Origin of the sequence: Streptomyces brasiliensis (assembly GCF_014647875.1) — a bacterium.
In the GTDB taxonomy this organism is placed as follows: domain Bacteria; phylum Actinomycetota; class Actinomycetes; order Streptomycetales; family Streptomycetaceae; genus Streptomyces; species Streptomyces brasiliensis.
Map to the genome: position 1 here is coordinate 1 of NZ_BMQA01000014.1, position 57,150 is coordinate 57,150.

The 57,150-nt window shown below is 69.1% G+C and carries 53 protein-coding genes and 5 pseudogenes; 29 read left to right on the forward strand and 29 right to left on the reverse strand.

Annotation, left to right across the window (positions count from 1 at the left end; genetic code table 11):
- Nucleotides 1-142 precede the first annotated feature (142 nt).
- Nucleotides 143-568 carry an SDR family NAD(P)-dependent oxidoreductase gene (locus IEZ19_RS21920; RefSeq protein ID WP_189312947.1) on the reverse strand — a complete coding sequence of 142 codons (426 nt, stop codon included), beginning with the start codon at nt 566-568 and terminating at the stop codon, nt 143-145.
- Nucleotides 569-671: 103 nt separating this feature from the next.
- On the opposite strand from IEZ19_RS21920, the gene IEZ19_RS21925 reads away from it, so the two are divergent.
- From IEZ19_RS21925 to IEZ19_RS21945, 5 genes and pseudogenes are all read left to right on the forward strand, one after another.
- Nucleotides 672-1,286 (forward strand): CGNR zinc finger domain-containing protein, encoded by a 615-nt coding sequence (locus IEZ19_RS21925; RefSeq protein WP_189312948.1) that lies wholly within the window; start codon nt 672-674, stop codon nt 1,284-1,286.
- A 68-nt stretch (nt 1,287-1,354) separates the two neighbouring features.
- Entirely contained in the window at nt 1,355-2,716 is a 1,362-nt protein-coding gene (locus IEZ19_RS21930; RefSeq protein WP_189312949.1) for a PP2C family protein-serine/threonine phosphatase, read from the forward strand.
- A gap of 125 nt (nt 2,717-2,841) precedes the next feature.
- Nucleotides 2,842-3,679: pseudogene (locus IEZ19_RS50825) on the forward strand (DEAD/DEAH box helicase); the annotation flags it as partial.
- Between the two features lie 260 nt (nt 3,680-3,939).
- Entirely contained in the window at nt 3,940-5,151 is a 1,212-nt protein-coding gene (locus IEZ19_RS21940; protein WP_229840635.1) for a L,D-transpeptidase, read from the forward strand.
- A 707-nt stretch (nt 5,152-5,858) separates the two neighbouring features.
- Nucleotides 5,859-7,736 carry a CocE/NonD family hydrolase gene (locus IEZ19_RS21945; RefSeq protein ID WP_189312952.1) on the forward strand — a complete coding sequence of 626 codons (1,878 nt, stop codon included), beginning with the start codon at nt 5,859-5,861 and terminating at the stop codon, nt 7,734-7,736.
- Nucleotides 7,737-7,853: 117 nt separating this feature from the next.
- On the opposite strand, the gene IEZ19_RS21950 is transcribed toward IEZ19_RS21945, so the two are convergent.
- The 5 genes and pseudogenes from IEZ19_RS21950 to IEZ19_RS50835 all read right to left on the reverse strand — a co-directional run.
- Entirely contained in the window at nt 7,854-8,081 is a 228-nt protein-coding gene (locus IEZ19_RS21950; protein ID WP_189313130.1) for a hypothetical protein, read from the reverse strand.
- A 181-nt stretch (nt 8,082-8,262) separates the two neighbouring features.
- A pseudogene (locus IEZ19_RS50830) lies at nt 8,263-8,385 on the reverse strand (hypothetical protein); the annotation flags it as partial.
- 73 nt (nt 8,386-8,458) lie between these two features.
- Nucleotides 8,459-9,199: an HAD family hydrolase gene (locus IEZ19_RS21960; protein WP_189312953.1), complete on the reverse strand. Its 741-nt coding sequence runs from the start codon at nt 9,197-9,199 to the stop codon at nt 8,459-8,461.
- Between the two features lie 129 nt (nt 9,200-9,328).
- A complete protein-coding gene (locus IEZ19_RS21965; RefSeq protein ID WP_189312954.1) occupies nt 9,329-9,646 on the reverse strand; it encodes a hypothetical protein in 318 nt (105 codons plus the stop codon).
- Nucleotides 9,601-9,815: pseudogene (locus tag IEZ19_RS50835) on the reverse strand (IS5/IS1182 family transposase); the annotation flags it as partial. The pseudogene IEZ19_RS50835 and the gene IEZ19_RS21965, both read right to left, overlap by 46 nt.
- Nucleotides 9,816-10,159: 344 nt before the next feature.
- Here IEZ19_RS50835 and IEZ19_RS21970 point away from each other — a divergent pair.
- Nucleotides 10,160-10,777 (forward strand): BlaI/MecI/CopY family transcriptional regulator, encoded by a 618-nt coding sequence (locus IEZ19_RS21970; RefSeq protein WP_189312955.1) that lies wholly within the window; start codon nt 10,160-10,162, stop codon nt 10,775-10,777.
- Between the two features lie 374 nt (nt 10,778-11,151).
- Here IEZ19_RS21970 and IEZ19_RS21975 read toward each other — a convergent pair whose 3' ends face one another.
- The 3 genes from IEZ19_RS21975 to IEZ19_RS21985 all read right to left on the reverse strand — a co-directional run bounded on the left by IEZ19_RS21975 (nt 11,152) and on the right by IEZ19_RS21985 (nt 12,594).
- Nucleotides 11,152-11,586: a GMC oxidoreductase gene (locus tag IEZ19_RS21975; RefSeq protein ID WP_189312956.1), complete on the reverse strand. Its 435-nt coding sequence runs from the start codon at nt 11,584-11,586 to the stop codon at nt 11,152-11,154.
- Nucleotides 11,586-11,876 carry a GMC family oxidoreductase N-terminal domain-containing protein gene (locus tag IEZ19_RS21980; RefSeq protein WP_189312957.1) on the reverse strand — a complete coding sequence of 97 codons (291 nt, stop codon included), beginning with the start codon at nt 11,874-11,876 and terminating at the stop codon, nt 11,586-11,588. Before IEZ19_RS21980 ends, IEZ19_RS21975 begins: the two co-directional genes overlap by 1 nt.
- 187 nt (nt 11,877-12,063) lie before the next feature.
- Complete coding sequence (locus tag IEZ19_RS21985) at nt 12,064-12,594, reverse strand: GNAT family N-acetyltransferase (protein WP_189312958.1); 531 nt, start codon at nt 12,592-12,594, stop codon at nt 12,064-12,066.
- 1,313 nt (nt 12,595-13,907) lie between these two features.
- On the opposite strand from IEZ19_RS21985, the gene IEZ19_RS21990 reads away from it, so the two are divergent.
- Together IEZ19_RS21990 and IEZ19_RS21995 are read left to right on the forward strand one after the other, a co-directional pair.
- Complete coding sequence (locus IEZ19_RS21990) at nt 13,908-14,405, forward strand: hypothetical protein (RefSeq protein ID WP_189312959.1); 498 nt, start codon at nt 13,908-13,910, stop codon at nt 14,403-14,405.
- A gap of 585 nt (nt 14,406-14,990) precedes the next feature.
- Complete coding sequence (locus IEZ19_RS21995) at nt 14,991-15,452, forward strand: hypothetical protein (protein WP_189312960.1); 462 nt, start codon at nt 14,991-14,993, stop codon at nt 15,450-15,452.
- A gap of 264 nt (nt 15,453-15,716) precedes the next feature.
- On the opposite strand, the gene IEZ19_RS22000 is transcribed toward IEZ19_RS21995, so the two are convergent.
- The 3 genes from IEZ19_RS22000 to IEZ19_RS22010 are packed head-to-tail and all read right to left on the reverse strand — an operon-like array spanning nt 15,717 to nt 19,303.
- Complete coding sequence (locus tag IEZ19_RS22000) at nt 15,717-16,352, reverse strand: tetratricopeptide repeat protein (protein WP_189312961.1); 636 nt, start codon at nt 16,350-16,352, stop codon at nt 15,717-15,719.
- Between the two features lie 15 nt (nt 16,353-16,367).
- A complete protein-coding gene (locus IEZ19_RS52605; RefSeq protein WP_189312962.1) occupies nt 16,368-17,177 on the reverse strand; it encodes a tetratricopeptide repeat protein in 810 nt (269 codons plus the stop codon).
- Between the two features lie 2 nt (nt 17,178-17,179).
- Entirely contained in the window at nt 17,180-19,303 is a 2,124-nt protein-coding gene (locus IEZ19_RS22010; protein ID WP_189312963.1) for a CHAT domain-containing protein, read from the reverse strand.
- Between IEZ19_RS22010 and IEZ19_RS22015 the strand changes: the two genes are divergently transcribed.
- Together IEZ19_RS22015 and IEZ19_RS22020 are read left to right on the forward strand one after the other, a co-directional pair.
- Nucleotides 19,291-21,084, forward strand: a complete 1,794-nt coding sequence (locus IEZ19_RS22015; RefSeq protein WP_189312964.1) for an NHL domain-containing protein — start codon at nt 19,291-19,293, stop codon at nt 21,082-21,084. The genes IEZ19_RS22010 and IEZ19_RS22015 overlap by 13 nt on opposite strands.
- Before the next feature lie 38 nt (nt 21,085-21,122).
- Nucleotides 21,123-22,712 carry a phospholipase C gene (locus IEZ19_RS22020; protein WP_189312965.1) on the forward strand — a complete coding sequence of 530 codons (1,590 nt, stop codon included), beginning with the start codon at nt 21,123-21,125 and terminating at the stop codon, nt 22,710-22,712.
- A gap of 178 nt (nt 22,713-22,890) precedes the next feature.
- Here IEZ19_RS22020 and IEZ19_RS22025 read toward each other — a convergent pair whose 3' ends face one another.
- The 7 genes and pseudogenes from IEZ19_RS22025 to IEZ19_RS22055 form a co-directional block, all read right to left on the reverse strand.
- Nucleotides 22,891-24,384 carry a phosphocholine-specific phospholipase C gene (locus IEZ19_RS22025; protein WP_189312966.1) on the reverse strand — a complete coding sequence of 498 codons (1,494 nt, stop codon included), beginning with the start codon at nt 24,382-24,384 and terminating at the stop codon, nt 22,891-22,893.
- Nucleotides 24,385-24,837: 453 nt separating this feature from the next.
- Entirely contained in the window at nt 24,838-25,353 is a 516-nt protein-coding gene (locus tag IEZ19_RS22030; RefSeq protein ID WP_189312967.1) for a hypothetical protein, read from the reverse strand.
- A 60-nt stretch (nt 25,354-25,413) separates the two neighbouring features.
- A complete protein-coding gene (locus IEZ19_RS52610) occupies nt 25,414-26,046 on the reverse strand; it encodes a hypothetical protein (protein WP_189312968.1) in 633 nt (210 codons plus the stop codon).
- A gap of 236 nt (nt 26,047-26,282) precedes the next feature.
- Nucleotides 26,283-27,053, reverse strand: a complete 771-nt coding sequence (locus IEZ19_RS22040) for a YqjF family protein (protein WP_189312969.1) — start codon at nt 27,051-27,053, stop codon at nt 26,283-26,285.
- Between the two features lie 30 nt (nt 27,054-27,083).
- Nucleotides 27,084-27,259 (reverse strand): annotated as a pseudogene (locus IEZ19_RS22045) (IS110 family transposase); the annotation flags it as partial.
- Between the two features lie 66 nt (nt 27,260-27,325).
- Entirely contained in the window at nt 27,326-27,709 is a 384-nt protein-coding gene (locus IEZ19_RS22050; RefSeq protein ID WP_229840566.1) for a hypothetical protein, read from the reverse strand.
- 262 nt (nt 27,710-27,971) lie between these two features.
- Nucleotides 27,972-28,469 carry an Lrp/AsnC family transcriptional regulator gene (locus IEZ19_RS22055; protein WP_189312970.1) on the reverse strand — a complete coding sequence of 166 codons (498 nt, stop codon included), beginning with the start codon at nt 28,467-28,469 and terminating at the stop codon, nt 27,972-27,974.
- Nucleotides 28,470-28,542: 73 nt separating this feature from the next.
- Between IEZ19_RS22055 and IEZ19_RS22060 the strand changes: the two genes are divergently transcribed.
- The 11 genes from IEZ19_RS22060 to IEZ19_RS22110 all read left to right on the forward strand — a co-directional run bounded on the left by IEZ19_RS22060 (nt 28,543) and on the right by IEZ19_RS22110 (nt 40,387).
- Nucleotides 28,543-29,526, forward strand: a complete 984-nt coding sequence (locus tag IEZ19_RS22060) for a DMT family transporter (protein WP_189312971.1) — start codon at nt 28,543-28,545, stop codon at nt 29,524-29,526.
- Between the two features lie 427 nt (nt 29,527-29,953).
- A complete protein-coding gene (locus IEZ19_RS22065) occupies nt 29,954-30,367 on the forward strand; it encodes a globin family protein (protein WP_189312972.1) in 414 nt (137 codons plus the stop codon).
- Between the two features lie 90 nt (nt 30,368-30,457).
- The gene (locus tag IEZ19_RS22070) at nt 30,458-31,564 is read left to right on the forward strand and encodes a globin domain-containing protein (protein ID WP_189312973.1); all 1,107 of its coding nucleotides are present in this window, start codon (nt 30,458-30,460) and stop codon (nt 31,562-31,564) included.
- A gap of 10 nt (nt 31,565-31,574) precedes the next feature.
- On the forward strand, nt 31,575-32,156 hold the full coding sequence (locus IEZ19_RS22075; protein WP_189312974.1) for a DivIVA domain-containing protein: 582 nt from the start codon (nt 31,575-31,577) through the stop codon (nt 32,154-32,156).
- Between the two features lie 557 nt (nt 32,157-32,713).
- A complete protein-coding gene (locus IEZ19_RS22080) occupies nt 32,714-33,466 on the forward strand; it encodes a response regulator transcription factor (RefSeq protein ID WP_189312975.1) in 753 nt (250 codons plus the stop codon).
- Nucleotides 33,456-35,252, forward strand: coding sequence for a sensor histidine kinase (locus IEZ19_RS22085; protein ID WP_229840568.1), 1,797 nt, complete (start codon nt 33,456-33,458; stop codon nt 35,250-35,252). Before IEZ19_RS22080 ends, IEZ19_RS22085 begins: the two co-directional genes overlap by 11 nt.
- Before the next feature lie 267 nt (nt 35,253-35,519).
- Nucleotides 35,520-36,326 (forward strand): maleylpyruvate isomerase family mycothiol-dependent enzyme, encoded by an 807-nt coding sequence (locus tag IEZ19_RS22090; RefSeq protein ID WP_189312977.1) that lies wholly within the window; start codon nt 35,520-35,522, stop codon nt 36,324-36,326.
- Between the two features lie 447 nt (nt 36,327-36,773).
- Complete coding sequence (locus IEZ19_RS22095) at nt 36,774-37,373, forward strand: hypothetical protein (RefSeq protein WP_189312978.1); 600 nt, start codon at nt 36,774-36,776, stop codon at nt 37,371-37,373.
- Entirely contained in the window at nt 37,357-38,445 is a 1,089-nt protein-coding gene (locus IEZ19_RS22100) for an efflux RND transporter periplasmic adaptor subunit (RefSeq protein WP_189312979.1), read from the forward strand. Before IEZ19_RS22095 ends, IEZ19_RS22100 begins: the two co-directional genes overlap by 17 nt.
- Nucleotides 38,442-39,170 (forward strand): ABC transporter ATP-binding protein, encoded by a 729-nt coding sequence (locus IEZ19_RS22105; protein WP_189312980.1) that lies wholly within the window; start codon nt 38,442-38,444, stop codon nt 39,168-39,170. The genes IEZ19_RS22100 and IEZ19_RS22105 overlap by 4 nt, the downstream gene beginning before the upstream one ends.
- Nucleotides 39,167-40,387, forward strand: coding sequence for an ABC transporter permease (locus IEZ19_RS22110; protein WP_189312981.1), 1,221 nt, complete (start codon nt 39,167-39,169; stop codon nt 40,385-40,387). The genes IEZ19_RS22105 and IEZ19_RS22110 overlap by 4 nt, the downstream gene beginning before the upstream one ends.
- A 143-nt stretch (nt 40,388-40,530) precedes the next feature.
- On the opposite strand, the gene IEZ19_RS22115 is transcribed toward IEZ19_RS22110, so the two are convergent.
- Entirely contained in the window at nt 40,531-40,875 is a 345-nt protein-coding gene (locus tag IEZ19_RS22115) for an EthD domain-containing protein (protein ID WP_189312982.1), read from the reverse strand.
- A gap of 88 nt (nt 40,876-40,963) precedes the next feature.
- On the opposite strand from IEZ19_RS22115, the gene IEZ19_RS22120 reads away from it, so the two are divergent.
- On the forward strand, nt 40,964-41,536 hold the full coding sequence (locus tag IEZ19_RS22120) for a TetR/AcrR family transcriptional regulator (protein ID WP_189312983.1): 573 nt from the start codon (nt 40,964-40,966) through the stop codon (nt 41,534-41,536).
- A 407-nt stretch (nt 41,537-41,943) separates the two neighbouring features.
- Nucleotides 41,944-42,345: a hypothetical protein gene (locus IEZ19_RS22125; RefSeq protein ID WP_189312984.1), complete on the forward strand. Its 402-nt coding sequence runs from the start codon at nt 41,944-41,946 to the stop codon at nt 42,343-42,345.
- A gap of 79 nt (nt 42,346-42,424) precedes the next feature.
- On the opposite strand, the gene IEZ19_RS22130 is transcribed toward IEZ19_RS22125, so the two are convergent.
- The 4 genes from IEZ19_RS22130 to IEZ19_RS22145 form a co-directional block, all read right to left on the reverse strand.
- Nucleotides 42,425-43,084, reverse strand: a complete 660-nt coding sequence (locus IEZ19_RS22130) for a DUF1707 SHOCT-like domain-containing protein (RefSeq protein WP_189312985.1) — start codon at nt 43,082-43,084, stop codon at nt 42,425-42,427.
- 119 nt (nt 43,085-43,203) lie between these two features.
- A complete protein-coding gene (locus tag IEZ19_RS22135) occupies nt 43,204-43,470 on the reverse strand; it encodes a hypothetical protein (RefSeq protein ID WP_189312986.1) in 267 nt (88 codons plus the stop codon).
- Nucleotides 43,471-43,869: 399 nt separating this feature from the next.
- The gene (locus IEZ19_RS22140) at nt 43,870-44,796 is read right to left on the reverse strand and encodes a pyridoxamine 5'-phosphate oxidase family protein (RefSeq protein WP_189312987.1); all 927 of its coding nucleotides are present in this window, start codon (nt 44,794-44,796) and stop codon (nt 43,870-43,872) included.
- Nucleotides 44,793-44,993 (reverse strand): hypothetical protein, encoded by a 201-nt coding sequence (locus tag IEZ19_RS22145; protein ID WP_189312988.1) that lies wholly within the window; start codon nt 44,991-44,993, stop codon nt 44,793-44,795. The genes IEZ19_RS22140 and IEZ19_RS22145 overlap by 4 nt, the downstream gene beginning before the upstream one ends.
- A 761-nt stretch (nt 44,994-45,754) precedes the next feature.
- Here IEZ19_RS22145 and IEZ19_RS53525 point away from each other — a divergent pair.
- Together IEZ19_RS53525 and IEZ19_RS22155 are read left to right on the forward strand one after the other, a co-directional pair.
- Complete coding sequence (locus IEZ19_RS53525) at nt 45,755-45,976, forward strand: hypothetical protein (RefSeq protein ID WP_373297036.1); 222 nt, start codon at nt 45,755-45,757, stop codon at nt 45,974-45,976.
- Nucleotides 45,973-46,707: a maleylpyruvate isomerase family mycothiol-dependent enzyme gene (locus tag IEZ19_RS22155; RefSeq protein WP_189312989.1), complete on the forward strand. Its 735-nt coding sequence runs from the start codon at nt 45,973-45,975 to the stop codon at nt 46,705-46,707. Before IEZ19_RS53525 ends, IEZ19_RS22155 begins: the two co-directional genes overlap by 4 nt.
- 41 nt (nt 46,708-46,748) lie before the next feature.
- On the opposite strand, the gene IEZ19_RS22160 is transcribed toward IEZ19_RS22155, so the two are convergent.
- Entirely contained in the window at nt 46,749-47,516 is a 768-nt protein-coding gene (locus IEZ19_RS22160; protein WP_189312990.1) for an alpha/beta fold hydrolase, read from the reverse strand.
- 217 nt (nt 47,517-47,733) lie between these two features.
- On the opposite strand from IEZ19_RS22160, the gene IEZ19_RS22165 reads away from it, so the two are divergent.
- From IEZ19_RS22165 to IEZ19_RS22175, 3 genes are all read left to right on the forward strand, one after another.
- Nucleotides 47,734-48,273, forward strand: coding sequence for a hypothetical protein (locus tag IEZ19_RS22165; RefSeq protein WP_189312991.1), 540 nt, complete (start codon nt 47,734-47,736; stop codon nt 48,271-48,273).
- Entirely contained in the window at nt 48,270-49,811 is a 1,542-nt protein-coding gene (locus tag IEZ19_RS22170) for a multicopper oxidase family protein (protein ID WP_189312992.1), read from the forward strand. Before IEZ19_RS22165 ends, IEZ19_RS22170 begins: the two co-directional genes overlap by 4 nt.
- 622 nt (nt 49,812-50,433) lie before the next feature.
- Nucleotides 50,434-50,595, forward strand: a complete 162-nt coding sequence (locus IEZ19_RS22175) for a hypothetical protein (protein WP_189312993.1) — start codon at nt 50,434-50,436, stop codon at nt 50,593-50,595.
- Nucleotides 50,596-50,675: 80 nt separating this feature from the next.
- Here the strand turns inward: IEZ19_RS22175 and IEZ19_RS22180 are convergent, their stop codons facing one another.
- Both IEZ19_RS22180 and IEZ19_RS22185 read right to left on the reverse strand, forming a co-directional pair.
- Nucleotides 50,676-51,194, reverse strand: a complete 519-nt coding sequence (locus IEZ19_RS22180) for a hypothetical protein (protein WP_189312994.1) — start codon at nt 51,192-51,194, stop codon at nt 50,676-50,678.
- A 27-nt stretch (nt 51,195-51,221) separates the two neighbouring features.
- Nucleotides 51,222-53,999 carry a M4 family metallopeptidase gene (locus tag IEZ19_RS22185; protein ID WP_229840570.1) on the reverse strand — a complete coding sequence of 926 codons (2,778 nt, stop codon included), beginning with the start codon at nt 53,997-53,999 and terminating at the stop codon, nt 51,222-51,224.
- Nucleotides 54,000-54,996: 997 nt separating this feature from the next.
- Between IEZ19_RS22185 and IEZ19_RS22190 the strand changes: the two genes are divergently transcribed.
- Nucleotides 54,997-55,653: a hypothetical protein gene (locus IEZ19_RS22190; protein WP_229840571.1), complete on the forward strand. Its 657-nt coding sequence runs from the start codon at nt 54,997-54,999 to the stop codon at nt 55,651-55,653.
- 47 nt (nt 55,654-55,700) lie between these two features.
- Here IEZ19_RS22190 and IEZ19_RS22195 read toward each other — a convergent pair.
- Both IEZ19_RS22195 and IEZ19_RS22200 read right to left on the reverse strand, forming a co-directional pair.
- Nucleotides 55,701-56,075, reverse strand: a pseudogene (locus IEZ19_RS22195) (GNAT family N-acetyltransferase); the annotation flags it as partial.
- A 142-nt stretch (nt 56,076-56,217) separates the two neighbouring features.
- A complete protein-coding gene (locus IEZ19_RS22200; RefSeq protein WP_308428986.1) occupies nt 56,218-56,847 on the reverse strand; it encodes a class I SAM-dependent methyltransferase in 630 nt (209 codons plus the stop codon).
- Between the last annotated feature and the right edge of the window lie 303 nt (nt 56,848-57,150).

Consider the following 57,150-nt stretch of genomic DNA (forward strand, 5'->3'; position numbering starts at 1 on the left):
AACCGCCCCGTCTGACGTGAGCCCTGCCCGGCTCCGCCGGAGCCGTCTTCCGCCGCTCCATGACGGCACTCACCGACCGGCACCGGTTCGCTCCGCGAACCAAGTCGCTGCGCCGCTCCGCGCCGCTACGACATGATTCGATTCACCCCCGGCGTAAACGCCGGAGCACTGCGAATGAAGCCGGTAGCACAGGCAGGGTGGCGCGCAACACGTTCAGAACGCCGAACACGTTCGTGTCGAACACGGAACGGGCCTGCGCGTCGGTGGATTCCTCGACCGCGCCGAACAGTCCGTAGCCCGCGTTGTTGGCGACCACGTCGATGCGACCGAAGCGAGTGACGGCGCGGTCCACCGCGGCGGCCACGGCTGCCTCGTCACGTACATCGGTGTCGATGGCGAGCAGGTGATCGGGGTGGGCCTCCTGCAACTCGGCCAAGCCTGCGATGTTTCGGGCGAGCGCCGCGACGTTCTCACCGGCTTCGAGTGCCTGGACGGTCAGCTCTCGGCCGATGCCGGACGTCGCACCGGTGATCAGCCAGGTTCGGGAAGAGGTATGCGTTGATGTCATAGTTATGACCGTAACGACTTTGCACGCAACTAGTCAATCTCTCAGCACATCAGAGTTGCGCCTTAATTGGAATTACAGCTTTCACTGATGTAAGTTGGGGGCCATGAACAGGAGTGCGATACATGCCTCAGCGCGAGGGCCCCGCGCCGAGTCTCCGGAGACGGAGCTGGTCCTGGCCTTTGTGAACACGCGCGCTGACGGAGATGGACGCCAAGAGCTCTTCGGCGATGCCGGCGCGTTCAGTGCCTGGCTCTCCGCGCACGACCGAGCCGGCGGGCAGAACATCGTCACCGCCGCCGATGCCGCGACGGCGCGCGAGCTGCGGGACGCCCTGGTGACCATGCTGCTCGCCCACTCCGGCGATCAGGACAGTCTCGGCGCACCGCTGGAGGCCGCCGAGCAGCACCTCCGTCGGGCCGGCAGTCTTTACCCGCTGGTCAGCGTCGTGACCGCCGACGGCGCCACTCTGACCTCTGAGCAGACCGGCGTCGCGGGTGTGTTCGCAAGGGTGCTCGCCGCCGTCACGACCTTCGCTCAGCAAGGTGACTGGCAGCGCCTGAAAGCCTGCCGCAACCCTCCATGCCACTTCGGTTTCTTCGACCGCACACGCAACGGAGCGGCGCGGTACTGCAGCCCGAGCTGCGGGTCCGCGGTATCCATGCGAAACTACCGCGAGCGAAAGCGCCAACAGGACGCCGCGGCAACCGACGGCAACTGAGGGTCCGGAACCGCCGGTGGAGCGGTCTCAGGGAGGCCAGAGGACCCGAGAGAATCCAGGTGCGCCTTGTGACCAGCATCGACCCCGAACCCGTGCCGGTGATGATCTCCCAGAGCCCGCTGAAGGCGTGGCTACGCCGGCACGCCTCCCCGCTGGTCGCTTCGGCGACGCTGGTCACGATCACGCTGGCGGGCCTTCTCATCCCCGAGGACATCCATTTCGGCTCCCTGTTCGTCGCGGTGCCGGCGCTGACCGCGGTCGCTCCCCACGCCCGCGTCACGCTCTGCATGACCGGCCTCGCCTGCGTCGGCTCCGTCGCCGTGGACATCCGCGACGGTCTCGCCCGGTCGTCGATCCTGCCGATCCACGTCCTGGACGTACTGGTGATCTGCGGTCTCGTGCTCGTCCTGCGGCGCATACGCGACATGGACCACCAGACGCTCGCAGCCATCAGAGCCGTGTCGGAGACGGCCCAGCGGGCCCTGCTGCGTCCGCTGCCGTGCCGGGTCGGCTGCTTGAGGATCGCGGCCGCATACCGGTCGGCCGACGCCCACGCGCGCATCGGGGGTGACATCTACGCGGCGGAGCGCGTCGACGGCACGGTCCGCTTCCTGATCGGCGACGTACGGGGCAAGGGCCTCGCGGCCGTCGACGACGCCGCAGCGGTGCTGGGGTCGTTCCGGGAGTCCGCGCACCGCGACGCGACCCTCGACAAGCTGGCCCGGTCACTGGAGACCAGCGTGCAACGGCACCTGGCCCAGTACGCAGACTGCGAAGGTGATGCGTCCGAGCGGTTCATCACCGCCCTCGTCGTCGAGGTCCCCGACGACACCACCGAAGTCCGCGTGATCAGCTGCGGTCACCCGAATCCGATGATGTCGCGCCGCACCGGCACCTGTCTGCTGGACCTGGCCCAGCCGGCGCCGCCACTCGGCCTGGGCGGACCGGACCCGGGGTACCGCGTCGACACCTTCCGCTACGACCCCGGCGACACACTGCTGCTGTACACCGACGGGCTCATCGAGGCCCGCGACGCATCCGGGACGTTCTACCCGGCGCTGGACCGCTTCGCCACCCTGGACACGGACGAACCACACAGCGTCATCACCGGCCTCCTGACCGACCTCACCGCCCACGCCGGCGGAGAGGTACGCGACGACGTCGCCCTCGTCGCCGTCCAGCGACGCTGCACGAGTGCCCCTTCCCCCTCCCACCCCCCACCAGTGGCCTCAGCACATCCGCCGACCCGAGAAATGACGTCACGCCGATGCGGCGACCGGGCGCAGCAGACGGAGTCGCTCCAGGGTGACGCGGTATCGAACGCGGCGGAGGCCAACGCCCGGTTGCGGCTGTTTGCGCTGCTCAAGGCTCAGGGCGTGCCCGCGGACGAGGCGGACGACCTGGTGGCCGCGCTGGCGGCTGAGCAGTAGCCGGGGCTCAGTGCGCGGTGGTGGAGCTGGGCGGCATGGCGCGGCCTTTCGGGGGCCGGCGTTCGAGGACGGCCGGGACGCGGGCGTGACGGCCGTGAGCAAGGCCCCGGGTGCGCATTGTGGACGGCTTCGACCTCGCCATCGGGGACGAAGCCCACGCCGCCGACGGTGATCTTGGAAGGCCGTGGACGGCGACCCACGTCAACGCCCGCATACCGGCGGCTTCCGGCTGTGCCTGACCGCGACCCCACGCATCCTCGCCTCACCCCGCCCGCAGAGAGGCGCGGACGGCCAGCATGCCGAGGCCGCGACCGTGGCCGACGACCCGGGCGGACGTACAGCGCGTGGCCGGCCGAACACGCACTCTCGGAGGCGATCGAGCGGGAGAACCTCACCCCCTCAGACATCGACGTCCGGGACATCCGCGGCCCCTCCCCCGCGGCCGGACTCTCCGAGGACGCACTGCGGGGCCGACGCCTTGCCCTCGTGGAGCACGCGGCGGCGTACAACTGCGCACCGTCATGACCTTCCACCAGAAGGTCGGGCAGGCCATCCCGATGCCGCCACCTTCGCGGAGCAGCTGCCGGCGACGGCCTCGGAGCTGTACGTCACCCACGCGGCCGACGACGGCCTGGCCAAGCCGGACCGGCTGCCGAGGTCCTCGGCCGGCGCGGGGGTCTACGACCTGGAGGCCGGCCGCCACGTACCCGGGACCGGGTGTGGTCGGCATGGCTGTGCTGCGACCACCTAGCGGCCGAACGGCGCGAAGTGCTCCGACAGTGCCAACAGCATCGACGCCGGGGCCGGGACGTACGCAGGGCCTTCCTCACCTCCGTGCGGGTTCTCGGGGAAGGCGTCGACGTCGCCGGTGAGCGTGGAGTGGAGGCCATCTGCTTCGCCGACACCCGCGGCTCCCGGGCCGAGATCGTGCAGAACATCGGCCGGGCGCTCCGCCTGAACCGGGCGTCCCCGTAATGACCGGCTCCGGACCGGGTCCGGGCGGCGAGAGCACATCGACTACGCGCCGTCCGTCGATCGAACAGGGCCTCAGCAAGCGCTCGACGGCGCGTGGTCTTCACCACAATTTGCTCATTTCAGGGCGGACAAATGTCTATAAGTAGTTTTATAGCTATTTGCCACTCCCTAGGCATCCAGCTCCAGGGATTCAACGACCAGTGACACGGGAGAAGCGTTTGATCACGGCACGTAAAGGACGCACCCGACTGGTGGCTGCGGTCGGTGTACTCGGCGGTGTGCTCTCACTCACGGCGCTCGGCGGTACCAGCAACGCTGCCACCAGCGGCAACGACGCCGGGAATCACCCGAAACCGCCGGCGCGGGCGAATCAGGCGGCCCCCCAGGAGGCTTCCGACGCCCGAATAAAGATCACGCCCAGGCAAGGTGCCTACGACGTCGGGATCAACGACCCCGTCAAGGTCACCGTCAGCAACGGCAATCTCACCAAGGTGACCATGACCGCCGTCGCGACCGGTACCGAGGTTGCGGGCACCCTGTCCGCGGACGGCACGTCCTGGAAGCCGAACGGCCCCCTGGAGCGGGCCACCAAGTACCAGGTCACCTCGGAGGCCACGGACGCCAAGGGCCGCCCCGTCACCGGGAACGCGACGATCACCACGGTCTCCCCGGCCAACAACTTCATCGGGCACCTCTCCCCCGAGAACGGCTCGACCGTCGGCGTGGGCATGCCGGTGACGGTCAACTTCGACAAGGCGATCAGCAACAAGGCCGCCATGGAGTCGAAGATCCAGGTCAGCTCCAGCAGCGGCCAGCAGGTCGTCGGCCACTGGTTCAACGACCACCGCCTGGACTTCCGCCCCAAGAACTACTGGAAGCCCGGCTCCACCGTCACCGCCACGCTCAACCTCCACGGCATCCAGAAGACGGTCACGTTCAAGATCGGCCGCAGCCAGGTCAGCACGGTCGACGCCAAGACGAAGCAGATGACCGTCGTACGGGACGGCAAGACGATCAAGACCATCCCGATCTCGTCCGGCAGCACCGAGCACCCGACGTACAACGGTCAGATGGTCATCTCCCAGAAGTTCAGGCAGGTCCACATGAACGGTGCGACCGTCGGCCTCACGGAGAAGGACGGCAAGCCCTCCTACGACATCCAGGCCGTACCGCACGCCATGCGCCTGACCGACTCGGGCACCTTCATCCACGGCAACTACTGGGGTGCCGACTCGATCTTCGGCAAGGTCAACACCAGCCACGGCTGCGTGGGCCTGAAGGACGTCAAGGGCGGCGGCGACAGCAAGCAGCCCGCCGCGTGGTTCTTCGACCACTCGATGATCGGTGACGTCGTGATCGTCAAGAACTCCGCGGACAAGACCACAGTGGCTCCGGACAACGGCCTCAGCGACTGGAACATGCCGTGGAGCGAGTGGGTCGCGGGCAGCGCGACCCACTGACGCCACGCCACTCCCCACGCGTCCGAACCTGAATCCCTTCCGCCAGGCGGCGGGCGACACCGTGTCGCCCGCCGCCTGCGGCGTCAGGGCGCTCGAACAGCCCTCACCGCGTGTGGAACCGCGGTTGCGTCACGTCGCCCGACAGACGACCGATGCCGGCGGACCGACGGGCTGTTCGACACCGGTTCTGTGCGCCCATTGCCCGCCCAGTCTCGCTTGGTACGGGGTTGTAAGAAGCTGATCGCGAACAGCGCGGTGTTCAAGATCCCCCGGGGGCCACAGGTCATGCGGCGTCGTCCTTCATGACCTCCCTTCACAGCGAAGCCTGCGGTCCGGCCGACAGGCGGCCAGGGCGTTCCCGGCTGCTCCCCCTCAGGGTCGTGGCGGCGGCGAGGACCCGGCCGACATGGCGAACCAGCCCCATCCGCTGGGATACAGCAGACATTTCCATCGTCGTATCCCACAACCGCCCCTATCAGAAACGGACTTGTTCCCGTCACATCAGTAACACGACGGATACACAGCACCGTTGACGCGTTTCAGTGCTGACCTTAGGCTCGCTCGCCATCGGTTCCAGCCAGAGTTCGCACACATGGTCCCGTTCCTGACATGTGTGCGACCGCCCGTCGTCGCTGCGACGGCGGGCGGGGCGCTGCCGCTCGACCGGAACCGCCGTTCCGCTCCGTACCGACGACTCGGGAGAGCATGTGAACAGACGTCGCGCGCCCGGCTGGGCAGCCTCGGCACTCGTCACCACTCTGGCGCTGACCGGCGCACTCGCCGGCCCTGCCGTCGCGTCACCGGCCGCCACTTCCGCTCAGAGCCCGACCACGGCGGTCGCCACCGCGACCGACGGCATCACGCACGAGCAGAACGACCGTGTCCCGGAGGGCTCGGTCTGGACCCAGCACTACTTCCCGTCCTCGGACGACTCCGGTACCGAACTTCACGGCGACCTGCTGATGCCCGAAGGCGTACCCGCCGGGCAGAAGGTGCCGGTCATCCTCTCCATCGGCCCGTACTTCGGGCACATGGGCCAGACGAACCCCGAGGGCTGGACCCACACCGGTCCCTCGAACCGCTTCCAGGACTTCATCGAGGGCAGCGACCTCTTCGCCCACGGCTACGCGTTCCTCATGGTCGACCTGCGCGGCTTCGGCGGCTCGACCGGCTGCCTCGACTGGGGCGGTCCCGGCGAGCAGGCCGACGTGAAGGCCGCGATCAACTGGGCCGCGAGCCAGCCGTGGTCGACCGGCGCGGTGGGCATGTACGGCAAGTCCTACGACGCCGTCACCGGCCTCATCGGCAACGACCTGAAGCAGTCCGCGCTGAAGGCCGTTGTCGCCGGGGAGCCCCTCTGGGACATGTACCAGTACATCTACTCCAACGGCGTCCCCCGCCCTAATGTGACCGGAACCGCGAATGCCTACAACGGCATCGCCACGATGGCCCCGCTGTCCGACGACGACGCGCGCTATCAGGCCAACGCCCGGTACGAGGACAACCACCCGGGGTGCCTGACCGAGAACTCGGCCGGCTACCGGATATCCGACCAGAACGACCCGTTCTGGACCTCCCGTGACCTGGCCAAGATGGCTCAGGGCACCAACACGCCGCTCTTCGTCACCCAGGGCTTCATCGAGAACAACACCAAGCCCGAGGAGATGCAGGAGTACCTCACCAACCACACCGGCCCGGAGCGCGGTTGGGTCGGCCAGTGGGACCACGTGCGTGGTGGCGACCGGGTGAGCGACGGTCGCCTTGCCATGGGCCGCGAGGGCTGGTACGACGAGACGCTGTCCTTCTACGACCAGTACCTCAAGGGAGTTCAGCCCTCGGTCGACTACCCGACGTACTCCGTCGAGGACTCCACCGGTCGCTGGCGGGCCCAGGACACCTGGCCGGTGGTGGAGCGCAACGTCACCCTCCCGCTGGGGAACGGCAGTTACCTCGACGACGGCGGTGCCTCCGCCCGCGCCAACCTGGCCGCAGCCGGCACGCCGGCACCCGAGGCGGTGCAGCCGTCGGGCAACTGGGACATGGAGAACGCCCCGGCCACCGAGCAGCCGGCGCCCAAGGGGCTGGCCAAGGGCATCGCGAAGAGGCAGCAGGCCGGTGAGATCGGTTCCAGCTTCTTCGTCTGGTCACAGCCGCTCGCCCAAGACGTACGGCTGACCGCCACACCGAACGTCTCCCTGACCGCGAAGGGCGAGGGCAACGTCATGCTCAAGCTCTACGACGTCGGCCCGGACGGCAAGGCCGTGATGTTCGACGAACAAGTCTCCCTGCTCAAGGCGGGCCGGATGAGCGTCGACCTCAAGGCGACCGACTGGACGCTGGCGGCCGGGCATGTCCTGGCCGTGGAGATCGGTTCGATCCAGACCGGGTCGTGGCGTGACACCCCGTCCGGTCAGACCATCAACGTCTCGGGCGCCGTGCTGAGGCTGTCCCTGGACGGCCCGTCCGACGACGTGGCCACCCAGGGAGACCGCTCACCGTACCTGAACACCTACCTGCGCCAGTACACGGTGGACCTGCCGGCCGGTCCGGCTTCCTTCGCCGTGACGCCCGGCGGCCACATCTGATCCCACGCCCGCAGGCCGGCGCCGGCCGGCACGGCTCCCGGCCCCGCTCCGGAGCACCGTCCGGCACCGGCCCAGGCACCAGGCATGTCTCCCCCGAACAGTGCCTCGTTGTCCTGATCATGCATGGCAGGGGGAGTTGACTGCCGAGACCAATGGGCGGTGCCGGAGCCTCCGCCGGACATGAACCGCGGAGACCGCGGGCCCGGCGACGGCGCTGCCCCGGTCCAAGCCCTGGATCTGGATGCCCACCACGTCGGCCACGCCGCCCGCGCCGACCTGCTCCGTCGCCTGGACCGCGACGGCCGAGGCGGAGGCCGCGACGTACGACAAGGCGGCGGAAGACATTCGTCGAAGTGCTCCTGGAGCTCCGCCCACTCCTCGGACGTGGGGTTCCTGTACTCCTCCTCCGGCCGGAGCCGCGGCGCTGGTCGAGGAAGCGCTGGCAGTGCCACACGATGTCGTCATCGAAGGCCGCGACGTATCCGCGGGTGGTCCGGATGTTCAGGTGTCCGAGCAACGCGGCACCGATGTGGCTGGGCAGCCCGGAGTTGACCAGGTCGGTGGCGAATATCCTGCGGAAGTCGTCGGCGGAAAACGTCGTCCCGACGAAGAGGTCGCGCAGATGGGCGGTGTTGAAGAGCCGCGCCACGGTAGTCGGGACCCGGGCATGGTTCTTGGAACCAGCTGATGCGTGCCCCCGGGGAAGGCGTGGACCCGGTCGCTCACTTACGACGGCCGTGAAAGCCGGTCAGGTGGTCGGGGAGGTCGGTGAGCCGTTCGATGCGGAGCACCGTCTCGTCTGCCGTCGGCGAGGGTCCACCGGTGACGAAGTCGATGCCGCGGTCCAGCCAGATGCCGGTGAGCCCGGCGAGGGCGGCTGCGGTTACATCGCTTTCCAGCATGTCGCCCACGTTGACCGCCTGCGCGGGGTCCGTCCGCATCTGTCGGCAGGCGGTGGTGTAGGCGACGGGTTTGGCCACACCGAGCTCGGTCGGGGTCAGGACAGCTTCGAAGTATTCGAGGAGGCCGAAGCGGGCGAGCTTGGCGCGCTGCTGCTCGGGGTCCCCGTTGGTGAGAACAGCCAGACGCGGTCCTCGGGGAAGCCGTTTCAGGGTCTCCAGGCATGGCTGGACATCGGGATAGCACCGCCAGGACTCCTCGAACACGGTGAGGTAGCGCTCGGCGATCCAGGCGTCCAGAAGGCCGGGACTTTCAGGGACCGGCTCGCCGAGCATCGGCAGGAAGGAACGGAGCCTGCGTCGGTGGTGCTCGGTGAAGGAGCACTGACCGGCCAGGTATTCCCGCATGTGGCGCGCCTCCAGCGTCCACCACAACGTCACCAGCTCCTCCGGCGGAGCCGTCGCGTTCGGCGCGGCCTGGACGATCTGGCCGATCGTCTCCAAGACCGCGCTTCGGTGATCGACCAGGGTGCCGTCCAGATCGAAGAAAATCACATCTGCCATAGGATGATCATCTCGTGATGCCTGTCCTTGACACCAGTTGAGGGCGTGTACTCCGGCTAAGCTCAGAAAAACACCGGTTACAGACCGCTTGAGGGGGCCATGGCCGTCACCTACTTGATGCTCGCGCGGCTACCTGAAGGGGGCTTGGACGCCTTCGACGCTTATGAAGGCGCTGTCCTGCCCCTCCTTGCCGAGTATGGAGGGCATCTTGAGCGCCGACTGCGCACTCTGGACGATCAGGTCGAGGCCCACCTCATAACCTTCCCCACCAGCGAGGATCTCGCTGCCTACCGGGCGGATCCCCGGCGGTCTGCCGCTGCACCACTGCTGGAGTCGTCTGGGGCAGCGGTCGAACTGCTCGCGGTGCGTGACGTTTAGATGTGGCGCGGATGATGGTGCGGTCATGGCCGGCGGTTCGGGCGTTCGTCCCAGCGGTGAGTCGTCCATGCCCACAGGATCAGACTGCTCACGCTGATGACCGCGTCGACGAGGTCGAAGATGCGTCGACGACGGTGGCGCGCCGCTCGTAGCAACGGGCGAACCGGTGGAAGGCGTTCTGCCAGGCGTAGGTACATGCCACATGGCAACGCTGACTGGCCTGGCGAGACGCCGTCTCCCAGAACTGGTCGCACAGTTGTGTGGACTTTCCCTCCCAGGCCACGGAACTGCTCGACCAACTCATGCAGACACATATCCTCACCAGCTGGCGATGAGGTGAGGCGGCCTCGGACATCTTCTGGCAGTATCCTGCTGCAAAGCCGCCTTGCCACACCGGCTCAGAATTCAAGAGCACGATTACCCCTTTGAACAGCAGCATCGCCGCGTCGCACGATCCATCAGTTGTGGCATGCCGTGAAAGACCGGGCCGTGAATGCCGGTTCACCAGGTGCCTCGCAGTCCACAAAACCAACGAGTACGATCCGGCATCATCACCACAAGCACCGATGAAAGGTTGCAGCTATGTCCGAAGCCCAGTCGCACACAGTCAGAATCAAAGCCCAGTACGCCGAACAGGTAGCTGCTGACCTTGAGCGCAACGCCAAGGAACAGGAACGCATCCACACCGAAGTCACCGCCCTCCAAGAGCAGTTGACGGCGCTGCAGCAGGACCAGGGTGTGCTGCTCGGTGTGCAGAAGGCGCTGGCGGGCGACAATCCGGCTCTCGCCGTGGCCGAGACGGCAGCCGTCCCCGGGCCCCGCGAAGCTCCAACTCCCTCCCGCCGTAAGAAGGGGGCGGCGTCCTCGACGCCCAAGCCCAAGGCCACGACGCAGGAGACCGCAGCCAAGACACCCAGTACTCGTGCAGAGGCGGCCCAGCCCACGCTCGTCGAACTCGTCGGTCGGCATCTGGCGCAGGAGTCCGAACCTCGATCGGCAGCAGAGATCACCTCGGCGCTCACGGAGGCCCACCCCGAGCGCAACGTCAAGACCACGGTCGTACGCACCACCGTGGAGAACCTGGTCGCCAAGGGACTGGTCGAGCGCTCCAAGCAAGGCAAGTCGGTCTTCTACGCGGCAGCAGCCGGTGAAAAGACACCCGAACCGCAAGAGCGGCAGACAGTAAGCTCCGAGAAGTAAGCAACAGCCTGCGCGGTCCCGGCAGTCCCCACCGGGCCGATCAACGGGCATGTCGTCCGCGGCACGCAGCTCGAACTCCGCGTGCGGCGGCGGGAATTGATGCCGCAGTCGCCGCAGAATCTCCGCTACCGAGGTCTCAGGAACGGGTATTCTGCGGCCTGTCAGGTACGCGCGGCAGGAAGCGGGGCAGCAAGGCCGGGACGCCCGTGCCCGCCATCTGGGCCAGCAGGCAGCCGCGCGCCGCTTTATGCGGAGGTCTCAGCAGACCCGGTTCGGCGCAGGCATCGAAGCCCTCTGCTCGGGACGCCCTCGACTACGGTGACCAGCCCGGCAGCGGGCGGCGGGCCGAGCCCGTCTCGACCAGTGCTCACTGCTCAGCCGATGAGATCCGCTGCGCGTTCGGCAAGGGCGTAGACCGTGGCATCGATGTTGCCGGACACGATCGAGGGCATCACCGATGCGTCGGCGATCCGCAACCCGCTGAAACCGTGCACCCGCAGATCACCGTCCACGACGGACATGTCGTCGCTTCCCATCCGGCAGGTGCCCACCGGATGGAAGTAGGACTCCATCGCAGCCTCGGCATGGGCCCGCAGAGTCGCGTCGTCGTGCACCCCGGCCCCTGGGACGGCTTCCTCACCGCGCCACGGAGCCAGCGCCCGCCTCTGCCCGGTCTCCCGAGCGATGTTCAGAGCCACCACCATGGCGTCCAGGTCCCTGGAATCACTCAGGTAGCGCGGGTCGACGACGGGCGCGGCATCCGGGCAGGCGCTCGCCAGCCGGACGGTGCCACGGCTGTATGGCTGCATCAGCGGCGGCGTGATCGTGTAGCCCGTCTCGGGTCCGCGCAGCGAGGTGGAATCATCGGGACGTCGACGATGGCGATCTGCAGGTCTGTGCGGTCCACGGCCGGATCGCTGCGCAGCAGCCCCAGCGCCTCGCCGTGGTTGCTGGCTGCCGGTGGCACCGGGCGGGCGCCTCGGTAGACGATGGCGGCGCGCGGATGATCATGCAGGTTCTCACCCACACCGGGCAGTTTCGCCACCGGGGCGATGCCGTGTCCGCGAAGGGCGTCGGCCGGGCCGATCCCCGACAGCATCAGAACGTGCGGCGTAACGAAGTGGACCCGCCGGGTCGAACTCGGGCTATAGCGCTCCGTTGAGCCTTCTCAACCTCATGCTGACGCGTTGAGCTCCAAACAACGGTCGGCGGCGATTCGCGCCCAAAGTCTCGGATCCCCGCCTGCACGTTCGTCGGCAGCCGGCCCTCAGACCCCCAACCTCTCGTCAGGCAGTCCACTCATGAGCGAGAAGGCCGAGGACAACCTTGTCGACGAATGCTCCATATACCCAGGCCGCACAGCGCAACGTGCCCTCGATCGTGAACCCCGCCTTCTTCGCCGCCGCGATCATCGCAGCGTTGTCCGCGAGGGTTTCCACCTGCAGCCGCTGCAGTCCACGTACTGCGAACCCGTACTCGCACAGCACCCGGACGACGTCCGAGCTGAACCCACGACCGCGGAAGTCAGGGAGCACGGAGATCCCCAGGTGCGCCGACCTGTTGTGCGTGTCGATGCCCCACAGTGAGGCGGCACCGACCAGTGCTTGCGAATCGAGTTCCACCACCGAGAAGGCAGCTACCTTGCCCGACGGCTCAGCCACTGCATAGGGAGAGTGGGGCGACCCTGGTGGTATCGGCTGCCAGGCCCGGGGATCCTGGCGGGACCGGGTTGCCACGTCGTTGTAGAGCACAGCATGGAGTACCGGAATATCCGCCTCATGCCGGGCGCGCAGCCCGATCTTGTTGCCACGTATCATCCGGCATTACTACTGCAGCGCAACGAGTCGATCAACTGGCTTGTCCAACCGTCACCAAGCTATGCGGTCGCCCCACCGAGCAGGGCCACTCGGCCGGCTGGGGCCGCGACAGCAGCCGTAGGGCCGCACTCGAACCGGACAGATCGATCGCGGACCGGTGGACAAGCACGACGAAGCTCCTGGTGGACGACAGGTGATCTTGGTCGTGAACCCGCCCACCAGGAGCTTCACCACGTCGTGCCACCGGAGATCACCGGCCCTCCTCGGACGTCGCGTCACGCTGTCTTCCTCGACCATCCGACGCCACACCGGTACGACAGTGCGCCCATCGGGATGTCCAGTCTTTCCACCACGATCACGCCGTAGGTGCGGGCGAGTTCGGTAGTGGTCTGGTGCTACCAGTCGGTGGCGCGGCGCGTGACTGTTGCGCGTAGCCGTTTGATCTGGTTGTAGGTGTTCCGGAGTCGGCGGGAAGTCTTTTCCCCGCGCTTGCAAAAGCTCTTGCGGTGCGCGGCGCGCCGCTCCAGGCGGACCGGCTGTAAGGCGCACCTCACGGAAACCTGCGAACCAGTCACCAGACGCTCGTCGAACGGTAGTTGCTGCCGGTGCACGTCGTGGATGCCGGTTGCACCACCGCCGCCCTGTTCGTGACCACGGCAGAGCCGGGCACGAAACTGAGGCGCAGTGCACCAAGCCCCCGTCAGGCCGCCGGGGCCGGGGCCGGGGCATCACCTTCCTCCCGCGCGAGCGCCACGAGGCCCTCGAAGCCGTCCGCCGGGCCCAGGACACCGACGAGTGGAAGGCTCGCTATGCGATCCGGGCCGCCGCCGTCCACGCGATCCCGGAACGGACAAGGCAGCCCTGCTTCCCCCTGGCCGCGGCCACGCCCCAGCCCCGGCCACGGCAGCCCTCCAGGCAAGGTCCAGCCCGCCGAGGAAGCAACTGCGCCCGCCGCGTCCTCCCCCTCGCGCGACGGCACGACCTGTGTTCTCGCAGGTCAGCGTGCAGGTCTCGCCACGTGGAGCGATTAGTCCCTATACCGTGCCGCACCTCGTCGTATCCGCAACGACACGCTGCTGAGCGGGGTGAGCAGGCGTCAGGAGATCACCTTAAAGGGCTAATAGTATTTCAAAGTGCTTATATGAATCGAAATTTGACATCCAATCAGGCACCCAGAGGCGGCCAGGCGGGCACCACAAATACCCCGATCGGCACCCTGGCATCAAATCTCCGATATGCCCGATATGACAGGCCTGGGTACGTTCACTGCATGTCGACTGTCGAGCCGGCATCTCTGAGACAGGAGAAGCAATATGCAGACCCCCCGCTCCACGATTGTCACCGCGGCTGTCGCGGCTGCCTCGGCCGTGGCTGCGACCGGCATCACCTACGCCGCGGCGGCCTCCGCACCAGTGCCTCAGGTGGCCCCGGCCGCGGCCGCAGCCGCTGCCGAGGCGGCTCTCTTCGGCGGCGACTCCGGACAGAGCAAGGGCAACGGCAACAAGAACGAGAACGAGAACTTCGAGGAAGGCCGGATCCACATCAACGAGCGGTCGTACTCGTCCCGCCCGGGCGACTGCATCACCGTGGTCAGCGGTCTGGGTGCCAAGACCCTCAACATCCGCAACGACAGCCGCAAGACGGTCGAGGTCTTCCGCGGGGCGGTGTGCGACAACGGCGCCCCCGTCGCCGTCGTCGGCCCCCGCAGCCAGAGCGACGGCGTGAACACCGGCCACACCGAGGGCATCCACGTCGAGGACGGCGTGGTCGGCAGCTTCCGGGTGATCTCGCACCACAAGGACTGGGACTAGTCCCGTGCCGGTTGCCTGGGGCTGGTCCCGAGCCGGTAGCAGGATGAGGAGCCCCGGCCCGCCGCAATCGGGCCGGGGTTCGATTGTCCGACAACCCGCACGCCCTGCACACCCTGCCAGTGCCGGACGGGAGGCACTACGGGTCTGCCCGGAAGACCATCCCTCCTCTTTCACCGGCCGAGCGGCCGAGTGACTCCCGCCAAAACGCCTCCCGTTGGCACCTGTCCCTGCTTGTCCCTGCGCAATGTCCACCGGCTCCCATCCCGACGTTCGGGTACCTCCAATCGGGTGAGGCCCAAGCCGCACGCCGCGTGCGGTTGCCCTTTCCCCTGCGCGTGATCGGACGCACGGGCTGGGCTCGATGTGACGGCGGCCGCATGTTCGCGCTGCTGCCGTGCTCGGGGAATGGGCGCCGGCGGTCGCCGCCGTCGGCCTGTGCGTAACCGATCGCCCATATCGGGCGGCCACGCCGACTCGGACCCTGCGTCACGCCCCGCCACCCAGTGCGGCACGCAAGACGGTCAGGGCCATCCGTATCCATGACTGTACGGAGTGATTGATGTGTGTATTTATCTGGTGGAGGACGTGAGCGACGACAACCACATCCTGGACATCCTCGACCTCACGCTGACCCCCGCACTGCCGCGTCTCGGGCACCAGCTCCGCTGTCAGATGGACGCCCGCCTCAAAGAGCCCGTCGATCTGACCCGGATCATCTGCAATGTGGTCATGAAGTTCGGTCCGCTGAAGATGCTGGACAGGAACTACACGCTTCCCGATCTGCTGGCGATTATGGGCGCAGGGCTGTCGGGCGACCCCAAACCGCCTGCCGGGCCGTGGAAGCAGACGTGGTACCTCCAAATCCCCGAAACAGTGCCGGTGGCGGAACACCGGATCCGCCTGCGCGCGCGGACGGGGCACGGGAAAGGCTTCTTCGCCCTGGACATCCCCGTCGACTTCAGGCGCAGAAATCATCCGTTCGCGACGAACGACACTGTCAGCTCACGCATGATTCACAGCACACGCCACGCCGTGCGGCGATGGTGACGGGCCGACGGCGGCGGGCGCGTACGAGATCCGTGGCACCCTGGAGCTGATCACCGTGAGCCGGATTTCCACGCGCAGCGCGGGAATCCGCTGCTTTCATCGTGAGTGGAGACTTCCACACCTGGGCAGCACTCATCCGGCGCCACCGAGCAGTGGACTACATTCAGTGGCCGCGCCCGGCGGATGAGTGTCATCGGCTCTCCGGTGACGCGGCCGGTCCGTTCACGGTGCGCGCAAGGCCCGCTGCGTCCTACGCGGTGCCCGTCATCGCCTCCAGTCAGGTTGCCCGAGCGTGAGCGAAGCACGGTGCGCGGCAAGGGCCCGGACAAGGGGATGGGAGAAGCCGAGCCCTTCGATGATGTCCGCGAGGCGGTCCTCCAGCAGCTCCTCGTGCTCTTCCACCTGTTGAGCTTCGAGGAGAAGGGTGATGACGCCGGCGGCCGTGATCAGGGTCTCGTAATGGGTGCGGCCCAGACCGCGGTCTGCCTCCGCCAGCGCTGCCCGGGCCGCGGCCAGCGCCACGTCGGTGTGGCCGCGTAGCCGATGGATGTGAATGAGCCGGTACCGGGCGGAGACGACCACCGGATGACCGTCTCCGAGGGCGCGCCGGCCCTTGTCGATGGCCTCCGTGAACGCGGCCTCGGCCTCGTCGAGACGCCCTGTGTCACGCAGCGCCGTGGCCCGTTCGACCAGTGCCGCGACGGCCGGGAGTGAGATCTGCTCGGGATCGGCGGAGAGATGCGCCACCCGCTGCTCGATCTCCGCCAGGTCCTCGGCGCGGTCCCGCTGTGCGGCCTCCTCGGAGATGTGCTGTTCCTCCAGTGACTGGCTGGCCTGGTACAGCGCTGCCCGGATCGCCAGCGTGTCGGAGTCGCCCGCGCCCAGCACGGCCTCGAACACGGGGAAGATCTCCTGTCAGAGCGCGAGCGCCTCGGCGGTCCGCCCGGCCCGTTCCCAGATCACGGCGAGGTTGTTGCGGGCCATGAGCGTGGCTCGGTCGCGGGGGCCGAGCGTCTTGGTGCGGTGCTCGACGAGCCGTTCCACGATCTGCTGAGCGCGTTCGTACTCGCCCGCCCGCAGATAGATGCCACCCAGGTTGTTGTAACCGTCCCAGACCGAGGGGTGGCCCGCGCCCAGGGCCGCGCTGCGCGCCTCGACGACTTTCTCCAGCAGCCGGGCGCCGCGCAGGGATTCGCCCGCCTGGTCATGGGCGGCGGCCAGGTTCGAACGGGCGGTCAAGGTGGCGGGCGCGTCCCGGCCGATGTGTGCTTCGCAGGTCCGTACGAAACGCTGGGCAAGGGGAACGGCCCTGGCGCCCATGTTGTTCTCCAGCAGCAGGACCACCGTACGGTTGACGATCATGGCCCCGGCCGGGAAGTCGTCCTCGGGCCGGGTTTGTTCTGTCCAGTACGTCAGGTGCGGCAGCATGGACAGGCAGCGTGCCGTCTCGCTCGGACTGCCCCGTTCTCCCAGGAAGTCGCCGAGGGCGAGGATCGCCTCGTCGCGGCCGCGTGTGCCGTACGTGGCGCGGGCCTGGTGGCGGGCTTCCCCGGGAAGGGTGTGGCCGCCGTCCTGGTGCCGTACGAGCATGCCCTGTCCCGCGAGTTCCTCCAGAGCCTCGGCGGACGCCGTCGGCAGGCCCGGCGGAAGCGGGTCTGGGCCCAGCCAGGCAGCGGTGGTCAGCAGGGCGGTGGCTTCGTCCGAGAGGCCGTTCGGCTCGTTCATCGTCAGGCTCCCGTGTGGATGTACGAAGCCCAGATCGTCGGAGTTGCGGGGTACCGCTCGCGCAGTTCTCGCACCGCCGTGTGCAGGGCCCGGGCGGAGTCGTCGGTGCGCGGTGCATGGCTGCCGGAGCCGGTGAGGTGGCCGTAGAAGGAGCGCGAGACTTCGCCGGCGACGCCGTCGCTGACCGGCCAGAGGGCGCCGATGACGTGGCGGAACCCGGCAAGCTGGAAGGCACCGGTCAGGTGCAGGCTTTCGTCGGTGAGGTCGGGGCTGACCTCGGACGTGCTGCATGCCGAGAGCATCGCCAGCTGCCGTCCGGTCAGATGCAGGGCCGCGAGGTCCGCAACGGTCAGCGGGGCCGCCTCGTGGTCGGCGAGCAGCAGTCTGCTCGTGCCCGGCGCGTGCACCTCGGTCATCGCGTGACAGGCGAGGTGGACGCTGGCGTGGCCCGGGAGTGCGGCCAGCACGTTCGCCCGGGTCGCCGTGGACCCGGCGAGCAGCGTGGCATCGGGCAGCAGCGTGCGCAGGGCGGCCACCTCCGCCTCCACGCCGTGCAGCGCGGCTGCGGAGGGCGGCTCGGACTGGGAGACGATCAGCGTCCGCCCGTCACCGGCGCTCGGCGGCATCCGCCGCACGAAGTCCAGCGCGCGCAGGCTCGCCGTGTACGAGGAGATCACCCGGTCCAGTACGCCCGCGCCCGCGCCGGCCGCGTGCCAGGGCAGATAGCCCAGGAAGCCCAGCGGACACCACCACAAGCGCGGCCAGGTGTCCTCGGGCGTCGAGGTCAGGCCGAGTGCCCGCAGGACGGGTTCGGCGGCGCACTCCCACAGCCAGGCCAGGGTCTCGCGCACCTCGGCCTGCGCGCTGAGGCGCACCCGTAGGGTGTAGGCATCGCTGGTGGCGTAGTGGCGGGCGGTGAGGAAGGTCAGGACGCGTTCGCTCGCGGTGTGGAAGTCGAGTTCGGGAAGGTCGAGGACGCGTACGGGCTCGTGATCCCCGGTGAGCAGGAGGGCATGGGCGCCCGAGGAGACCGACGCCACCATGACGACGGGGCCTTCGGCAGCGATCGCCGCCAGGTCGAGGGGTGCGGGCTCGGGGACCGTGGCGCGCAGCTCTGTCCAGCGGGCGGTCAGCTCGACGCGCTCGGCGGCGATCTTCCGGTCGAGTTCCTGCTGCCGGTCGATGCCCTGGGGGATGGCCCGGTCCCGGGCGTCCAGTGCACGCAAGTGTGCGGAAACGACCCGCAGTTGGTCAGCCAGAGCGGGTTCGAGCCGGCTCGCGTCGCTGCGGATGTCCATGGCGTCTTCGGACAACAGACCGCGACTGTGTTCGAGGAGCTCCACGGTGCGGGCGGGGTCGCCGGCGGCCAGGCCGGTGGAGATGATCTCCTCGGTCAGCAGCGAGTAGCTGCGCAGCGCGTGCTCCCGGTCGGACCACAGTGGGCCCGACACCACGTTCAACCGCAGTACGTCGACGGCCTTCGCCAACCGGTCCATCGCGGCTGCGCCACCGGCTCTGGCCAGGGCAGTCTGGGTGAGGGCGGCCCGCATCCGGACGGCAGGCCGGGCGTCGGCCGATCCCACGACGCGGTCGAGACCGGCGAGGGCCACATCGAGCAGTTCGCGGTCATGGGTGAGGTCGGCCAGCCGGCCCTGTGCCAGGGCGCGTTCCACCTGGACGGCGATCAGGGTGACGGGGGCCGCGGATCCATCGAGCGCCAGTGCCCGGTCGGCCAGAGCGATCGCGGCGCGCAGCCCGTCGGCGTCGTCCTCGGTGGCGGCCAGCAGTCTGCGGGCACGGCACAGTTCGTTGAGAACGAAGGATGCCGCGCTGTCGTCGGTCGCGGCCAGGGACAGTGCCCGTTCTCCGTGCCGCACGGCTTCCCGGATCGTGGTGACCGGCTCGCCGGGCACCAGGGAGTACAGGTCGGTGAGGATCGCGGTGAGTCCGCACAGCATGGTCACCTGATGCTGCTCGGGCAGGCCGGGCAGCTCCCAGGCCCTGCGGTGGGCTTCGAGTGCTTCGCGCAGCAGTGCCTGGTCGTTCAGCCGACTCGCGTACCGGTGCAGGATCATGCCGTGCGTGGTGATCAGCGCTGCGTGGTGTACGTCGTGTGCCGGATCCACTCAACCTGACCATCGCCGCGGACGGTTCCGGCCAGACCTACACCGCGCTCTGCACGGACGCCGACAAGGTCACCCCGGCCCTCAACACCAACCTGATCGCGAACCCCGGCGCCGAGGACTACACGGCGGCGACGGCGCTCGGCGCCCCGCTGACCGACGACCAGACGATCGCGAACTGCTGGACCAGCTCCTCCCCGCTGAACGCCCCCGACGGCACGCAGGAGTCCCGCGCGTCGACGTACCCCGGCGTGTCCGGCAGCCGGGTCTTCTACGGCGGCACCAACCCCAGCACCGTCTCGATCCCGGGCATCACCACCACGGGCACCCAGAAGATCGACGTCAGCTCGATCGAGGCGGGCGGCGAGCCGTTCAAGCTCTCCGCCGCTCTCGGCGGCTACGCGACGCAGAGCGACTACGCGACCGTCACCGCCAAGTTCCTGGCCTCCGACGGCTCCACGCTCAGCACGGGCGTCATCGGCCCGGTGACCGCGGCCCAGCGCAACAGCATCTCCAGCTTGCTCCCCCAGGCCTGGTACGGCACGGTCCCCGACGACACCGAGCAGATCGTCATCAGCATCGCCACGGTCGGCGTCAGCAGCGGCGCCAACAGCGACGGTACGGCCGACAACCTGAACCTGACGATCGGTTCGGACGCCAGGCCGACGGGCCCGATCCTGCAGACGATGCCGTACGCGTCGGTCGGCGACGACGTGGGCACGCACATCGACCCGGGCACCGGCGCCGCCGTACCCAACGTCAGTCCGGGCTCGCTGTACCACCCGCAGGGCGTGTCCGCCTCGGACAAGTCGGTGTACGTGTCGAACACCGGTGACAACGTGGTGGCGAAGCTGCGCAACGGCGACACGTCGATCTTCGCCGGCTCCCTGGAGGCCTACGGCCTGAAGGGCGACGGCGGCAAGGCCGACGAGGCGACGCTGTACCAGCCCACCGGCACCGCGGTCGACGCAGACGGCAACGTCTACATCGCCGACAGCAGCGACAACGTGGTCCGTGTGGTCACCGAGGACGGAGTGATCCAGCAGTTCGCGGGCACCGGCGTGGCGGGCGAGAACTTCGCCCACTACGCCAAGTCGAGCCGGCTCGACCATCCCATGGGCCTGGCGGTCGACGCGGCGGGCGACGTGTTCATCTCCGACACCTACAACAACCGGGTGCTCGAGGTGTCCTCGGACGGCGTCGTCACCCACGTGATCGGCACCGGCAAGGCCGGGTACGACGGTGACGGCGACACGGCCAAGTCCGCGCGGCTGAACATGCCGACCGGCCTCGCGGTGGACGCCAAGGGCAACCTGTACATCGCGGACTCGTCCAACAACGTGATCCGCCGGGTGGACGCCGAGACCCAGGTCATCACCACCGTCGCGGGCAACTACGCGGCCGGCAAGGGCGGCGACGGCCTCGGCGGGTTCTCCGGCGACGGCGGCGCGGCGACCTCGGCCCAGCTGAACGACCCGCAAGGCGTGGCCGTCGACAGCGCCGGCGACCTGTTCATAGCCGATACCTTCAACAACGCGATCCGCGTGGTCACTTCGGACGGAGTCATCTCCACCGTGGTGAACTCCTCGGCCTCGCCCGGCGGTGAGACCAGTGGCGCGGCCCCGTCCGCGTCGAAGCTCAACACCCCGTACGCGATCGCGATCGACCCGTCCACCGACCTCCTCTACATCGCCGACACGCGCAACAGCGCCGTCGCGCAGGTGATCGGTGTCACGCGGTCCGGCGACGGCGCGGCGGGCCCGGTGGCCCCGGCGACGGCCTGACGGACCCACGAGACGAAGAAGAGAAACCAAGAGAGACGATGAGCGACAAGTCCACTGATTCCGCCGGCCCGCGGCTGTCCCGCCGCCAGTTCGTCACCAGCGCGGCGGCCCTGGCCGGCGCCGCAGGCATGGCCGGCCTGCTGCCGGAGAACCTCGCCCGGGCCGCGACCCAGAGCCCGGTCAAGGGCAGCCTCTCGCAGATCAAGCACGTCGTGTACGTGATGATGGAGAACCGGTCCTTCGACCACTACTTCGGCACCTTCCCCGGCGCCCGCGGCTTCGACGACCCGACCGCCGTCAAGCTGCCGAACGGCAACTCGGTCTTCCAGCAGCCCGACCCGGCCAACCCGGACGGATATCTGGAGCCGTTTCACATGTCCACCATCACCACGGGCGCCGCCGCGATCCCGTCGCTGTCCCACGACTGGCGCGACCAGCACGCCTCGTGGAACCAGGGCAAGATGGACGGCTGGCTGACCACTCACATCGCCTCGGACGGCGAGCAGAACGGCTCGTACACGATGGGCTACTTCACCCGGGAGGACATCCCGTTCCACTGGGCGCTCGCCGAGTCGTTCACCCTGCTGGACAACTACCACTGCTCGGTCCTGGGCCCGACGGACCCGAACCGGCTGGTGTGGATGTCCGGCACCAACGACCCGCAGGGCAAGTACGGCGGGCCCGTGCTGGAGACCGTGACGCCGAACCCGCTGACGCACCCGTCGGCGGCGGAGATCCTGTACAACGCGGGGTACAGCGTCAAGAACTACTTCTCCGGCACGTCCACCGGGTTCAACGTGTTCGCCTGGTTCCAGAACTTCCAGGACACCACGACCCTGCCGGCCGGCCTGTACAACTCGATCATGAGCGGCGGCACGCTGTTCGGCGACGGCACGCCCGGCGGGCACGGCAACCCGGCCGCCCCGAGCCCGGCGACCGACCCGACGCTCGCGTTCGAGGAGGACTGCGCCAACGGCGTCCTGCCGGACGTGTCCTGGCTGCTGATGCCGAGCGCGGCCGACGAGCACCCGCCGAACCTCCCAGCGGCCGGCGCACAGTACCTCGCGTCCAAACTGGAGGCGCTCGCCGCCAACGAAGAGCTGTGGAACTCGACGGTGTTCGTCCTCAACTACGACGAGAACGACGGCTTCTTCGACCACGTCCCGCCGCCCGTCCCGGACCCCGACAAGTACCCCGAGGAGTTCGTGCAGGTGCCCTCCCCGAAGGGCACCCCGGGCGGCGGCCTGCCGGTCGGCGCGGGCTTCCGGGTGCCGTGCATCATCGTGTCCCCGTGGACCGTGGGCGGCCGGATCTTCTCCGAGGTCTCCGACCACACGTCCGGACTGCAGCTGATCGAGGCGATCACCGCCGCCGGCGGCCTGTCCGGCAACGGCCCGGTCACCTTCACACCGATCAGCACATGGCGGCGCAAGACGTTCGGCGACTTCACCGGCGCCTTGAACCTCAAGAAGCCGCAGCCGGCCCCGTCCAACACCCAGTTCGAGGCCACCACCACGGCAGCCAACCTGGCCGCCCAGACCACGGCCGCGGCCCAGCCGATGCCGACCCGTCCGGGCGGAACCCAGACGATGCCGCACCAACTGCGCGACAGCGGTAAGCAGAGCTGACCCATAGCGCACAAGGTCGTAGGGCCGTCCGCCACAAGCGGGCGGCCCCACGGCTATTTCAGCGGGCGCGCACCTCGTACGCGTGCTGCGCGAACAAGGCCTCATCACGGCGGCGAAGACCTCCCCCGTGGTGGTGCCACGCACGGCACCGCAGGGAGGTCCTACTCCTGGCGGCGTGTCAGGTACGCGGCCGGCCGCCCTGCTCCTGGCGCGGCAGGGTCTGCTGGGCCGGCACACTCGGCATGGGCAGATTGTCGGCCTCGTACTGGGCGAGGCTGTAACGGGCGCCGGTCTGCGGCAGCTTGGGCAGGGCACGTTGCGGCGCGGACATCCGCAGCGCCGAGGTGAGGTCGCCCGTGACGCGCCGGCGCCATTCGCTGATGTTCGGCTCGGCCACACCGGTCACCCGCTCCAGGAACTGGAGGACGGAGGTGTGGTCGAAGGTCTCCGTGGCCACCCAGCCGCCCACCGTCCAGGGCGAGATGATGATGCACGGCACCCGGAAGCCGAGACCCACCGGAAGGTTCCCGCCGGCGACACCGGTCGGCGAGGACTTGGTGACGAACTCGCCCGCGGTGCCGGCCGGCGGGGTCGGCGCTACCACATGGTCGAACAGACCGTCGTTCTCGTCGTAGTTGAGGATGAAGACGGTCTTGGCCCAGGTCTCCGGGTTGGCGGCGATCGCGTCGATCTTGCCGGCCAGCCAGTTGGCGCCCGCCGCGGGCATGCGGGCCGGGTGCTCGTCGTACAGCTGCGGCGGCAGCAGCCAGCTCACCTTCGGCAGCTTGCCGTTCATCGCGTCGTACTCGAACTGGCCGAAGGCGCTCTCGGCGATCGCCTTGTCGTACAGCGGGTCCCCGGCCTTCGCCGCCTGGTACTGCTTCATATTGGCGATCGGCGGCAGACCGGTGGGGGTGCCGCCGGGGCCCGACGAGGGCTCGTGGTAGATCTTCCAGCTCACCCCGGCCGCCTCCAGGCGCTCCGGGTAAGTGGTCCACGAGTACGTCCCCTTGGCCGCGCCGTTGTCCAGCGCGGGTCCGCCGGCCAGGCCGTCGGGGTCGATGGTGCCGGTCATGTGCATGTACCGGTTCGGGTGCGTCGGACCCATCACCGAACAGTGGTACGCGTCGCAGATGGTGAACGCGTCGGCCAGCGCGTAGTGGAACGGGATGTCGTCACGGGTCAGGTAGCCCATGGTGTACGGGCCCTTGGTGTTACCGTCCGCGGCACGGTGGGCCGGCAGCCAGTTGTCCATCTGGCCGTTGTTCCACGCGTTGTGCTGCGCCTTCCAGGCGTGGCTCAGAGACGGCAGGGCCATCGCGGCGGTGGTCCTGGAGTCCATGTGGTACGGCAGCACATAGCCGTCCGGGTTCAGGCTGTCGGGCTGGTAGTAGACCGACTTCCCGTTCGACAGCTGGACCGCGTCCCGGTCCTCGAAACCGCGCACGCCGGACAGGGTGCCGAAGTAGTGGTCGAAGCTGCGGTTCTCCTGCATCAGGATCACCACGTGCTCGATGTCGGACAGTCGCCCGCCCGACGCGGGCTCGGCGGCCGCCGCCCGGCTGAGGTTGGGCGGCAGGATCGACGCGGCAGCGGCCATGCCGCCGACCGCTGCCGCGGCACCGAGCAGTCTTCTTCGGGTGGGACCTTGCTGCTGGGTGGCGTCGGACATCCGTGTTCCTTTCGCAGGCACGCCTGTTGGAGCGTGCGGGGAGGAGAGCACGGCAAGGCTGCTGGTCATCGGGTACACGACAGTGAAGAATGCGTGGCCACTACAAGAAAAGGACCGCGACAGCGCCGACCAAGTGACGGCGGGGCGAACTGCGGACCATGGCACGGCATCGCCCACACCGCACCTGACCTCAACCACCGCGTACTGGCGTCAGTTGCGGCATTTGACGACCATCAGCGAAGTAGGCGCGGCACACGGACCGGGCCGATCGACCATGTTGGATGCGCTGATCCGGCCGCACCGTGCGTGCCCGGTGGGTCGGTCCGCGACGCTCTGTCCGTGCCGCCGCGGGGAAGCGGGACAGGTGTGGGGGTTCCGAGCGCGGAGGCTCGAGCGTGATGGCAGCGCGGGCACAGTTCTCTCCAGTGATCACTGAGCGTCGCAACTCCATGATCACCAGGACCTGTGCTCCTCCTGCCGCCGAGGCCCCCACCGCGCCTGTCGGCGCGGCTTCTCAGCCGGGCGGGCTGCCGGGCGAAGGGCTGTGCGGATCACCTCGCGCATCTGCGCGTCCGTCAGCACGGGGTGCCGCAGCGGCTCCGTCGAGCCGGTCCAGCCGACGACGATCACGCCGAGGTGCCTGCGCGATGCGTCGACGGTGGTTCCACGTGTGATGTCGAGGATGCCGTGCACGGTCCACAGGGCGACGCCGATGTCCTCACCGGTCAGGTCGGGCCGGACCAGCCCTTCGCGCCGGGCGTGTTCCAGCAGGGCCGCCTGGGCGTCGCGGGAGCGCACCACGAGGTCGGCCACGCCGGGATCGCTCCGCATGCGGGCCACGCTGCCCCGGTGGGCGGCGAGCAGTTCTCCGACGTCGTACATGTACGCGATCAGACCGCCGTCGTCGTCGAGGCGTCGTTCGGCCAGGGCCACTGCCTGTCCGAGGAGCCGTCGTACCAGAGCGGGCAACAGCCCTTCCCTGTCGGCGAAAGCCGGTAGACCGGACCCAGTCCCGCATATCCCCCGACACTACGGGTGGCAGTACTCGCCGCAGCCGGTGAGCACGTCGTCGCCCGGACCGCCATTGGCGCCCTCCCCGTAGGCACCGCCGCCCCCTTCGATGCGGTCGTCGCCGTTGCCGCCGTAGAACACGTCGCGGCCACCGCCCAGCAGAACGTCGTCCCCGTCGCCTCCGAAGATCTCGGTGTACGCGGGGCCCGCCGGGTCCATCTTCAACCGGTCGTCGCCGTCGTCCAGGTTGACGACCAGCGACGTGAGGTCGGACGCCTCGTCGCCCGGCGCTGTGCTCGTGCAGGCCACCAGCTTTCGGTCGGTGGCGTCGGGGTGGACACATCCCGCGCCCGAGGTGATCGCCACGTCGTCCCGGATGGTGAAGGTGTACGTCGTGAAGTCGGCGTTGTGCGTGAAAGTGATCACCACCTTGTTCGTCTGACCGTCGGCAGCCGTGTAGTACACCTTGTTGTCGTCCGACGAGACCCGGGCCGCCGCCGTCCGCGTGGCGGGCGGCGGAGCGGGCTGCGCCTGCTCCGGGTCCCCTCCGCTGACGCGCGCCCCGACGAGGACGGCGGCCGCGGCGACGGCGAGCGCGCCGGCTCCGAGACCGACAGTGCCGGCCCGGAAAGTGGTGGGGCGCAGGGACATGGGGCGTCTCCCTCGTGCTGCATGAGGCGGTGGTGCCGAACACTCCCGTTGGACAGTCGGCGGGATGCCCGAGTTGCAGCGCCTGCGGCAATCGGCTGCACAATTCATCCGTGCCTGGGTCACCGGCCACCGGGCGTTGCAGCGGGGTTCACCGGCCGGGCGCCTGCCGACCGGATAGCGCGCGGGTGAGCGATCTCGCCGCTTGGCCCTTCCACCAAGCGGGCGCAGCCCTCAGCTCAAGGTGTGGGGATTCCCCCAGCCGTGCGGGGCGGGCGCGCGAACCCAACCGGGACTCCCGGGGAATACAGGATGCTCACCGGCTCCTCGCCCTGCGTGGGCAAGCCTGCCGAGACCACGAGGTTTTCGTCGCAGTGAAGGAGCTCTGCATGGTGCAGGGGCCAGCGTGGGTGGGCGTTCGGGAGATACAACGTACGTCCGAAGAACATGCTGTGCATGCCCCAGCGGGCTGTCAGGAAGTGCTCGAGCTCTGACGGTTCCTCGATCAGTCCGCCGATGCGTACGGCAATCTTGCAGTGCGCGCCTCGAGGTCCCGGCCAGCGCCGACGGCTCGTGTAGGTGACCGTGTCGTCTTTCCGGCGGACTTCCATCTTCGACCAGACGTAAGGGAGACCGAAAGCGGCGCGTCCGACGGTCACGGGAAGCAAGCGGGATGCGTCGAGGGAGCGGAACACCACGCCACGTCGGCCGTGGGTGTCGACCGAATACAGACGGACGTTGGTTTCCGGAAAGGAACCAAGGTAGGGGATGCCGGGAAGTCGGAACCAACCCACGCGGTGCATCCTGAAGGCGACGAGCCCGATGTACGTCACGCCGTTCAACATGTCCGGTCGTGTCCCGGCGGGCAGCAGCGGTGCGACGACGGCGGGATCGGCAGCCCAGTGCAGGAAAGCCAGGTCGAGCCAGGACTGAGTCAGCAGGAAACGGTCCGCGGCATGAGGTGCGTCAGCTGTTATCGGTTCAGGGTCAACACCCAGCGGCGACGGCATCGCTCGAGTATGTCAGAGCACTTGTCACGGTCGACGGCAGAGCAATACGTCGCCTGTGTGGGTCTTTCCGTGGCCCGGCATCGGTCGTAGAAGGTGCAGGAGGCGGGATCGTGCAGGGCGGCGGACGCGGACAGGAACATCGCCCGTTTGCGCTGCCGGTGACCGCCTCTGGGCGCGTGTTCGCCGTGTATCGAGGTCCCCGACGACGGCTCCGCCGAGGAGAGATCCCGCCCGGCGGAAAGTGCCGCGTCCCTTCTCTCCTCGAGAGACGATCATCGGGTCGTGCAGCTGAGATGCAACGTCACCCCCTTCAAGGCTCGAAGCAAGGGCAGCAAGGTCGCGATGACGAACAGGCCGAAGAGCGTGATGGGCAACAGTCCGACAGGCCGCAGCAGCCATGCCGGATTCCTCTGCAACCACGCCCAGTTGACGATCCAGTTCGAAATGACGTCCAGCACCATCACACCGCCGGCCAGCCGCACACCCGCCGACCGAACGCATCCCACCAGCACTACGACCATCGGGTCGAGGACCGCCAGGCTGACGAAGAACACCTGCAGCGGCACCGGAGCGAAGGACGCATAAGCGTGGATCCCACCGCCGATCAGATCCAGGAAGTGGGCACCAGCCCCTTCAAGGAAGCCGATCAAGTACACCGCGAGCGTCCACCTCACCCACCGCGGCTGTCTCGCCCACCGATCTCGTGACCCACCCCTCACCAGGTCAACCTATGCGGGGTGCCGGGCATCGACCAAAGAAACGACGACCCCACGCGGCAGTGTGATCTGCCTCATGAAGGCGTCGCCGAAGGGGACGCGGTGGATGCTACGTCGTTTGCCGCGCGCGCGTTCGTGCAAATAGAGCGAAGCAGCTGAAGAAGACGTCGCAGCTGCCCCGGCCGGTGCTGTGCGAACGGTGTTACCGGTATCGGCGTGCATGCCGCATCGGCTCGGGAGCGACGGCCGGTTCGATGATCCGTGACTGGACATGCTCGTACACCATGATCGTTTGCACATCGGCCACCTCCCGCCGTTCGGTGAGCCGATCGATGACGAAGGCGTACACGCCGTTCACGTCCGCCACCGCGATGTGCAGGAGGAAGTCGTAGGCGCCCGAGGTGACGAACATGGCGATCACTTCCGGCAGCTGCTGCGCCCATTCCCGGAACCCCTCGATGACAGCCCGGGCCGGGGGGCGGATCCGTACCGAGATCAACGCCTGGACGGGCCGTCCGGCTTCTTCCAGGTTCAGTGCGGCGTGATAGCCGGTGATCAGGCCGCGGTCCCGCAGCAGCCGCACCCGCTCGAGCGATGTCGACGGCGAGACACCCGTCTTCGCGGCCAGGTCCCGGTTGGTCTGCCGTGCATCGTTCTGCAGCTCCCGCAAAAGAGCCAGGTCCACCGCATCAAGTTCCACGTTTACGAGTATATCCCGTATGAAGTTCGCTATCTGTCCAGAAACAGTAAACCAATCTCTAACCTGTGCGGGCATGAGGCAAAGGAAACACAGATTCTCCAGCGGTGCGGGACTCGTCCTCGGGGCAGCGTTGCTGTGGGGCACCGTCGGACCAGCACAAGCGTTGGCCGACATTCCCATGGGTCCTGCCGCCCTCGGCGGGTGGCGGCTGCTGGTCGGAGGTGCCGTACTGGGCGTTCTCACCGGACGTCACCTACGAGCCCTGCTCCCTGCGCTGCAGCAGGGCCTGGCCCGCCCCTTGTTGATCTGCGCCGCAGCCACCGGCATCTTCCAGGCCGCTTTCCTCTACTCCACGGCGCGCACAGGTGCCGCGCTGGCCACCGTCGTCGCCCTGGGTGTCGCTCCTGCCGCCACCGGCCTGATCGCCCGCTCCCTCAACGGTGAACACCTCACTCGGACATGGCTGATCTCCACCGCCGCCGCTGTGTCCGGCTGTGCGCTCCTGCTGGCACCCACAGGCGCCGGCGTGGACATCCTCGGACTGCTGTCCGCCACAGCCTCGGGCGTCTGCTACGGCCTGTACACCGTGTACGCGAAGCAGCTGGCCACCGACCACCTCGGCATCCCCCTGCCGACGGTGTCCGCGTTCTCACTGCTGCTGGGCGCTGTTCCGCTGGTGCCCTGGATGGTCACCGACTCGGCCGCACTCGGGCAGCCGGCCGGGCTGGGCCTGATCGCCTGGCTGGGGCTGGCGACCACCGCCCTGGCGTACTGGCTGTTCTCCGCCGGTATCCCCGCCACCAGCGCGGCAGCCGTGGGCACCCTCAGCCTTGCCGAACCCCTCGCGGCGTTCGTCCTCGGCGTCTTCGTCCTGCATGAGCGCCTCACCCCGGCCGCCACTTTCGGCAGCCTGCTGATGCTGGGAGGACTGGCCGCAGCCTGCTTCCCCACCCCTCGCACGCGGCCTGCCAAGGTTCCGAGCGAGCCTCAGCCCTCACCGTCGTACGTCACTTCCACATCCCGGACCTGGAAGCACCAGGTGCCGCGCCCGAACTGACCGCTGAAAACATCATCGCCGGTCGAAGGGAGGACAGGATGATGACCACTGCGCAGGAAAGCAGTCCCGGCGAAGGCGCTCCAGCGGACCAAAACCGATTGAGCGCGAGCTCGCGCTCCTCGGCCGACTGACCCAACGCACCGCGGCGGCCAACCCCGCCCTGGTGATACTCGAAGGCCCCGACGGCATCGACAAGACGACGCCAGGCAGGGGGCGTGGGAGTGTCAGGTGATGGCCGAGTCGCCCGTAATCACCCGCAAAGCACGCTTACGCAACTCCAGCGAGTATTTCCTGGGGCAGCCATGGTCAATATTCCTCTCGTGAGCCCCATCTGACTTTCTGTCACCATCCACCGCGTCTCGGGGGAACCAAAGTTCTCCGGACCCAGCTTGTTCGGTCCGCGCGGTTCTGGCTAGAGTCGGCCGCCATGACTGCAGACCTCTCACTGATCCGGAGCAGCTTCGCGGCTGTTCAGCCCCACGGCTCGCAGGTGACCGCATACTTCTACGACCACCTGTTCGCCAACCATCCCGACGTGCGCCCCCTGTTTGCAGCTCACCTCGACGAGCAGCGCGACCGCTTGTGGGCGGCGCTGGGCGCTCTGGTTGCCAACCTGGAGAACACCGACACGCTGATAGGCATGCTGCAGAACCTGGGGCGGCGCCATGCGGGATACGGCGTCCTGGCCGAGCACTACCCGGCCGTGGGGGCGAGTCTGATCGCCACCTTGCGTCACTACGCGGGCGATGCGTGGACACCGGCCGTCGAGGAGTCCTGGGCGGCGGTCTACGGCGTGATCAGCAGCACGATGGTGGCGGCCGGCGATGTGGTCTCCGGCTGACGCAGCCGTCAGCGGCTCCTCGCGAGGAGCCGCTGACTGGCTCCCGTTTGTTTGGAGGTCACCCCTGAGGTCAGCCAGCGGAGGGCGGACGTGAGCGATTCCCAGGCTCTGAGAGATTCCTTCGCCCTGGCCGGTAAGTCAGGGGACGAGGTGCCGCGGTACTTCTACTCCTACCTGTTCCTCATCGCGCCGGAAGTCCGGTCGATGTTCCCGGTGTCCATGGGGACGCAGCGCGACCGGCTCGTGGCCGCCCTGGGCCGGATCGTCGCGGAGGCGGACGATCCCGATCGGCTCGTTCCGTACCTGCAGCAACTGGGCCGCGACCACCGTAGGTTCCAGGTGGTGGTGCAGCACTACGAGGCGGTGGGGCAAGCGCTGCTGGCCACGCTGGCCTACTTCCTGGGAGAGGCGTGGACCCCGGAACTGCAGCGCGGCTGGACCGAGGCCTACGCCCTGGTGGCCCGCACCATGATCCAGGCCGCCGAGTCCGACAGCGTGACGAATCCGGCGTGGTGGAATGCCGAAGTGGTGCGGCATGAGCAACGCGGCTTTGACATCGCGGTCCTCACGCTGCGCTTGGACCAGCCGATGACGTACGTGGCCGGGCAGTCCGTGATGCTGGAAGCCCCGATGCTGCCGAGCACCTGGCGGTCCTTCACCCCGGCCAACGCGGCGCGCGCCGACAGGACCGTCGAGTTGCACGTGCGCGCCATCGACGGCGGCCTGGTCAGCCCGGCCCTGGTGTACGGACTGCGACAAGGTGACACGGTGCGCCTGGGAGCCCCGGTCGGCAACAGGCTCACGCTCCGGTCGTCCGGCGGCCGGGATCTGGTGCTGATCGCCGGGGGCACCGGTCTGGCCCCGCTGCGTGGCCTGATCGAAGAGATCGCCTGGCACGGTCCTCAGCGCCGGGTGGACCTGTTCGTCGGGGCACGCGATACGCATGCCCTGTACGACATGCCCGTGCTGAGGCAACTGGCCCAGGCCCACCCGTGGCTTCGCATCACGCCGCTGGTCGGCGCGGACGCCGGCACCTTCGACAACCGCAGCCTCGCCGGCCCGGTCCTGCGCGCCGCCGACTGGAGCGGACGCTCCTTCTACGTCTGCGGCTCGCCGGCCATGGTCTCCGCGACAGTACGCGATCTGGCGCGCGCAGGCATCCCCGACGACTTGCTGCACTTCGAAGACGCTAGGTGATCGGAGACACGTGAACGAGACAGGAGCACACCATCCGGAGGAGCGCCCTGTGACGCCCGAGGCGCAGCGATTGACGCCCGAGGCACTGCGATCGATGACCTTCCCCCGCGCCCCCCTGACCCGTCGCGGGTTCAGCGAAGAGGCTGTGCAGGACGCCCTGCGCCGCTGTGCGGCGACTCTGACCGCGCTGACGGAGGAGAACGACCGGCTGCGGGCGGACATGCAACGCCACCGGGACTGGATCCGGGCGAACAACATCGGCGACGGCAGCGCCCCCACCGGGGTGCCGTCTGTGGACGCGGTACTGCAGCAGGCCCGCGCCCAGCAGTCGGCCGAGCAGACCGTTGCCGCGGCCCGCGAACAGGCCCGCAACATGGTGCGGGCCGCCCGGGCACAGGCCGAGGCGCTCCTGCAGCAGATGCGGGAACAGGGCAAACAGGCAGCCGACGGCGACCAGGAAGAGACCGAGCGACTCATCTCCTACCTGCGGCAGATCGCGCAGTCACTGGCCGTCACCGCGGACCAATACGCGACAAAACAGGCTCAAACTCCCCCCTTCCCGGCCACTACCGCCACCTCGCCCGGCGCCTGACCGGCAGACCCGAGCCGGGCCTGCGCCCTTGGCCGTCGGGACGGGGGCGGGCCGCTCGGCGGGATCCGCGCCGCCTCGCCGAAGACCGTGCTGGCCGCCGCCGGCGCGGTCACCATGGCTGTTCCCCGTGCCTCACCAGTGGCTGTGCGGCAGGGTCTGCAGGCGGTGGTCGGGCTTGTGCCTGCACGAGCTGGTCAAGCTGCTGCCGCTCGATGCCGAGGAACGTGGCTGCATCCCCTGTCCCATGCCCAGCTGGGTGATGGGCCAACCGCTGCCGACCATGGTCGCCCCAGCGCATTTCGCGGGAGGTATCGGGTGCAGGGCGCCCGGTTCGGCACGCAGCGGGCCGGGCGGTCGCGCTCGGCTCATCACCCGGCCAGGACGATCGGCCTGGTGGGAGTCCAGCCCCTCGGCGACGGCAGCGACCAGGTCAGCGAGCCCTCACCGGTAGCCGAAAGTCAGGAAGTTGTTTGGTTCCTGTCGTCGTCCGGTGCTCCCTTGCCGGATGCCGCGGCAGCACCAGGAGTTGGACTGCCGCGCTTTCTACGATGGTCGCCATGTGTGCGTACATAGTGCTCGCCGACGACGACCCCAAACACGCCGACCTCATCCACCGTTATCTGGAGAGGGAAGGCCATTCGGTTCGTGTCGTCCACGACGGGCGGGCCGCTCTGGACGAAATCCGGCGGCGGATGCCCGATCTGGTGGTGCTGGATTGGATGATGCCGCGCACGGACGGGCTGGACGTGTGCCGGGTGCTGCGGAGGGAATCCGATGTTCCGGTGCTGATGCTCACCGCGCGCGCAGAGGAGGACGACCTGCTGCTCGCCCTCGACCTCGGCGCGGACGACTACATGACCAAGCCCTGCAGCCCGCGCGAACTGGTCGCCCGCATCCGCACCCTGCTGAGGCGGGCCGGCCACACGGCCGCCCCTGGTGCCGGGGCCGCCCAGCAGGCCGAACCCGTGCTCGTCGTGGGTTCGCTCGTCGTCGACCCGGCCCGGTTCGAGGTTCGGGTGGACGGGCGGCTGACCGATTGCACGCCCGGCGAGTTCCGGGTACTCGAAGTGCTGGTATCGGCGCCGGGCCGGGTGTTCACGAGGAAACAGATACTGGAGCACCTGCACGGCATCGACCGCTATGTCACGACCCGCACGGTCGACGGGCACGTCATGAACCTGCGCCGCAAGATCGAGCGCGATCCCACCCGGCCCGAGCTGCTGCTCACGGTCTACGGCGTCGGCTACAAGGTCGCCGATGTCCGTTCCGTGGATTCGGCCCACGGCGAGAGCGGTTCCCGTGCGAGGTGACGTACCGCTGCGCGGAAGTCTGCGGTCGCGGCTGCTGGGGCTGTCCGCGTTGGTCTCCCTGTGCTCGATCGCCGCGACGGCCTGGCTCGTCGTCAGTCTCACCGCCGTCGCCATCGGACGTGAGCACGGCCAGGTCCTCGCCGACGACGCACGGATCTACGACGCGCTCGTCGGTTTCGCGGCCACCCATCCGGACTGGAACGGGGTCGGGCCGACGATCCGCGCCCTGTCCCGGCAGACCGGCCGCCGTATCCAGCTGACCGACGAGAACCGCCATCTGCTGGCGGACTCCGGGCAGAGCAGCCGAAAGCCGGCGAGATCGCTGCCTACGACGGCGTCGGCGACCGTCGACGCGTTCGCCGTGGACACCACACTCGCTCCCCGCCGCAACGGCACGCCCCTGGACCGCATCGATCCACGCGCCGTCGGCCCTTTCCGGCTGACCGGCCGGGAAAGGGCGGCGCTGGAGGCCGCGGCGTCCCGGGTCGCGAACTGCCTGCGCACCTCCGGATCGCCGCAGGACATCGAGGTCGTACGGACACCGAGCGGGCGGACGGAGGTCGAGATCGGCGGCCACGTCCAGGACACAGGTGACCGATGCGGGCTCGACGGCCTGCTCAGGCGCACCCCCACGGAGAGCAGGGCGCTCGCTCAGCTGGGCCGGCTCGTCAACGGCTGCCTCACCGACCGTCATGCTCCGCCGGTACAGCTCGCCGACGACCTGACCTGGACCCCCTCCACCCCCCGTGACGCTCCTGACACCCGTGCGGTGGCGGCATGCCTGTCCACCTCCCGGCGTGAACAGCTCGACGCCTACGTGGCGCCGCCCGCGCTGCTCTTCGCCACCGCACCCGACCAGAAGATCGACACGTTCTTCGACCTCTCCGGCGCCAACCGCCTGAGGATCGCCGGTGTCACCGTCACTGTGCTGCTGATCACCGTGACGGTCACGTTCGTCGCCGGCACGCGCATGGTCAGGCCTCTGCGTGCCTTGACCGGCGCGGCCCAGCGGATGGCGGAAGGCGATCAGGGCGCGCGCGTCGAGGTGACCGGCGACGACGAGTTCGGCAGACTCGCCGCGGCGTTCAACCTGATGTCGAGCAGACGCCAGGAACTGGAGCAGATGCGGCGGTCGTTGGTGAGCGACGTCGCCCATGAACTGCGCACGCCGCTCAGCAACGTCAGAGGCTGGCTGGAGGCCGTCGAGGACGGTGTCGTACCCGCGGACAAGAGCCTTGTCTCCTCGCTGCTGGAGGAGGCGATGCTCCTTCAGCACATCATCGACGACCTACGCGACCTCTCGGCAGCCGACGCGGGCGCACTCGAGCTCCACCCCGAGGACGTCGACGCGGCCGCTCTGCTGGCCCAGGTCGCCCGCGCTCAGCAAGGCAGCGCCGGCTCCGCGGGTGTGGAGCTGCGTGTGCGGGCCGGGAAGGGGCCCCGCCTGCACGCCGACCCCGTACGGCTCCGCCAGGCGATCGGAAACCTCGTGTCCAACGCCGTACGGCACACACCTGCCGGTGGCACGGTCACCCTGTCCACCCATGTCGAGGGCGACGAGGTGGTGTTCAGCGTCGAGGACACCGGATCCGGCATCAGCGCCGAGGACCTGCCCAAGATCTTCGACCGTTTCTGGCGGGCGGAGAAGTCACGAAGCCGGCAGGGCGGGGGAAGCGGGCTGGGCCTGTCCATCGTCCGCAAACTCGCCGAGGCGCACGGCGGTACCGTGCACGCGTCGAGTGTGCCCGGCGAGGGATCGGTCTTCTCGCTGAGGCTGCCCGGTTGAGAACCGGGCAGCCTCAGCCGGTACGACGTTCGGCTGCCGTCGTCGACTGTGCGCCACAGGGCGTGCAGCATCAGCGGCCCTCGGCCGGACGGCAGTTCGTGCTCGCCTTCACGTTCCACCGCGCAGGCGCTGCGGCCGTCGACGATCTCAGAATGAGGGCACCGCGTCATCCGAGGGCACGCGGCCCGTGTCGCACGCCCGCCGTGCCGGCTGTGCCGGCTGTGAAAATCGACGGCGGTTGTCCGGACGTGCTGGTAGACATCCAACGTGGCAAAGACACTTGAGTTCCCCGTTCTGCTGCGGCTGATCGACGAACGTTCGGTCGCCTTCCGGGCCGCGGTCGCCTCCGCGCCCAGCCTCGACGTGCGGGTGCCGACCTGTCCCGAGTGGACGCTGTTCGATCTGGTGCAACATCTGGGCGGGGTGCACCGCCGCTGGGCCGCCACCGTCGCCGCAGGGCCTGCCGACGCTCCCCCGGCCAAGTCCGCCTCGGAGGGCGCCCCGGCTGCGCCCCGGGAGCGCGAGGCCCTGCTGGCCTGGTCGGTCGAGTCGACGGAGCAGTTGCTGAACGCACTGCGCGAGGCCGGCCCGGATCGCGGTTGCTGGACGTGGTGGGGTCCGTCGGAGTCGCCGCAGACCTCCGGTGCCGTCGCCCGGCACCAGCTCCAGGAGATCGCGGTGCACACCTACGACGCCCAGATCACCCTGGGTACCCCGCGGCCGCTGCCGGACGAAGCGGCACTCGACGGTGTCGACGAGTTCCTGTCCACGTGCTGCGCATGGACAAGCGCCTGGCCGCACAAGCCCGCTGCCGTCGACTTCCACGCCACCGAGGGCCGCTCCTGGCGCCTCTCGCTCTCCGCCGACGGCGCACGGACCACCCGTCTCTCCACGCCCGGCACAATGCCCGCCACCGCTGCCGGTGAGGACCCGGACACGGCCGCCGCCTCCGCCCGGGGCACGGCCAGTGAGCTGGTCCTCACCCTGCACGGCCGTATTCCGGTGGACTCCCTGAAGCTCGACGGCGACCGGCATCTCTTCGACCTGCTCCAGGCCTGGGAGCCGGAGGAATAGGACGTGACGACGCGCCACCTCGTGCGCCGCCCAGGGCATTCCTCCCGCGAACGGCCACAGCCGCGCTGTGACGGCCTCGGAGCCGTCGGGGAGCGGCGCCGAAGACGCAGCGCTGAGGCCGGGGTAGCGGCGCCGCCGCTGGGAGGCAGACGGCAGCAGCGGAGCCATCCGCTCCCACAGGTCGTCCGGAACAAGATCGGCACGCACCCGGACCGAGCACAAGACCCGCAGCTCAACTCATTCTGAAACGATCAACCAGGCCGCCGTGACGAGCGTAGGCAGACCGGGTCGGGAACCTGTCAGCATGCGGTGAGGAATGTGTCGCCCCGTCCCACCAACCCTTCGGACAGCCGGTGGGCATCCCGGCGCTGGGCGCCCGCCGAAGTCCGAACGGACCGGCAACGGTTCCTGACGGTTTCCCGACACACGGCGCAGACCATGGCGTCCATGACCCACCCCGAGAATCCCCGCCGTAGCCGTGTACTCGGCGCGACCGTCCTCCTCGCAGGTGCCCTCCTGCTCACCGGCTGCGGCGGTTCCGACGACTCCGACGGCGACGGCTCGACGCAGCAAGGCGTGGCCTCCCTACAGAGCGACGCCCCGGCCGACAAGGCGACCGCGAGCGCCGCGCCGTCCGCCGACGACGGCCGCCCCCAGCTGCGCCTCGACAGCTCGGAGGAGGAAAAGAACCACTACTGGCACATCTACGCCACGTGTCTGAAGGAGCACGGGCACAAGATGATCCCGGTACGCGGCCCGGACTCCATCGACGACACGGACCAGAGCGCCACGGCCAAGGCCGCGGTCAAGGCCTGCGCCGGCAAACTGCCCCTGCAGCCACCCGAGATGGACCGGTCGAGGAATCCGCACTACGACGACGACTTCCGAGCCTATGTGAAATGCCTGAACCGGAAAGGGCTCAAGGTCACCGCGCTGCCCGACAACTCCGGCTGGACGTACAACGGCAACTCCACGATGACCGCCGCCCAGCAGAGCCAGGTCGACAAGAGCTGCACCATGGAGGCGTTCGGTGGCGAGACGCAGTAAGGCCGCCGTCGCGGTGAGCGCCCTGTTGGCCGTCGGCGCCACGGCCGCAGGCGCGGTGGGGTGGAGCACCACGCACACGGGCCAGGACACCAAGGCCACGGCCCCCGTCCGGGTGCGGACGGCCACGGTCACCAGGACCGACCTCTCCGACAGCCGCACTCTGCCGGGCACACTCGGCTTCGGCAGATCGCACGTCCTGAGGAGCACGAGCCAGGGCGTCGTCACCCTCCTGCCCAAGCCGGGCGCCCGTGCGGCCAGGGGCAAGGCCCTGTACCGGATCGACGACCGGCCCGTCCCCGTCTTCTTCGGCGACACGCCGTTCTTCCGCACCCTGGCCAAGACGGGGGTGCGCGGCCACGACGTGAGCGTGCTCGCGGACAACCTCCGCGCACTCGGCTACGACACCGGTCCCGCCGTCACCCCCGCGGGCCCCGGCGAGGGCGAGGAGTTCACCCCTGCTCTCGCCGCGGCGCTCAAGCGGTGGCAGCACGACACCGGGCAGGACGCCACGGGCACGCTCGTGCCCGGCCGCGCCGTCGTCCTGCCCGGCCCGGTGCGCGTCGACACGGTCGAGGCACAACCCGGCGACGCGGCCGACGCCGCGCTGCTCACCTACACCTCGGCCGCCAAGTCCGTCACCGTGGCGGTGGAGGCCACCGACGTGGGGACCATCAAGGCCGGCCACAAGGCGCACATCAGCCTGCCCGACGGCAGGACGATCCGCGGCACGGTCACGACACTCGGCCGCACCGTCCAGGGCGGCGGCACCGCACAGGACACCGCGGAACAGACCGGACCGGCCACCATCGACGTGACCGTCGTCCCGGACCGGGCGGCGGACGTACAAAGCCTGGACGCGGCGGCGGTGCAGGTCAGGTTCGACACGACCACACGCAAGGGCGTGCTCGCCGTCCCCGTGAGCGCGCTGGTCGCCCTGCGAGAGGGCGGGTACGCCCTGCAACGCCCGGACGGCACCCTGGTCGCGGTGACGACGGGCATGTTCGCGGGCGGCCTGGTCGAGGTGAGCGGCAAGGCACTGACCGACGGCCTCAAGGTGGTGACGGCTTCGTGAGCACCGATGCCAGGACCGCGGCTGCCGCCACCCGCACCACGGACCCCGTCCTCGTCGTCGACGACGTCACCAAACACCACCCTGGAGGCGTCACCGCGCTGGACCATGTGTCGCTCCGCGTCGACGAGGGCGAACTCGTCGCCATCGTCGGCCCGTCCGGGTCCGGTAAGTCGACGCTGCTGCACATCATGGGCACTCTGGACCGGCCGACGACCGGCACCGTCCGCGTCGGGGGGCACGATGTCCGCACTTTGAGTGACCGTCACCTCTCCGCGCTGCGGGGGCGTCTGCTGGGTTTCGTCTTCCAGCACTTCCACCTCATCGACGGCCTGGACGCCACGGATAACGTCGCCACCGGGCTGCTGTACGCGGGTGTGCCCCACCGCCAGCGCCTCCCCCTCGCGCGGGAGGCGCTGGCCAGGGTGGGCTTGGAGCACCGCCACTCCCACCTCCCCCAGCAGCTCTCCGGTGGCGAGCGCCAGCGGGTCGCCATCGCTCGGGCCCTGGTCAACCGGCCCGCACTGGTACTGGCCGACGAGCCGACGGGCGCGCTGGACGCGGCCAACGGGGAGGCCGTCCTGGATCTCCTCGTCGAACTGAACGCACGGGGCACGACCATCGCCGTCATCACCCACGACCGTGACATCGCGGCCCGTCTGCCCCGCAGGGTGGAACTGCGCGACGGCCGCATCACGACCGACGTACGTGAGGTGAGCGCCGCATGACGCGCACGGCGAGACACCGTGGGCCGCACCCGATCCGGCTGGCGTTCACGGACATCCTCCGGCTCGGCCTGCTCGGCATCCGGGCCCGCGGCCCGCGGGCCGCACTGTCCGCGCTCGGCATCTCCATCGGCATCGCGACCCTCGTCGTCGTGACCGCCATACCCGCCTCCAGCCAGCAGGCCCTGCTGAACCAGCTGTCCGCGCTCGGCACGAACATGTTGCGCGTCGCCCCGCAGGCGAACAGCGATCCCCCGGTGATCCTCCCCGCCACCGCGGACGCCATGGCCGCCCGCATCGGCCCGGTGACCAGCGCGAGCGCCGTGGCCAACACCCACAAGACCGTTTTGCGTTCCGACCGCGCCGACCCGTCCGACGCGGTCGGCATCAGCGTCCTGGCCGCTCACACCAATCTGCTCAAGGCCGTCCATGGGACGGTCCGCTCAGGGGCGTTCCTCTCCCCCACCACGGCACGGTTCCCGACCGTGGTCCTGGGCCACCGGGCCGCCTCTCGGCTCGGCTTCGACCGGGTGCGCCCCGGCCGGGAGCCCGGACAGGTCTACATCGACGGCCACTGGTTCACCGTCATCGGCATCCTCGACCCCCTGCCGCTCGCGCCCGACCTCGACACCGCCGTCCTGACCGGCTGGGACGCGGCCCGCGACCAGCTCGGCTTCGACGGCCACCCCACCGTCGTCTACGTCACGGCCCGCGAGCCCCAGATCGAGGCCGTGCGCGCCGTACTGCCCGCGACCGTCCATCCGCAACTGCCGGGCCTGGTCCAGGTCAGCCGTCCGTCGGACGCCCTGGCCGCCAAGCGCGCCACCCAGCACACGTTGTCGGTCCTCCTGCTCGGACTCGCGGGCGTCGCCCTCCTCGTCGGCGGCGTCGGCGTGGCCAACACCATGGTCGTCTCGGTGCTGGAACGGCGCCGCGAGATCGGTCTGCGCCGGGCACTGGGCGCCAGTCGCGGCCAGATCAGAGGTCAGTTCCTGGCGGAGTCGGTGGTCCTGTCCACACTGGGGGGCTGTGCCGGAACCGTTCTCGGAGCGGTGGCGGCGGCAGGCTACGCCCTGTCCCAGTCCTGGCCCGTGGTGTTCCCTCCCCCAGCACTCGCCGCCGGCGTCCTGGGGGCGGTCATCGTCGGTATGACCGCGGGTATCTATCCCGCCGTACGCGCTTCCGGGCTCCCTCCGACCGAGGCGCTGGCCGCCGTCTGAGGCAGGGGACGCCTGAGAGTTCCGCACATCCCGCGAGAATCGGCGCGGGGACATCGGGCTGGGGTTCCAGGGGCTGGACAACCTCAGGTGTCTGGCGGGGCGCGACCCGCCGTGCTACGTGGCGGCGGGTCGCGGTGGCGGCATCAGCCAGCGGTCACCTTTTGCTCGACACGCAGTGAACGCATGCTGGACCGATCAAGGAACCTCGCCTCGTCGGCTGCCACACGGTCGGCAGCAGCCTGGATCTTGGCGAACCACGCCAACTGCTCGGCCTGATCCGACCAGGCCATCTCAGTCACAACGTCGAAGTCCACGCCCTCCTCCCTCATGTTGTGTTCGTCTCCGTGCATCAGGTAGTGGCGCTTGTACACCAACGGAGTCGGGGCAAGGCTGAGGATCAGGGGCACGTGCTGGTTCTCGTAGTGCTCGATGAACGCCTCAGTACTGATGTCGTCCCGTTTCTTGATGTACGACAAGCGCTTCAGCATGACCGACCTCCAAACAGTAACCGGGGAACTCCCCGATTGGGCTGCTGTAAACTAACCGGAAGATTCCCCGGTTGGCAAGAAGGGCACTGTGACCCAAGCAAGGCGATTCGCCCTCCCCCCACTGCGCGCCGACGCTCGCCGCAACTACGAAGCGCTGGTCGCCGCGGCCGGCGAGGTATTTGCGGCGCAGGGACCTGACGCACCCCTAGACGTGATCGCGCGGCGCGCAGGCGTCGGCAACGCGACGCTGTACCGGCATTTCCCAGCCCGGCGTGACCTCATCGTCGCGGTCTGTGTCAACGAGGTGGAGGTGCTCTGCGCGCTTGGCGAACGCCTCGGGTCCAGCTGCCGTCCCGGCCCTGCGTTGATCGAATGGGTGCGGTCCTACATCGAGCACGTCAGCGCGCACAGAGGTCTGGCCGCCGCCTTCAACAGCGACCGCAGGGAGGACTCAGCTCTCATCGGAGCATGCCGTGAGGCTGTCCTGGCGATAGGGACAACTCTGCTCGAGGCAGCCAAGCAGGACGGCGCGGTGCGCACCGATCTGAGCATCGATGACGTGCTCGCGCTCATCAACGCGGTCGCAACAGCTGCCGAAACCGGCGACCATGAGCGCACTGATCGACTGCTGCAGCTCATCGTCAGAGGCATCGCCGGATAGAGCTTCCTCGACCTGCCGACCGGCACCCCTCAGAGGTCGTAAAACGGTCACGGCCGAACGCACCGTGGAGTTCGGTACGGTGTTGCCATCTCAGGGCGAGCCGCTTGAACTGGTGAAGCAGGGCGAAGGCCTGCTCGACCACGTAGCGGAGCCAGCCCATGGCCTGGATGTTCGGGGCGCCCTTGCAGGAGGTGACCGGCAGGATCCGGCGCTTGCAAGCTCGCCGCGCTTGGGGTCGTAGCCCTTGTCGCCGAGCAGGGCCTCGGGGCGGCCGCGTCAGCTCCAGCGGCAGCAGTTGCCAAGCTGCCGAGAGCCCGGTGCCCGCTACCGACGCTTCACCCGATCAGGACATTCTTGGAGTCCCCATGAGACGGCCCGGTAGCGGGATGCGCGTCGGAGGTGCAGGGATGAGCGTGGCATGGACGGCGACGACACTGGAATCGGGACGGTACTCCGCAGTTGAGAGAGGTTCGGACGTCAGGGAGTTGGCGGATCACTTCAACCAACTGCGCTCCCATGGCCAGGGGTACCTTGAAGTCCGGCTGCCAGGCAGTGAATTTCCCCGGCTGACTTTGGGCTTTCAAGGTGATCAAGCGGTCATCCATCTGTTCGACGACGCTGAGAGGTCGTCCCTACTCATCGGAGACGGCACCGCCGCGGCAGATGCCGTGGTCGACGTCCCGGTCATGGATGACCTGGCTGCGTTCAGGGGCGACGTCGTGCTGACGGTCGATCGCTCATGGGCTGTCGTGTGCAACTTCATCCAGACGGGGGTGCCTGGCGAACTGGGCGAGTGGTGTGAGCTGTGACCACGGCACGATCGCCAAGCGAGACACGCCTTGGAGACCTCAGCGACCGCTCCGCCGCCGGCAGTTCACAACGGTGGAGTCAATCACCTGCAGGAAGGGACGTGGGCCTGCGCAGCAGCCACTGCCCGAACGTCCGCCGCGGGGGCCGTACCACCACGCTGCCGTGGGTCTTCTGACCGACCAGCTCCACTCGCAGAGTGACCGGCGTATCAGTCTTCGTCAGAATCTGACGGTACTTGACCCTGCTGTGTACCAGCTTCAGGCCATCGGTATCGACCACGATGCCCGGCCTCGTGACCAGCGTCAGGGTCTTCCCGGTCATGCCCACGTCGATCCGCAAGGTGTCGTGCGTGATCACGGCGTCGGTGAAGTCGAACGTCACCCCGCAGTACGTCACCGCGAGTTCCAGCCTCCGCGGCACCACCCAGCGCCCCACGCGCTCGACCGCGCCGCTGTGGACCTGTTCGATCCGGACTATGTCCCTGACCTCTGCTCCGGTCGCGCCGACCGTAGCCGATACGGGCGGCAGGTCAGCGGTGAGCGGGGCCAGTTCGCTCACAGTCCGCGCCGACAGGGCAGCCTCCAGCCGCTCGTCCAACTCGTCCGCGGTCAGCAGGCCGTCCCCCGCCGCGACACGCAGCACATCCACCACCCGGTCCCGGTCCGCATGAGAGGCCCGCAACTCCGGCGACGAGCCGGGCCCGGAGCGCTTCCCGATGGGCGAAATCTCTCCCGACATGCTTCCGTCCTGGTCCTGTCGAACGTCTCCGCGCGACGCAGGCAGCGGCGCGGGTAGAAGACTAACGCCATATCGCGACATGGGTCCCGGCTCGACCCCATCACGGCCCGTCGAGCCGTCTACCGGCCCGTGGCCCCTGGCTCGACCGCTGCGGTGAACTCCCCCTGATCCACAGCACGTCGAACCGGCTGAAGGTCGATCACCTGCCCGCCGATCGACCCGAAACCGGTCTGGCTGTCGCCCTCGGCATGCCCCTTCGCGCGTCTCCTATCAAGGCGCTGTCGTACGTGCTTCCCCGCGAGCGGCGTACCGGTCGACGCGTCGGTCACGGTGCCGGTCGCCTCCGCCCGGGACGCGGGCGTCGAGACGGTGAACGTCACGGCCACCGGCCGCCACGGTCTCGTGCACGGTGGCCGAGGCCGACCGCCGTCGAACAGGGACCGGGGGACGCGCAGCGGGTCCGTGGAGGCGATCAGGTCCACGCCGAGCGCCGCCTGCTGCCCGGACCGGAAGGTGTTTTCGTGGCGGAACCCGTGGCCTCGCAGGTGGGGGACGCAGGAGCGGTATCCGTGCCGGGTGAGCGCAGGGGCCACCCCGGCGCAGGAGCCGACAGGCTGAAGGGCCGGCCGTGCACGGGGATCACGGACCTGTGCCGCGCGGGTCCCGGACCGTGCGTGATCCGCTCGGCCCGGGTTCCGGCGAGGTCCGGGCATGCCCGGACCTCGATGTGGAGCTGACCGGTTGGAAGCCGGCCGTGCGCGTTTCCGCGGTGATCGCGCCACCGATCAGGAGCGTCGTCCGGGCGCCGCGAGTGGACGGAAGAGGTCCCACTGCACCCGGGGGCGCTGCAGACCACGGCGTTCCAGGTACCGGTCCGTGGCGCGCCGTGTGCGGCGCAGGAGTCGTAGCCCGTCGGTCCCCCGTCCCGAGCCCATCGGTTCCAGCACCGAGGCGGGAACAAGCAGCCAGCCGTCGTCGGCCGGTTTCAGTTCGCCGCGCACGAGCGCGTTGCTCAAGCGGTTGAGCTGCTCGTCGTGCCGGTGTACCAGCAGCGAGGCGGGGCCGGCCGTCACGGCGCAGTCGGCCGGTAGGTGCAGCGCAAAGCCGCCTGCCGACGGTACCGTCCTGGTCCGGGCCAGAACGGGCGCGCCGGACGCGTCGCGGGCGGCCAGGACCGCCGTGGGGTAGTCGGCGAGCTGTGCTGCTCCGGGCAGCGGTGCGCCGTCGGCCGGGGCCGGAGGCACCCGCGGCACGGAAGGTTGCGCGGGGGGACGCACGATCACCTGCTCGGGAGTGATGGTGATGACGAGCCGCAGGTAGTACCAGTCCGTCAGTCGCCGCACCGGGCGTGAGAGGTACGACCGGCTGTGCGGCTGTCGCTCGAAGAGCATCCGCCAGTACTCCTCGAGGCCCTGGGGCCCGGTCCTGATCTCGTCGGGGCACTCGGCCCGTCCGCCGACGAATATCTGCGGCGGGTTGTCCAGACCGCTGCCGGTGGGATCGGAGAAGAGCAGGGCGACACGTCCGTCCCGGCGCGCGTTCAGCGCCTTCTGGGCGAAGGCGAGGCACGTGGTCACCACGAGTTTCCCGTCCTCACGCCGCCACACCGCCGTCGGCCAGGCGATCGGCGTGCCGTCGCGGCCCAGTGTGACGAACTCGCAGGTCCGGTAGGCGTCGAGGACGTCCAGCGGGGCGGAGTCGAGCACCGTCATCGTCCCGCCCCCTCGGCCGGCAGGGTTCCGCCGAGCAGGAGGGCCTGCTCATGCCCGGCGGCCTCCTCGGCGACGGTCGGGTACTCGGCGCTCAGGTACACCGAGACCTCGGCGGCGTGGGTCGAGTCGCCGTTCGGTACGGCAGGTATCAGGCTGGGAAGCAGCACGGACTCGCAGCGGAGGACACGGTGGGCCACGAGTTTCTCGTGAGTGTGAGGGCGCCCTGCGGTGGGACGTGCGGGCGCTTTACTGCGGGGAGTCACGCTGGTGTGCTCCAACGATCGGAAACAGAGAAGGAATGATCAAGGTGCCACCCATCCGCTCGGCGACGACTTGGCGTTGCCTGGGCGGTTTCCGGGTTCCTCCGGCGCTCGCGGACGTGTCATATCCGACAACTCGCTGAACAGGGGGGCACCTTGCTGGGGGCTTGCCCAGGGTACTCGAATACATTTCGACGGTGTACTGCGTATACGTATGCCGCCCCTTCGACCGCCGACATCGGCGGGCGAGCCGGTGGTATCGGGCATCCCCCGGTGGTATTGGGAACCCCGCGGCAGCGGGCGGTCCTCAGCGCGCTTGATCGTGACGCGTGCAGGTGTGGTCTCCGTCAACGGCGACCGTTTCCCTCCAGACATACGTGTCGAACCTGTGCCGTGTGCTGGAACCGAGGACGACCTCCCCGCACACCTGCCTCCGTCTTGGTCTCCTCCCCGCCGGGATACGCCATGCGCCTGCCGAAAGACGCGGTCGACGCTGTTCCCGTCGGTCCCCGGCATCGCGGTCGAGGCCGGGTCAAAGGAGAGCGATCGTCATGTCCTGCCTCGGCTCGCTGCTCGAGCCATGCTCATGACTTGTGGATCGGCTCTCGGCTTGGGCGCGAAGGGCGTACCTTCCCGAGGGATCGGCTGATGTTCATCGAGTAGGCCCGCGTCGGCCCGCGGGCCGGGAAGGCGCGCCCGTGTTCAGCGTAGTCTGCGAAGACCACTCAACCCTCATCGGCTCCTTGATCGACGAGATCGTGCGGGAGGGCGCTAGGCGGATGCTCGCCGCCGAGCTCGCGGAAGCCCCCCAGGCCCGCTGGCGGGCGGTCACCGCACCCCACCTCGTCGCCCTCGCCCGCTCCGGCGCCCGCTTCGAACATGGTCAGCTGGTCGAGCGGGTCTTGGAGGCGGCAGCGTGACGACCGACCGCACGGACTTCGACCCCGCGGCAGCCTTGGAGCAGATCACCGCTGCGACCGAACACCTCCTCCGGACGGCGGCCCGGTTCACTGACGCCGACGTACGTGCACCGTCGCTGCTGCCGGACTGGTCGCGCGGGCACGTGCTGACACACCTGGCCCGCAACGCCGACGGCGGCCGGCGCCTGCTGATCTGGGCCCGGACCGGAACGGAGACACCGGAGTACCCGAGCCTGGCCGCCCGGGCCGAGCAGATCGAGGCAGGAGCGGGCCGCAGCGCCGCCGAACTCCTGGCCGACCTGTGTGACAGCGCCGCCGCGTTCGAAGCCGAATACCGGAGGATGCCGCCCGAGGCATGGCATCAGATCGTTCGCTGGACTCGCGGTCAGGAGCGTCCCGCCGCCCGCGCCGCCGACGCCCGCCTGTGCGAGGTGCTGGTCCACCACGCCGATCTGGACGCCGGCTACACACCGGCCCACTGGCCGACGGACTTCGTCCACGCGATGCTCGGCCGGGTCGTGACATCCTTCAGCACACGCGACGATGCACCCGCCATGCAACTGCACGCCACCGACACCGGTACGGGATACGACATCGGCACCGCGCGACCAGCGCCGACCATCCACGGGCCACAAAGCTCGTTGCTGGCCTGGCTGATGGGACGCTCCCCGGGCGCCGACCTGGCCGTGCACAACGCCCCGACCCTGCCCGAGCCGCCCTTCCTCTACTGATTCCCAGCAGGAAGTCCGAAGCGGCCAGGTGTCTCCAGCAGTCACTCTGGGGTGCTGACCTGGCCTGCTGACGCCGGGGCAAGGAGCCCAGCGAGGAGTGCGCCAAACTCCTCGGGCGCTTCCAGCATCACCATATGGCCTGTGCGGGGCAGCTCGGTGTAACTGGCTGCGGCGGACAGAGCCCAGGCAGGCACGTCCCACCCCGCGCGTGAGCGGGCCCCGGCGACCAGATGGACCGGGACGCGCTCGAACACGTCCCGCAACAGCTGCTGGTAGTCAGGTCCAGCGGTGTACTCGACGACAGTACGAGCCATGGCATGGATGGTCGAAGCGGGCTGGTAGGCCAGGTCTTGTGTCGCAGAGCGGAGGTGCTCCCTGGTCGGCTCGATGCCTCCGGCGCGCAGCCACCGCCCGGGATCGGCACGGTCGGCTTGCACGATCTGCTCCACCTCGGCGGCTGTCTTGGCTGCCAGTTGCTGCGACCAGAAAGCGTCCACGAGACTGAAGTTGCCCTCGACGCTGACCAGCGATGCGGTCCGCTCCAGGAAGCGGTGGGCGAACGCGGCGGCGATCACGCCGCCGACCGAATGCCCGACCAGATGGACGCGACGGCCCGGCAGCGCCTGGTCAATGGCCGCACGCAGGTGTTCCACCTGCGTATCGATGGTGATAGTGCCGGGCTTGGCCCGGGCATCGGCCCCGTAGCCGTGCAGGTCGGGGCAGAGGGTAGGGGCTGGGTGAAGTGGCGCGAGGGCACGCGGGTCGGCGAATGAGCCGATCAGGCCATGAATGAAGATCACTGGCAGCACGGGATGTCAGCCTCTCATGGTCGCCGGGGCTTGGCTACCACGGCCTGTCCGGCCCGTGGTGATCGGGAAGAAGCGCCACCGGTCTCCGTTGCATGCTCGGAGCGCTCCACGGCACGACGGATGTCTTCCCAGAGAGCTGCCCGGTTGGGGTGTAGACGCGCATGAGAGGGCGGTCTACGGTTGCGTGCTGATCATCCACTGCCGGGGGGAGACGTCCATGCAACCGTCGTCGGCCGCGGCCGAGCCGGGCGGCTCCGGCACACGCGAGTCGCCAGACCCGCGACGGCACCCCGCGCGGGCCCGCGGTGCACTGCGCGCGGTGACGACGGTGCACGCCGCGGCCCTGTTCACCCAGGCCGTCCTCGCCGGGCGGTTCCTGTCCGGCGACTACGACATGCTCACCGCGCACGCGGTCAACGCCAACGTCACCGTCGCCGTCGGCTTCGTGCAGGTCGTGGTGGCAGTGCTGTACTGGCGCCCGGGCCGCGGTCCGGGCTGGCCGGCCGCGGTCAGTGCCGTGCTGCTGGTGGCCGAGGCCGGGCAGGCCGTCCTCGGCTACCAGCGAACCCTTGGGGTGCACGTCCCGCTGGGTGTGACGCTCATCACCGCCGGGCTGCTGCTCCTGGTCCAGGTGTGGCGCCTCCCGCCCCCGGTCCCCGTCCCGGCCACGCCTGGTGACGCCGGGTCAGCATCCGGGAGGGTGCCGCCGCCCGGCACGTCCCCGGAGGCGTCGCGGCCCACGCAGGACGCCTCGTGAGGCCGGCGATACCGCGCCGCCGCCTCCTCGGCGCCCTGGGCGGCGCGGCCGCCCTGGCGGCGGTGGGCACACAGATCCCGCGGCTGGCCGCCCGCGTCCAGACCGGGGAACTGCTGCGCAGCCTGCTGCCGCTGCCCGCCCCGTACCGGGTGCCGCTGCCGGTACCGCCGGTGCTGACCCCGCGTCAGGACGCCACCACCGACTACTACGAGGTGACGCAGAAGGTCGCCACCCAGGAGATCCTGCCCGGCCACACCACCGCGATCTGGGGGTACGAGGGGACCTTCCCCGGGCCCACCCTCGTCTCCCGCAGTGGCCGGCGGACCGTCGTCCGCCACCGCAACGCGCTTCCTGTGCCCGCCGTCGTGCACCTGCACGGCGGCCGCACCCCGTCGGCCAGCGACGGTTACCCCACCGACCTGATCGTGCCGGACGGATTCACCGGCCCGCTCCCGCACCACGACCACCAGGCCGGCCTGGCCCACGGCTCACGCATCTACGAGTACCCCCTCCAGCAGCGGGCCGCCACGCTCTGGTATCACGACCACCGCATGGACTTCACCGGCGCCTCCGTCTGGCGCGGACTGGCCGGATTTCATCTCGTACACGACGACGAGGAGGAGGCCCTACCCCTGCCGCGCGGGGACCGGGACATCCCCCTCATGATCACCGACCGGGCCTTCGACGCCGACGGCTCCTTCCGCTACCCCGCGACCGACCCGACCCTGCTGCACACCCCGGGCGTAAGGCCGGACTACGTCGAAGGGGTCCTGGGCGACGTGATCCTGGTCAACGGCGCGCCGTGGCCCGTCCTGGAAGTCGACGCCGCCCGCTACCGGCTGCGCATCGTCAATGCCTCCAACGCACGCCGCTACCGGCTGGAGCTGGCCCCCCAGCCCGCAGGCGGCGGCGCCCTGGTGCAGATCGGCTCCGACGGCGGCCTGCTGGCGACCCCGAGAGCGCACGACGCGATCGTCCTGGCGCCCGCGGAACGCTTCGACGTCGTCGTCGACTTCTCCCGCTACCGGGTCGGCGAGGAGATCACCCTGGCCAACCGGCTCGGCAGCGGCACCACCGCCGCGGTCATGCGCTTCCGGATCGCCCGGCGCGCCACCGATGACAGCGTCGTGCCCGCGCGGCTGTCACCCATCGAACGCCTGGACCCGGCGCGCGCGACAGCAACCCGCACCTTCGCCTTCCGCGACCAGGGCGACGAGGGCTGGACGATCAACGGCCGACCTTTCGACCCGATGCGGGCCGACGCCACCCCCCGGCTGGGCGCGTTGGAGGTCTGGCGGTTCACCAGCGACTTCCACCACCCGGTCCACCTGCACCTGGTGCACTTCCAGGTGCTCTCCCGCAACGGCGAGGCCCCCGGCCCCTACGACGCGGGCTGGAAGGACACCATCGACCTGAGCCCGGGCGAGGAGGTCGCGATCATCACCAGATTCACCGGCTACCGGGGGCGTTTCGTGTTCCACTGCCACAACCTGGAGCACGAGGACATGGCGATGATGGCCAACTTCGAAGTCGTCTAGTGCTCTGACCAAAGAGGTTCGCCGGCTTCTTCAGGCCGCGACTGCGGGTGGGCATCCGCCCGCTGAGGGTCTGCCCGACCGGGCCACCTGATCGGCCCAGCCCACGGTGCAACAGCGCGCCGAGGTGACCGAACAGGCCAGCGCGGTGTGGGCTGCGGTGGCCGGCTGTTCAGCCCCCTGCCGGCCGTGGGGCGAGGAATGCGTGCATGCCCGTCAGGCACCCTCATAAGGCACGTACAAGCGGCCGTATGAAGCTTCGATGAAGCCCCGCCCGGAGGCCGCTCTCCCGCCCCGCCGCCAACTCGGACACGTACTTGTACAGGGTCGTACGGGAGACACCGAGCAGCTTCGCACTCCCCAGTTTTCCTGAGCGGGTAACCAGCGGCCGCCCGCCGCCCGCCGCAGCACGTGCTCCGCCGGGCACCGGTGGTTGTCGATGCCGACCGGCCGACCGTGGGTGAGTCGGTGGCGTCGGCGTATGCGGGGCCGAGCGGCAGGTGATCGGGGTGCTGACCGTTCCGAACTGGCAGCCGGGGATGGGGGCGGAGGTCCTGCCGCAGGTGTATCGGGACATTCTGGAGGTGGCGGCGGACGCGCCGCGCCGGTCCGCGCCAAGCAGATCGTGCCGAGGATCGGACTGCCGGCCGAGACCGGGAAGATCGAGGGCACGCGGTCCAAGCTGAAGCGGCTGGTGGAGCGCGGCTGGCTGGACGAGGATGTCCCCGGCCTGTTCGCTTTGGCCCGCCGCCGGGCGGCCGTTTCGCCCAACTCCCGTTCATGGTGATCATGACGGCCTCTTGACTACCCGTTGCCGTCCGGGGGACGCACCGGGGTGCCGCTTGGCGGATTCGGATCGGTCGCGTATCAAGCGCTGAGTAGGCGGTTGAAGAACGACCGGTAGTGGCGCAGGGCCAGGCGCAGATCCTCGGTGTCCGCCCGCTCGCCGCGGTTCCACTGCCCTTCCAACTCTTGTTTGTGCTCGGCGAACGTGGTGGCCAGTGTCTGCATGACCTCCGCGACCAGAGCGTCGGCGGCGTGTACCGGGTCGCCGGGGTCGTCCACGAACTTGCTCTGGATCTTCTCCCAGCGTGCGCGAAAGCCCTCCTGGCCCTCGGTGCCGAGGAGTTGCGGGGTCTCGTCCCCCTCTTCCGCGGCGGGCTTCCTCCTCTCCTCGGCCCGGGACTCCTCGACCTGAGGCTCGGCGCCTTCGCTCGAGGGAGCGGGGGTGCTCTCACCGGGAAAGGTGGGGGCCTCGGCCTGCGTTGGCGCAGTTTCGCCCTCGGTCCGGTCCGCCCGGCCGCAGGGCTGGACGAGGTCTTCGGTGGACAGGCCGCTCCCGACGGGCGGGCGGCCCTGCCTTGCGTGCCGCTGGGCAGCACGCAAGGCAGGGCCCGTGGTCGCACGCAGCGCTCAGGCGCAGGTGCCCGCCGGGTGGCTCCGGGTCACCAGGTCGGTGTCGGTCGTCGTGGTGTCCATCCACAGCACACGGCTGCCGGTGTCCGCCGCCGCGTTGGACTGCTGGCCGACGCTGCAGGAGACGCGGCCGAGCGGGGCGCCGTCCGGGGTGAACTGGTAGAGCTTGGCCAGGGAGTCGTTGGGGTCGTCGAAGACCTGGCCCCACGAGGGATAGACGGTCAGGGTGACCGCGGAGTCCGTGGCGGCGAGGCCGTAGGCGGGCGTGGCGCGGTCGCTCTTCTCCGGGATGACGTCGGTGACCACCGGACCGTCAGGACCGTCGAGGTGCGCCCGGCGCAGGGTGGTCTGGTCCCGGTCGGTGTAGTCGGTGTCGATGAGCCAGTACACGTCCGACGAGGTCATCACCGGGGTGCTGATCCACTCCGGCTGCGAGGGCGTGCCCAGGGCCGTGGTCGTGCCGCTCGCGATGTCGTACATCTCGACCTGGATCCCGTACTTCCCGTCGAACAGGCCGTCTTGGATGTACGCGATGCGCCCGTTCTTCACGACCGGTTGGGACGCCTGGTTGTAGTCGCGGCCGATCGGCACCTGCTGCGGGGCGGTGGCATCACCCTTGAGGTAGTAGACCCGCAGCCGTCCGGTCGCCGGGTCCCGGTAGGACCAGGCCACGGTGTCGCCGTCGACACTCACGCCGGTGACCTCGGAGGGGGCGCTGAACAGGGTCTCCGGCTTACCGCCCGACACCGGCGCCGACATGATGTCGTACGTGTGGGACCACGGGTCGTCGGGGACGTTGCCGACCGCCACCCAGACGACGCGCTTGCCGTCGGTGACCGCGCTCATGTGGCTCCGGCCGTCGTCCGGGGAGACCTGGTGCGGCCGGCCCTTGCCGTCGATACGGCCCACCCACACCGAGTACGGGTCGACGCCGTCGGGGCTGGACTTCGGCACCGCCCACCAACCGCCTCCGGCGCTGGGCGTGTTGCCGGTGCCGACGTACTGCGGCAGCGTGCCGAGCCTGCCGAGCAGCACATTGCTGTCCAGGCCGAGGCCCTTCTCCCAGCCCGGGACGATGCCGTGGGCGTCGAAGGCCCCCTTCACGACGTCCAGCCGGCCGTCCTTGACGCCGAGCGACCTGGCCGCGGCGATGACCGCGTCCCGGCCTTCCTCGAAGCCGTCGAGCGGGGTGATGTAGGAGGTCAGCGCCCGGTAGACGATTTTGTCGGCCAGTGCGCCGCCGAGGCTCTCGCGGATGTCCCACAGCGCGCCGCTGAAGATCGTGGAGTTGAGGTGCACGCCGCCGTTGTCGCCGGCCGCGCCGAGGGGCACGCCGAGGAAGTGAGCCGTCGTGGCACCGTCGTTGAGGTCGCGGAACGCGCACTGCCGGGGCGTACGGGTCCGGCACAGGTCGCCACCGATCAGGCCCGCGTCGGGGTCGCTCATCGGCGTGTGGTTGACGGTGACGTCGATGACGTTGCCGAAGTAGTCGGCCAGCGCCTCGTTCATGGCGCCGGACTGGCCCGAGTACACGAGGTTCGCGGTGTGCTCGACCACGCCGTGGGTCATCTCATGGCCCACCACGTCCAGGTCGGAGGCGAGCGATCGGTACTCGGCGTCTCCGGTGCCGTACACCATCTTGGTGTGGTCCCAGAAGGCGTTGACGAACGGGTTGCCGTAATCCGTCACGCCGACCAGGGAGTTGATGGCCATGCCCTGGCCGTCGAGGCTGTTGCGCTGGAAGGTGTCGCGGTAGAACTCGTACACCTTGCCCGCCGCCCAGTGCGCGTCGACGGCGCCGGAGTCGGTCAGGTCGGAACCGATCTGCGGGGTGGGCGAGGTGAACGGCACGACGGTGTCGGGCCACTGGCCGGAGACGTCCTGGTACCAGACGCTGGAGGCGTCCCAGGTCTGGATGACGTTGTGCTGCTTGGTGTCGGCCATGTGCGCGGTGTCGCGCAGCAGGTAGGTGCCGGTGGCGTCGTCCTTCGTGAGGTTCAGCGGCACGGTGGAGCCGTTGAGCAGAGTGCCGCTTCCCGTGACGCTCGCCGACCCGCCCTCCGAGCCTGACGGGGACGCGGACCGGTCGGCCTTGCTCTGCTTCGCCGGCGTGCCGCTCGGGCGGGCGCCGGCGGTCTGCCCCGGCGCGGTGAAGGTGGGCAACCCGCCGGACTCGAACAGCGCCATACCGGTGGCGGCGTCGACGTACACCTCCTGCACGACCGGCGCGCCGGTGGCCGGGTCGGAGCCGCGCACGGTGACATGGCGGGCCAGGACTCCCTTGCCCGTGGGCAGGATCGTCAGACCGCGGTCGACGCCTGTCAGGGCATCCGAGCCGCTCTTGGCGTGGCTGGGGAGATAGCCGCCCCTGGCCAGCTCACTGCGCACGTGCTGCACCGCGTCGTCCGCGGCGGTCTTGGCGGGGAGGGTGTCCTTGCCGGTGTCGACATCGAGATCGGTGAAGTAGGAGCCGGATGTGCCGGTGACGGTCCGCTTGCCGTCCTTGTGCGTCATGCGCACCACGTACTGGGCGCCCAGGACCGGCACTCCCCGGTACTTCTGGTCCAGACGCACCGTCTCGGCGCCGTCGGCGCCCGCCGTCACGGTGTCCGCGACCAGGTCCCGGTCGGGGGACGGAATGTGGTACCGGTCCTTGTGGCCCGCCAGATGGGTACGGGCCGCGGTCGCGGCCGGCACGGACGCGTCCACCGCGTCGGCCAGCCCGTCGACCAGTGCGGGTGTGTCTGTCGCCGGTTCCGCGGCATCACTGCCCACGATCGGCGGCGTGGCCGCATGCGCGGGAGTGCTCACGCCGACGGCCAGGAGGACCGTCGCAGCGAGTAGGGCGACCGGACCGGCGTGGCCGGGTCTACGGACAAGTCGATGGCGTATGTGAGATGGCATGGACAAGGTGCCTCCGACGGCCCGGCGCAGCCCGGGCCCGGTAGTGGGGCGTCAGTTGAGCAGCGCACCAGCGCGCCCGCGGCTCGCCCTGCACCTTCGCTGCCACACGTGCACCATGACAAGGACAAGTCGAAGGGGAATACGTGCAGTTGCGCAGGTGTGAAACCGCGCCTTGGGTCAGGACCATCCGGGCGGACATGTGTCGGCCGCACCGGCGCCCGGGCGACCTGCCCGGACCGGACACCCCGAACAGCGGGTCCGGCTGCCGTAGCGTGAGGTCGGCAACACCGTGCCCGACCGGCCGAACAGACGTGGGTTCAGCCCGGTCAACGGAGGTGTTTCCAGGACGGCTCGACATCCTGAACACTTCCGTCACAACACGAACATCTCACCCCTGACCAGCAGTTACGGGTCATCCCTCGAGCCGCGTCGTACGTGGCTCGAGGGATCGACTGCTCGAGCCGTCCCCGGACGGGCGAGGCATGAGGCAGGGCTGACACGACATCCGAAAACTGATCGAAAATGGTCAAAGTCCGGCAGGTAAAGATCTGTTCATGATCTATTCGAACCTTAGCAAAGGCAGTTCCGGCTGTCGCGATCACTCCCGCTGCAAATCCGCAGTCGGAGGCACCGTGGCCTCCAGCCTCCCCGTATCAGCAGCCGTCGCCATCCGCAGACGGCTGCACGGAAGGACCCGGGATTGAATTCCTCCAGTAACAGGGCTGCGTTCTCACCGGGTTCGCACCGGCCCCGACGGCGCCCGGCAGCGACCGCGGTGATCACGGCCGCAGCACTCGCGTTCTCCGCACTGCCCGCCGCCTCCGCCGGCGCTGCCTCCGCTTCCGACGCATCTGGGAACACCCGGAAATTGGGAGCGCTCCCCCAGATCAAAGCGACAACCAGGCAGGGCGCCGGGGCCGTTCGCCTGTCGCCTGGACACCGCCAACGGCTGCTCGACCAGGCGGCCAACGCGGCGCCGGACACCGCTCGTTCTCTGAAGCTCGGCCCCCACGAGAAACTGATCCCGAAGGACGTCATCAAGGACGCCGACCGGACGATTCACACCCGCTACGAGCGGACGTACGCCGGACTGCCCGTGATCGGCGGTGACCTGGTGGTCCATCAGCGGCCCGGGGCCCGCACCGTCACCTACGCCGCCAAGCAGAAGGTGACCCTGCCGACGACCACGGCCAAGGTGCCGGCCTCAACGGCGAAGAAGTCGGCCCTGAGCAAGGCCACGGCGAAGGGTACCCGCAAGGCCGGCGCGCACACGGCCCCCCGCCAGGTCGTCTGGATGATGGGCGATCGGCCGAAGCTGGCCTGGGAGTCGGTCGTCACCGGCGTACAGCAGGGCGGGTCCCCCAGCGAACGCCACGTCGTGACCGACGCCGCGAGCGGCGCCACCCTGGAAAACGCCGAACAGGTGGAGTCCGCCCAGGGCAACAGCCTCTACAGCGGGCAGGTCACGATCGGCTCCGCCCGCCAGGACGACGGCCGGGTAGAGAGCGGAACGGCCACTGCTTGATCACCAGAGGGTGTGGCCCCTGGAAATCAGGCGGTGGCCGCGCGCCTTGACGCGGCGTCGATCAAGTCGATGACGGACTTCTCCCCGATGTCGACGGGGAACTCACGGCACCAGCACACGACTTGCTCACGGTCCGTCCCGCCCGTGATGCGACCCCGGCCCTCGGGGCGCGACCGCGGAGGGGTGAGCGTGCCGAGACCGCCGCGCGGAGTGCGATAAGAGATGGCGCGGACCTCGCCTCCTGACTCCAGTCGGCCGAAGACGGTGGCTTCGGCACCGTGTGGGTCCGCCCCGCGTGTTCGCAGATTCTCGATGTCCGCCAGCGGCGTGTTGTGCAGGGCGGCCCGCGAGCGCAGGAAGTCTCCGGCGTGGGCGAGAAAGTCGTCGATGTCGTCGGTGAGGTGCCAGCCATCCGGGCACATGCTTCATGATCCCTGATGTATTCGACTCAAAGGAGCACTTACCCAGAGCTGAGACGTCACCTCGACTGGTCCAACGCCGTTCAGCCACACGACCGGCAGCTCTTGCAGCCCTGGGGCGTGCAGTCAGACGGCTCACCCGGTTCTACAGGTCGGTGATGAGAAGCCGGTAGCCGGCATCGAGTGTTTCGCGGTGGAGCAGGTCGGCATGGCGGTGGTGCCACCGGCCGGAGGACAGGTCGTCGGACAGCCGGGCCAAACCGGGCTGGATGACTTCGTCGCTGGTCCGGGCGAACAACGAGATGCCGGCCCGCACGTGCGGATCGAGGTATGCCTCGGGTCGGCGCCAGAAGGCGGCGAGGAATCCGTCGGCGCAGTCGTGCGGGACGGGGACGGTCTCGATGCGGGCGCCCCCCAACAGCGTGACCAGGCGGTCGAGGCCCACAACTCGTGTGTCGTCGACCGCGGCTGCCTCGGGCAGGTACTCGTCCAACAGCCAGAACCTGCGGTTGATGTCGTGGTCGAAGGTGAAGATGACGATCCGTCGCCGGGCGATGCGGCGGAGTTCCCCGATGCCGGCTTCCAGGTCGCGCCAGTGGTGCACGGTCAGGAGGGCCATCACGGCGTCGGCCGAGTCGTCAGGCAGAGGGATCGACTCCGCAGATGCCTCCAGAGCCCGCGCGGATCCGGCCGGACGCTGCGCGATCATCACCGAGCTGGGTTCGACAGCCAGCACCGTTCGTGACGGTTCATAGGAGCCAGTGCCGGCTCCCACGTTGATCACGGTAGCGGCATCACCGAGGGCGTGATGGATCCTGGCGGCGATTCGGGGGTCCGGTCTCCGGGTGTCAGCGTAGGTGGCACCAATGCTGTTGTAAGTCACCACATCACGCAGTATGCGGTACCGACCAGGTGCCTGCACGGGCTCGGCGGGCACAGGCTCCAACTGCTGGGCGGGCACGGCGGGTCGGCGACGGCGAGCGAGCCGCCGGTCGGGGGGCCGTGCCGATATAGCGTCCGGACGGCTCGGAGTTACGCAGCCCGCAGTCGCCGGCGTCTCACACCCGCGCTGCCGAAG

What these genes read in the sequence shown, in the direction of transcription:
- IEZ19_RS21990 (WP_189312959.1), top strand. Translation starts at nt 13,908, where the DNA reads ATGCAGACCCCCCGCTCCACGATTGTCACCGCGGCTGTCGCGGCTGCC.
- IEZ19_RS22020 (WP_189312965.1), top strand. Translation starts at nt 21,123, where the DNA reads ATGAGCGACAAGTCCACTGATTCCGCCGGCCCGCGGCTGTCCCGCCGC.
- IEZ19_RS21925 (WP_189312948.1), top strand. Translation starts at nt 672, where the DNA reads ATGAACAGGAGTGCGATACATGCCTCAGCGCGAGGGCCCCGCGCCGAG.
- IEZ19_RS22065 (WP_189312972.1), top strand. Translation starts at nt 29,954, where the DNA reads ATGACTGCAGACCTCTCACTGATCCGGAGCAGCTTCGCGGCTGTTCAG.
- IEZ19_RS52605 (WP_189312962.1), bottom strand. Translation starts at nt 17,177, where the DNA reads ATGAACGAGCCGAACGGCCTCTCGGACGAAGCCACCGCCCTGCTGACC.
- IEZ19_RS22110 (WP_189312981.1), top strand. Translation starts at nt 39,167, where the DNA reads ATGACGCGCACGGCGAGACACCGTGGGCCGCACCCGATCCGGCTGGCG.
- IEZ19_RS21980 (WP_189312957.1), bottom strand. Translation starts at nt 11,876, where the DNA reads ATGCTGTCGGGGATCGGCCCGGCCGACGCCCTTCGCGGACACGGCATC.
- IEZ19_RS21970 (WP_189312955.1), top strand. Translation starts at nt 10,160, where the DNA reads ATGTCCGAAGCCCAGTCGCACACAGTCAGAATCAAAGCCCAGTACGCC.
- IEZ19_RS22095 (WP_189312978.1), top strand. Translation starts at nt 36,774, where the DNA reads ATGACCCACCCCGAGAATCCCCGCCGTAGCCGTGTACTCGGCGCGACC.
- IEZ19_RS21975 (WP_189312956.1), bottom strand. Translation starts at nt 11,586, where the DNA reads ATGCAGCCATACAGCCGTGGCACCGTCCGGCTGGCGAGCGCCTGCCCG.
- IEZ19_RS22130 (WP_189312985.1), bottom strand. Translation starts at nt 43,084, where the DNA reads ATGTCGGGAGAGATTTCGCCCATCGGGAAGCGCTCCGGGCCCGGCTCG.
- IEZ19_RS22060 (WP_189312971.1), top strand. Translation starts at nt 28,543, where the DNA reads ATGAGGCAAAGGAAACACAGATTCTCCAGCGGTGCGGGACTCGTCCTC.
- IEZ19_RS21960 (WP_189312953.1), bottom strand. Translation starts at nt 9,199, where the DNA reads ATGGCAGATGTGATTTTCTTCGATCTGGACGGCACCCTGGTCGATCAC.
- IEZ19_RS22125 (WP_189312984.1), top strand. Translation starts at nt 41,944, where the DNA reads ATGAGCGTGGCATGGACGGCGACGACACTGGAATCGGGACGGTACTCC.
- IEZ19_RS22140 (WP_189312987.1), bottom strand. Translation starts at nt 44,796, where the DNA reads ATGACGGTGCTCGACTCCGCCCCGCTGGACGTCCTCGACGCCTACCGG.
- IEZ19_RS21920 (WP_189312947.1), bottom strand. Translation starts at nt 568, where the DNA reads ATGACATCAACGCATACCTCTTCCCGAACCTGGCTGATCACCGGTGCG.
- IEZ19_RS21950 (WP_189313130.1), bottom strand. Translation starts at nt 8,081, where the DNA reads ATGTCTTCCGCCGCCTTGTCGTACGTCGCGGCCTCCGCCTCGGCCGTC.
- IEZ19_RS21965 (WP_189312954.1), bottom strand. Translation starts at nt 9,646, where the DNA reads ATGGACGACTCACCGCTGGGACGAACGCCCGAACCGCCGGCCATGACC.
- IEZ19_RS22025 (WP_189312966.1), bottom strand. Translation starts at nt 24,384, where the DNA reads ATGTCCGACGCCACCCAGCAGCAAGGTCCCACCCGAAGAAGACTGCTC.
- IEZ19_RS22080 (WP_189312975.1), top strand. Translation starts at nt 32,714, where the DNA reads ATGTGTGCGTACATAGTGCTCGCCGACGACGACCCCAAACACGCCGAC.
- IEZ19_RS52610 (WP_189312968.1), bottom strand. Translation starts at nt 26,046, where the DNA reads ATGTCCCTGCGCCCCACCACTTTCCGGGCCGGCACTGTCGGTCTCGGA.
- IEZ19_RS22040 (WP_189312969.1), bottom strand. Translation starts at nt 27,053, where the DNA reads ATGCCGTCGCCGCTGGGTGTTGACCCTGAACCGATAACAGCTGACGCA.
- IEZ19_RS22115 (WP_189312982.1), bottom strand. Translation starts at nt 40,875, where the DNA reads ATGCTGAAGCGCTTGTCGTACATCAAGAAACGGGACGACATCAGTACT.
- IEZ19_RS22165 (WP_189312991.1), top strand. Translation starts at nt 47,734, where the DNA reads ATGCAACCGTCGTCGGCCGCGGCCGAGCCGGGCGGCTCCGGCACACGC.
- IEZ19_RS21985 (WP_189312958.1), bottom strand. Translation starts at nt 12,594, where the DNA reads ATGATACGTGGCAACAAGATCGGGCTGCGCGCCCGGCATGAGGCGGAT.